Raw genomic sequence first — 55,765 nt, 5'->3', positions numbered from 1 at the left:
ACGGTTATGTGTATGTGTTGACGGACGCATCGCCGGGGCAACTGCTGCGGATAGCGCCAGCGCAATCAGGAGGGTAAGCGATGAAGACGTACGAATTGATCGGGTCAGCCGGCTGCGGGTCGGCCATTGTGGAAATGGCGCTGGTGCTGGCCAATGTGCCGCACAGGCTGACGGACGTGCCGTACCTGAAGCCCGGCCCCGAACGCGACCGCTTGCTTGCCCTGAACCCGCTGGGACAGGTGCCTACGCTGATCACGCCCGAAGGCGAGGTCATGACGGAAAGCGCCGCGATGATCCTGCATCTGCACGATGTGGCGCCGCAAGCGGGCCTGGTGCCGGCCGCCGACAAGCCCGAGCGAGCGCATTTCCTGAATCTGCTGTTGCGGCTGGTCGCCGCGGTATACCCGACGTTCACCTATGGCGACATTCCCGCGCAATGGGCGGGCGAAGGCGCCGGGGCGGATCTGCTGCGGGAACGCATCCATACGCGGCGCGCCGAGTTGTGGAAAGAGCTGGAGCAGCAGGCCGGTGCGCCGCATATGCTGGGGCGGCGCTTCTCGGCGCTGGACCTGTATGTGACGGTCATGACGCACTGGCGGCCGGGGCAGGCATGGTTTCAGGCCGAATGCCCGGCGTTGACGTCCGTGGCGCGACAAGCCGCGCAGGAACCCAATGTGGCGCGGGTGCTGCGGCGGCATTTCCCGGCGCCGACCGAATAGCGCGTCGCATCGCTGGGTTGGTCGCCGGGTGGGGCCGCCGAATCTTGAAGAGACGCGCGGCGCCGGGCCTATCAGGCCTTGCCGCGCCGCCGGCCCTTGGCGCGGGCTTCGCGCACGGCGATGTACACGCCGCTGCCGGCGATGATCAGCGCGCCCAGATAAGCGTAGGCGTCGGGGGCTTCGCGCCAGAAGATCCACCCCAGGATCGTGGCCCAGATCAGACCGGTGTAGTCGAACGGCGCAACGACCGATGCCGGGCCGATCCGGAAACCCTGCGTGATCAATGCCAGCCCCAATGTGCTGAAAAGCGCGATGCCGCCGAAGTAGGGCAGGTGTTCAGCGGCCGGCGTCTGCCACACCCACGGCAAGCCCACCGCGCTACAGATCAATTGCCCAAGCACGATATAGAACGTGGTTGTCAACATGCCTTCGGCGCGGCTGATGCCGCGCGCGGTAATCATCATGACGGCGTATAGCAAGGCCGTGGTCAGCGGATAAAGCGTGGCCGCCTGAAAGGCATCCGAGCCCGGGCGAACCACGATCAGCACGCCCACGAAGCCGGCCAGCACCGCCAGCCAGCGCTTGCCGTCGACGCGCTCTTTCAGGATCAGCACGGACAGCGCCGTCACGAACAAGGGCGCGGCAAATGCGATGGCGGTGGCTTCGGCCAGGGGCAGTGCGCGCAAGCCCAGATAGAAGCAACAGGCCGACACGACGTTGATTGCGCCGCGCAGCAGATGCAAGCCGGGATGCGCGGTGCGCATGACACGGCGCCCACCCAGCCACAAGGCCAGCGCGGTGACGAAGGGCAGCGCGATCAGGGCGCGCAGGAACAGGATCTGAAGCGGGTTGTAGTGGGCGCCCAGCCATTTGGCGTTGGCGTCGCTGAGGGTAAGAAAGAAGATGCCGCCCACCACGCAGGCGATGCCTGCAAAGGCGGAGTGTTCCCGGGCGGCGGGCAATACAGTCGAGGAAGACATCGGAAACCTGCAAAGGCGGCGCTTCCTGCCGCCGTTAGAGAAAAACGGGTAAAAACCGGGGGTAGAAAACCGCGCCGCTTAAAAACGCGATAAACCCGGGCGCGCAGCGAAATGGCTTGGCGTGTTCAGCCCTGGGCGCGATAGGCGGCCAAAGCCACCATGGCCCATGCGGCCAGGAACGCGGTGCCGCCCAGCGGCGTGACGGCCCCCAGCCAATGGATGCCCGTCAGCGACAGCGTGTAGAGGCTGCCCGAAAACAGCACGATGCCCACGAACATCACCAACCCCGCAGCAGATAGCAGCGGCGACCCAAAGCGTGGGCCCAGCAGCGCGATAGCGAACAAGCCCAGCGCATGCACCAGGTGATACAGCACACCGGTCTGCCAGACGGACAGCAGCTCGGGCGTCAGCATCCGCTTCAGACCATGCGCGCCAAACGCGCCCGCGCCCACCGCCACCATGAGATTAAGCGCCGCAAGTATCGTCAACTGCCGGTCCGTCATTGCCAATCCTTATCGTTGTTCGTGTGTAACGCCGCCTATGATATGCCCAAATACGGTGCATGCCCGGCAGAACAGCGGCGCATTTGGCCCTTGCGACACGAATTCCAAATGAGATATTATAAATTCTGTTTGGAACATCCCTGTTTGACTTTGAGCGGCGCCCGCTGTCCGCCCAGCCGCCAACCGGAGCGCAACATGACCCTGTCCATTACCGGAAAATCCGCCGAAAAGCGTGACGCCTCGTCGGCCCGGCCGCCGCGCCGCGCCGTGCCGCGCGCCAAGCAGTTGTTCCAGGAATTGGTGGATAGCCCGCTGAGCGATATGGCGCGCGATGTGCGGCGCGGCCTGCCTGCGCAGATGGTGGACGACGCGGCCGATTTCCTTCAGGTGCCCAAGTCCGAAATCATGGCCATTACCGAAGTCAAAGCGGCGTCGCTGTCGCGTTGGACCCGCGAAGGGCAGATGCTGCCGTTGGGGGAATCCGACCGCCTGGCGCGCGTGGCCCGGGTGGCGCGTGTGGCGCGACAGGTGCTGGGCAGCGATGAAGAAGCGGTGCAATGGCTGAACACGCCGGTGCCCGCGCTGGGCAACGTCAAGCCCTTGTCGCTGCTGACGTCCGACGCCAGCAGCCGGATCGTGGAGGACACCCTGGCCCGGGCGGCGGCGGGCGTGTACGCATGAGCGACTTCATTTCGCTGTGGCGCATTGGCACCACGGCGGGAAAATACCGCGCTGACGACCTGAGCGGCGCGGGGGCGGCAGCGGTGGGCGGGCGCTACAACAGCCCCGGCACGGCGGTGGTGTACACGTCGGCCAGCGTGGCGCTGGCGGTGCTGGAAACCGTGGTGCATTTTGCCGCGCGCGCATCCGAGCAGGCCAACCGTTACCTGATTGAAGTGGCGGTGCCACGCGCCGTGCATGATGCGCGCCAGGTGCTCACGGTGGACCAGTTGCAGCGCAACTATCCGTTCTGGGAAGCGGTGCCGTTTGCCGAGGCCTCGCAGACGGTGGGCGACAACTGGGTCGCGTCCGGCGTGTCCGCAGTGCTGGAGCTGCCCAGCGCGATCGTGCCGTATCGCGGGGTGCCCGACTGCAATCTGCTGATCAACCCGGCGCACCCGGACGCCGAGAACATCGTAGTGGTGCGTCGCGAACGTTTCGTTTATGACCCACGCCTGAAAGCGGCGTGAACGGTGCCTAGCCGCAAAAAAAGGGAGCCCCGGGGCTCCCTTTTTCATGGCGCGGCCAGCCCGTCAATCGTTGGTCAACACCGCGCGGCCGACCACCTTGCCGGCCCGCAGCGCGGCCAGCACGCTGTCGGCCTCTGCCAAGGCGTGGCGGTGCACCGGCATCGGCGGCACCTTGCCCGCGCGCACCAGTTCCATCAGCTCTTGCAATTCGGCCAGGTTGCCGACGTAGCTGCCGATGATGGACATGGCCTTCATTGGAATCAGCGCGATGGGCCACGACGACGCGCCGCCGAACAGGCCCACGATGATCAGTTTGCCCCCCTTGGTCAGGAAGTCGAACGCCAGCGACGTTGTGGCGGGCGCGCCAACCAAATCGATAGCGGCCTGCACCGGCTTGCCGCCGGCGGCCTTGATGATTTGCTGCGCGGCGTCGGGCGCGGCGCCATCAATGGCGGCCAGCGCGCCGGCGTCCAGGGCTGCCTGGCGCTTGGCCGGGTCGATATCGACCACGATGGCGCCGGCGCCGCCCAGGGCCTTGATCAGTGTCAGGCTCATCAAGCCCAGGCCGCCCGCGCCGAAGATCACCACGGGGTGCTCGCGGTATACGTCCGCGCCGATTTTCTTCAGCGCGGAATAAGTGGTCAGGCCCGAGCAGGCATAGGGGGCGATCTGTGCCGGTTCCAGGTCGCCGATGTCGATCAGGTATTTGGGGTGCGGCACCAGGATGTGGTCGGCGTAGCCGCCGGCGCGATGCACGCCCAGGCAGGCCGGCGCGCTGCAATGGTTTTCCATGCCCGCCTGGCACGGTGCGCATTGTCCGCAGCCGATCCACGGGTACACCAGGTAATTCTTGTCGCTGGACAGGCCCTGCGCGTCGGGTCCGGCGGCCGCCACGCTACCCACGGTTTCATGGCCCATGGTCAGCGGCAGCGACACGCCGCGATCTTTCAGCGCCAGGGTGCGCCCCTGGCCCAGGTCGTAGCCGCCTTCCCACAAGTGGATATCGCTGTGGCACACCCCCGCGGCGCGAACCTTCAACAGCACCTGCGTGCCTTGCGGGGTCGGCGTGGGTGCGTCCATTTCCTGCAAGGGTTCGCGAAAGTTCACAACGCAATAGCACTTCATGGAAAGGTCTCCTTCGTGGTTTTTTATAGCCAGCAGACTACACCCGGCCGCAGGGGAACGATATTCACTTTTTTACCAGGGGGCATTCGCTGTCGGCCAGCGATACGAATACCTTGTCGCCCGGCACGGTGGACAGGATGCGGTAGAAGTCGCCGGGGTACTTGGATTCGGCGGGCTTTTTCACTTCGACCAGATACAGGTCCATGATGACGCGCCCGTCTTCGGGGCGGATGCGGGCGTTCTTGATGAGCTTGGTGGTGATGGGCAATTCGCGCATCTTCTTGTTGACCGCGGCGCCTTCGAAAGTGCCCGCCGCCTGGGCGGCCTGCAAATAGTGGGTGGTGGCCACGTAGCTCAGCGCCTGCACGATGGAAGGCGGGCGCGTCACGCCCATCTTTTTCTGCCAGCGCTGTGTCCAGGCGCGGGTGTCGTCGTCGGCGTCCCAATAAAAGCCGGTGGGAAAGGTCAGCCCTTGCGCTACCGGCAAGCCCATGGCCTGCACGTCGTTGATGAAGGTCAGGAACGTCAGCAGGCGCTGCTTGCCGCCTGTCAGCCCAAATTCCTGCGCCTGCTTGATCAGGTTGACCAGGTCGCCGCCCGCGCTGGCCAGCCCCACGACGTCCGCCTTCGATGCCTGCGCCTGCACCAGGAACGATGCAAAATCCATGGCCCCCAGCGGGTGACGCGTACTGCCGATCACCTTGCCGCCCGCGTCCTGCACGAAGCGGCTGGCGTTGCTTTCCAGGGACTTGCCGAATACGTAGTCGGTGGTGATGAAGTACCAGGACTTGCCGCCGCCTTCGACCACGCTTTTGACCACGGCGTTGGCAAGCGCGTAGGTGTCTGGCGCCCATTGCGTGCTGAGGTTGCTGCATTGCTTGCCGCTGAAGTCTCCGGCAAACCCGCCGCTGATCAGCGCCGTGCCGCCTTTTTCGCGAGCCACGCCCTGGGCCGCCAAGCCGGCCGAGCTGGCGCCGCCGTCCACCACGGCAACCAGGCCCTGGGTGTCAAACCAGCGCCGCACCAGTGCCGAGGCCACATCGGCCTTGTTCTGATTGTCCGCACCCACGACTTCGACGGTCTTGCCGGCGACCTTGCCGTTGAAATCCTCGACCGCCATCCGCACGGCCATTTCGGAACCCAGCCCGCCCAGGTCCGAGTAAATGCCCGAACGGTCATTGGACACGCCAAGGCGCACGACATCCGACTGGGCATGGGCCGCGCACGCGGCCATCGTGGCGGCCAGGGCCGCCAACAGGGGTTTGATACGCATCTGTCTGTCTCCCCGACCCTTTGCCGGGCCGTATGGTTTGAATTTTTTGGTGTTGACGCGGTACCGCTGACGGGCAGCCACCACTTGGCCGGCTGAAAAGGAATTCCTATTGGTGAAAGATAATTCCTGTGCAAGAATTTAGGTTCGCCCATATGAAAAGTCAACATAGTGGAATACCTAGCAGATTTGCACTTTTTGCGACGGTAAATCCGCACAGGGGTCGCCACCATGGAAGTGAAACTTGTAGCCCGCACGCTGGACTTGATCGAGCTTTTTGCGCAGGCGCGGCGGCCCATGCCGCTAACCGAATTGGCGCAAGGGCTGGGCGCGCCCATGTCCAGTTGTCTGGCGCTTGTGCGCACCTTGGTGGCGCGCGGCTATCTGTACGAAGTGCGGCGGCGCGGCGGCTATTACCCCACGGCGCGGCTGCAAGCGTTGAGCGCGCTGATACAGGCGGGTGACCCCTGGCTGGAACAGGTCCGGCCGCATCTGCTGGCATTGCGCGACGCGGCCAATGAGACGGTCATGCTGGGCAAGATCCAGGATGGCGCCGTGGTGTTCCTGGACGTGGTGGAATCCACGCAACCGGTGCATTACGCAGCGCGCCCCGGCGAGCGCCGGCCGCTGCACACCAGCGCGGTGGCCAAGGCGGTGCTGGCGCGCCTGCCGCCCGCCGAGCGCGACAGCGTCTTGGCCAGCGTCAGCTACGCCAGCCACACGGAACGCACATTGACCACGCGCGACGCCTTGCTGGCAGACATTCTGCAAGTGCAGACGCGCGGTTGGGCGGCCAACGTGGGTGAAAGCGTGGCCGACTTGACGGGCCTTGCCGTGGCGCTGGATCTGGGCGGGGAATGGTACGCGCTGTGCATGGCCGGCCCGACCCCGCGCGTGTGGGAACGGCGGGATCAGAACCTGGCCTATCTGACGGACGCGGCCGACGCCATCAGGCGCGCGCGGGCGGGGTAGGGGAAAGTTAGCAGCGGGGTGTACATCCGCGCTGTCGGCAGCGGGCGCACCAGCATCGGGGCAGCAGCAGCGGCGCACCAGCAGGGATGCGTCAGGCGGCGAGCCTCAGCTGCCCCGGCGCATCAACGTCGATTTGCCGAATAGGCTTTCGATCAAGTCCACCGCGACTTCGGCCGTCTTGTTGCGCACGTCCAGCGCGGGGTTCAGCTCCACCACGTCCAGCGAGCGCATCAGGCCGGTGTCGGCAATCATTTCCATGCACAGCTGCGCTTCGCGGTAGGTGGGGCCGCCGGGCACCGTTGTGCCCACGCCGGGCGCGATGTCGGGGTCAAGAAAATCGACGTCAAAGCTCACGTGCAGATGGGTGTCGGCATCCAGCCCGGCCAGGGCGGTTTCCATGGTGGCGCGCATGCCCATTTCGTCCAGATAGCGCATGTCGAACACTTCCAGGCCGGCTTCGTGCACCAGGCGCTTCTCGCCCTGGTCCACGCTGCGTATGCCGATCTGGCGGACCCAGCCGGCTTCGATATCGGGCGTCTGACCGGACATGCCCGTGATCTGCGCCGGTCCGTACCCACACAGGCAGGCCACCGGCATGCCGTGGATATTGCCTGTGGGCGTCAGCGCGTGTGTGTTGAAATCCGCGTGCGCATCCAGCCATAAAACGCGCAGCTTTTTGCCGGACTCGCGGCAATGGCGCGCCACGGCGCTGATGGACCCGATGCCTAAGCAGTGATCGCCGCCCAGCAAAATCGGCAGGCGGTTCAGCGTCAGTTCGGCATAGACGGCATCGTGTACCACCTGGTTCCAGGCCGCCACTTCCTCCAGATGCCGATAGCCGTTTTCCGGAGGCAGCCACGGGTTGGCCGGGCCGTAAAGGTTGCCGCGATCGATCACTTCAAACCCCTGTGCTTCGATGACGGGGCCCAGGTTGGCAACCCGCAGGGCCTCGGGGCCCATCGACGCGCCGCGTGCGCCCGCGCCGATGTCGGTAGGAGCGCCGATCAGGGTGATTTGGGTGGGCAAGCTGGCGGGGGTGTGCAAGTGGTGGACTCCGGTGGGGTTCATCATGGGCGGATAGTAACGCGCGCCTTGGCCGGCTGCTGCACAATAGCGCCTGCGCCGTCACGTCGATACCGATCACGCCGGCCGATTCTTCATGACTTCTGGATGGCTCTCATGCTTTTGCATTCCTTGCTTTCAACGTTGACGCGCGGCGCTACCGTGGCGGCTTTGTCCGTGGTGCTGTGCGCCACCGCCGCCGCCCAGGAAAAGCCCTTGCGCATCGGCGTCATTCCCAGCGTGGCTAACGAAGCCACTGAAATTGCCATCGCCCAGGCCAAGAAAGAAGGCCTGGACGTGAAGCTGGTGGAATTCAACGACTGGGTGTTGCCCAACATTGCCGTGGCCGACGGCTCGGTGGATGCAAACTTCTTTCAGCACGAGCCATTCCTGCAACTGTTCAACCAGCGCCGGGGCGCCAACCTGACGCCGATTGCCTATGGCTATTCGACCACCATCGGCCTGTTCTCGAAGAAGCTGAAAAAGGGCGACACGGTGCCCGACGGCGCCACCATTGCCGTGCCCAACGACCCCGTCAATACCGGCCGCGCCTTATTGCTGCTGGAGTCGATCGGGCTGATCAAGCTGACCCCGGGCGTGGCGCACCAGGCCACGTTGCAAGACGTGGTGGCCAACCCCAAGCGCTTGAAGTTCGTGCAGATTGAAGGCTCGCAGTCGGCCCGCACCTTTGACGACGTGACGGCCTCGGTGACGTACACCACGTTTGCCAAGCAGGCCGGGCTGAACGAAAAGGACGGGCTGGCGTTCGACAATACGGACCCGGCCAGCATCCGCCGCTACGCGATCCGCTGGGTGACCACGCCCGACAAGGCGCAGGACCCGCGCCTGTTGAAATTCATTTCGATCTACCAGAACTCGCCCGAGGTCAAAACGACCCTGAAGCGTCTTTACGGCGACCTGATCAGCTTCCCCTGGTAAAAGGTGGCCTGCGCGGCTGCCCGGGGGCCGCTTGTGTGGCTTGTGTGGCTGGTGTGGCTCGTGTGGCCCCTTGTGTCGCAGACCGCGTGGCAGCCCGTACGCCGCCTACGCCGCAGCCTCGCGCCGACCTGCGCGCCGCCCGTTCAGGCGCCAGTGCAAACCCAGCGCTGCCACGCCCACGGCGGCCGCTGCGCACAGGCCCAGCGCTTCAAAGCCCATATGCGTGTACAGCGTGCCGGCCACCGCCGTCCCCACGCTGGCGCCCAGGTAGGTGGTGCAGGTGTTCAAGCCCAGCACGGCGCCGCGCTCGTCCGGCCGGGCGCGAGACAGCAGCAACACCAGCAGGTTCAGGCTGATCTGCGAGGCCGCGCCCCACAGCACGGCAAGCGCCAACACCGCCGCCAACGCGTGAGCGGCGGGCAGCAACACCAGATACACCAAGGCAATCGTGGCCAGGGCCAGCGGCAACGCGCGGCGCGGTCCCAACCTTTCGATCAGCGGCGCGCCGGCAAAACCCGCCAGCATAAAGCCCGCGCCATAGGCGAAGGCAATGAAGCCGACCTGACCGGCCGACAGCGCCAGCAAGGCCCGGACGTGGTCGGCCAGAAACGCGTACACGCCATAGAACGCGGACGAGAACGCCAGGCAGGCCAACAACAGCACCGGCACATCGCGATAGGACAGCGGCGCCAGCAGCCGCGACAAGCGTAGCGGCGCGGCGTTGTGCACGCGACGCTCGGGCAGCTTGCGCAGGCCAAGCAGCGCAATCGTGGCGCACAGCGCCAACGTGCCATAGGTGGCGCGCCAGCCGACGGCATCCGAGATCAGCGCGGACAAGGGCACGCCCGCCACCAGCGACACCGACCACCCCGCGATCACGCGGCCCAAGGTGCGCGCCTCTTGGCCCGCGGGCGCCACCAGCGACGCCGACCCGTAGGCGGCGGGCAGAATCACCCCGGCGGCGGCGCCGGCCAAGGCTTGCGCGGCGGTCAGCACCAGCCAGTGCGGCGCCGTGGCGGAAAGCAGCAGGGCGGCAATCAGCACCAGCATTGCGCCCAGCAGCGAACGGCGGATGCCGATGCGGTCGATGCGACCCGCCAGGAAGAAGGCGCTGGCGGCGGTGGCTGCGCCGTAGGCCGAAATGGCGGTGCTGATGGTTAACGCCGAAGTTGAAAAGGACTGCGCCACATCGGTCAGTATCGGACTGAGCGCCAGGCCGTTAGACCCGACCACGCTGACGGCGAACATCAGGGCGGGTACGGGCGAAGCCTGCTTCGAAGTTTGTTTGCCAGGATTTTGCATGCGCCGAATTTTATTGGAATAAAATAAGGGTTTACGCCGATAACTCCTTATTCCATAAAAGTTCGAATGCCGTAAGGCAGAACTTGATTCCGATGCCAGACCTAGACGATCGCGACAGAAAACTATTAACGCTGCTGGCTGGCGACGCTACCCCCAGTTACGCCGAACTGGGCAAGTTATTGAACCTTTCCGCCCCGGCCGTGCATGAACGCGTCAAGCGCTTGAAGCGCGACGGGCTGATCAAAGGCATTGCGGCCCGCCTGGACGGCGCGCGTATTGGCCGACCATTGCTGGCTTTCGTGCATGTGGACACCGCCAACTGGAGCATTACGCAGCAGGTGCTGGGCCTGGCCGAACTGACCGAGGTGGAAGAGATCCACACCATCACCGGCAAGAGCGCCATGCTGTTGAAAGTGCGGGTGCGCGACACGCAGGCGCTGGAATTACTGCTGGCGCGCATCCATCAGATAGACGGCATCACCAACACCACCAGCGATATCGCGCTGACCAGCTATCTGGAACGCGGGCCGCTGCCCGACAACGCGGCGGAAGTGGCGGACTAGGAAGCACCGGGAGAGGGCGGCGTGCAGGGGGGGGGGACCGCGCGCGCTGGCAGAACGTGAAGGCGGGACGGGACGGCAGAACGGGACGGCGGAACGTGACGGCGGAACGTGACGGCGGAACGGAGCGGCCAAACGTGACGGGCAAACGTGACGGGCAAACGTGACGGCCTAAGCTGACGGCCGAACCTGACGGCCGAGGCTCACTACGCCGGCCGCGCCACCCGCAGCCGTAGCCGCGTGATTTCGGACGGCGCGCCCAGCCGCTTGGGCGGGCCCCAGTATCCCGTGCCCCGGCTGGTGTACACCCACATCTTGCCCAGGCGATGCAGGCCCGCCGTGTAGGGCTGCTGAAAGCGCACGAAAAACCCCCACGGAAAGAACTGGCCGCCATGGGTGTGGCCCGACAACTGCAAGTGATAGCCCAGCGGTTGCGCGGCGGCGGCGCTGCGCGGTTGATGCGCCAACAAGATGCGGGCGCAGGCATCGGGCGGCGCGCCTGCCAGCGCGGCTTTGGGGTTGCTGCGCTGCTGCGGATCGAACGCACCGGCGCTGTAATCCGTCACGCCGGCCACCACCACGGGCAGGCCCGAGGGGTGAATAACAGCATGCTCGTTCAACAACACCCGCAGTCCCATGCGCCGGAATTCGGCAATCCAGGCCGTGGCGCCTGAATAATATTCATGGTTTCCGGTCACCAGGTATACGCCGTAGGGGGCGCGCAAGGTTCCTAGCGGGCTGGCCTGATCGGACAGATGCTCGACGCTGCCGTCCACCACATCGCCGGTGATGGCGACCATGTCCGGCAGCAGTTCGTTGACGCCGTCCACGATGGCTTGCACATAGCGTTTCTTGATGGTGGGCCCGACGTGGACATCGCTGATCTGCACGATGGTGAACCCGTCCAGGTCTTGCGGCAGGCCGTCGATGGGGACGTCCACATCGACCACCCGCGCCCGGCTGCGCGCGTTGTAGAAGCCGACGAGCGTGCCCGCCAATGCCAGCCCGGCCACCGCCCACGCACTGTAGCGCCGCACGTCGGCCCACGGCAGGTCGGTATTAGCCAGCCACGCCACACCCCAGGTCACCAGCAATGCCGCGTCGCGAATGACGGTCAGCACGAACAGGGACGAAAACAGCCCCATCGCCAAGAGGCCGACCCATGCAATGCGGTCGCCCCAGGGCGGGTTGATGGAAGAGCGGGCCAGCATGCCCAACGGAATCAGGATGCACGACAGCAGCAAGCCGATGATGGCGGCGGCGGCGCCGGCGGCGGACAGTTGCGCGTCGGGAATCAGGCGCGCGCCCACATAGACATGGGCCAGGGCGCCCAGGGTCAAAAAGCGCAGGAAGAACGAGGATTGGCGTAGGGACACGGCGGGCGCGGGGCGGGCAAGGGAAACGCCATTCTATGCCGGGCCGTGGGCTTAGGACGCGCCGGCAGCCGTTGCGTCGCGCCACAGCAAGCCCGCGTTCATCTCGTGCACGCTATTGATGCCCAGCATTGCCATGTTGCGGTCCACTTCGGCGCGCAAAAGATTGATGGCGTGGGCGACACCGGCCTGGCCACCCACCGCCGCCGCGTAGTTGAACGGCCTGCCCACGAACACGAAGCGCGCGCCCAGCGCCAGGGCCTTGAGCACATCGCCGCCGCGCCGCACGCCGCTATCCATCATCACGGTCATGTCACCCGCCGCGTCCACCACGCCGGGCAGCGCGCGCAGCGGCGAGATCGCGCCATCCAGTTGGCGTCCGCCATGGTTGGACACGATCACGCCGTCCACGCCATGCTGCCGGGCCAGCGCCGCATCTTGCGGATGCAGGATGCCCTTGATGATCAAGGTGCCCGGCCATTGCCGCCGGATGCGGGCCACGTGCTGCCAGCTGAGGTGATCGCGCGCGGTGAAGTCGCGCAACACCGACGCGGATACGATGGGCGCGCCGCGCGTGGCGAACGAGTTTTCAAAGTGCGGCATGCCGTGCGCCATCAGCGTGCGCAGGAACGTGCCCGCCAGCCAGCGCGGTCGGGTCAGGCCGTCCCACGCCAATCGCAAGCTGGGCTTGAGCGGCGTAGAGAAACCGGTACGGACATTGTTTTCTCGGTTCGCGGACACCGGAATATCCACAGTCAGCACCAAGGTCTCGTAGCCGGCGCGCCGGGCGCGTTCGACCAGCGCGTCGATCTTGGCCGGATCGCCCGGCAGATAGGCCTGGAACCAGGTGCCCGGCGCTTGCTGGATGACCTCTTCCAAGGAGATCAGCGAGGTGCCGCTGAGAATGGCCGGAATGCCGGCGTCGCTCGCGGCGCGGGCCAGCACCACGTCGCCGCGATAGGCCGACAGCGCGCTGATGCCCATCGGCGCAATGCCGAAAGGCGAGTCGTAGCTGCGTCCGAACAACTCGGTGCGCTGCGTGCGCTTGGACACGTCGACCAACACACGCGGCGCAAAACCGTATTGCGCGAACGCGCGTCGGTTGTCTTGCAGGGATTGATTGTCTTCCGCCGCGCCCGCCACGTAGCCGAAGATGGGGCGGGGCAGGCGTCGGCGCGCAGCGGCTTCAAAATCGTCCAACGACAGCATTCGGGCCAGCGCGCGCGGCAGCGGCTGTGCGGCAGTCGCCGCCGATGGGGCGGGCGGAGCGGCCGAGGTCATGGCTGCGTTGCCCGCCGAGGTGTCGGCAGGAGGCGTGGTCAGCGTGGATGTCGTCATGGCAGTAGGGCGTCGGAAGAAAGACTGGACCTGGGAAAGTCCGTAATCTACCGACGCAGCATGACTGCGAAAAGCGAATAAAAGGCGACGAACTTATTCGCTTTTAATGAATGACCCAGCCAGGGTCAGCGCATTCAACGATGCTTGGGCAGGGCCAGCAGTTCGCCCATGCGCACCGGGCCCAGCACCGACGGCGTGTCGGCCCACCGGATCTGGTCCGGGCCGAATAATACGATGGCGGTGGACCCCAGCTTGAACCGGCCCATTTCCGCACCTTTTTCCAGATGAATCGGCGCGCGCGCGGCGGCGTCATAGCGCACCGCTTTCACGCGGCGCTTATAGGGCGTGACCAGGCCGGCCCACACGGTTTCGATCGACGCAACGATCATCGCACCCACCAGCACCAGCGCCATCGGACCATGCTCGGTATCAAAGATGCAGACCACGCGTTCGTTGCGCGCGAACAGGCGCGGCACGTTGCGCGCCGTCAGAGGGTTGACCGAGAACAAGCGGCCCGGCACATGGATCATTTCGCGCAGCGTGCCGGCCACCGGCATGTGCACGCGGTGATAGTCCTTGGGCGACAGGTAGACCGTGGCAAATTCGCCACCTTGAAACGGCGCGGCACGCTCAACGTCGCCGCCTAGCAGGTCAACCAGGCCGTAGCTGTGGCCCTTGGCCTGGAAAATGCGGCCTTGCTCGATGGCGCCCAACTGGCTGATCGCGCCGTCGGCCGGACAGAGCACGGAACCGGGTTCGTCGTCCAGCGGGCGAGCGTCGTCTTTCAGCGCGCGCGTGAAGAAGTCATTGAAGCAGTCGTAGGCCAACGGGTCTTCTTGCAGCGCTTCGCGCATGTCGACGCCATACTTGCGGACAAAGCGCGAAATCATCCAGTTCTTGACCGCGGGTTCCCGGCAGTCTGAGGCGTATCCGAAGAAGCGCGACACCAGGTGATGGGGCGCAAGATACTGGCTGGCGAGAAATAGTTGGTCTTTGATCGTCATCTACGAGCGCTGAAAAAACGCGTCCCGCGGACAGCGGGACGTGGTTGAAGGCCGCCTCGCAAACGACGCATCAAGGACGCGTGCGGGCAATTCGCGGGATTGTATCGCGATCAGGCGGCTTTGGCGGCCAGTTTGGTTTTGTAGAGCCAGTCCTTGTAGTCGTCCAGGTCGCCATCAAACGGACGCACGGCGCCGTCGGCCACGATGATGAACTCATCGGTGGTGGCGCGCAGCAGGTGGCGGTCGTGGGACACGAGCATCAAGGTGCCTTCGAATTGCGCCAGCGCGGTAGTCAGCGCTTCACGCGTTTCCAGATCCAGGTGGTTGGTGGGCTCGTCAAGCAGCAAGAGGTTGGGGCGCTGCCAGACGATCAGCGCCAACGCCAGGCGCGCCTTTTCACCGCCGGAGAACGGCGCGATCGAGCTGGTGGCCATGTTGCCGTTGAAGTTGAAGCTGCCCAGGAAGTTGCGCAGTTCCTGTTCGCGCACCGTGGGCGCCAGCTTCGTCATGTGCCACAGCGGCGATTCGTCGTGGCGCAGCATTTCGACCTGGTGCTGGGCAAAGTAGCCGATGGACAGGCCCTTGTTGAATTGCGTGTCGCCGGCCAACGTGGTGAGGTCGCCGGCGATGGTCTTGATGAACGTGGACTTGCCCGCGCCGTTGATGCCCAGCAAGCCGATGCGTTGCCCGGCTTGCAGCGAAAAGTTGATGCCGGACACGATGATCTTGTCGGACACGGCCTGCGTGTCTTCGCATTCCACGCGGTAGCCCGCGCTGACCTTGTCCATGGTCAGCAAGGGGTTGGGCGCGCGCAGCGGCTCGCGGAATTCGAACGAGAATTCGGCGGCGGCACGCAGGGGCGCCATCTCTTCCATGCGGGCCAGCGCCTTGATGCGGCTTTGCGCCTGGCGCGCCTTGCTGGCCTGGGCCTTGAAGCGGTCGATAAAGGATTGCAGGTGCGAGCGTTGGCGCATCTGCTTTTCCATCATGCCTTGCGCCAGCTCCAGTTGCGCGGCGCGCTGGCGTTCAAACGACGAATAGTTGCCGGAGTAGCGGCGCAGTTTGCGTTCGTCGATATGGACGATGACGTTGACCACGCCGTCCAGGAAGTCGCGATCGTGCGAGATGACGATCAGCGTGCCGGCATAGCGTTTGAGCCAGTCTTCCAGCCAGATGATGGCGTCCAGGTCCAAGTGGTTGGTGGGCTCGTCCAGGAGCAGCAGGTCGGACGGGCACATCAGCGCTTGCGCCAGGTTCAGGCGCATGCGCCAGCCGCCGGAAAAACTGGTCAGCGGCAGGTGCATCTGTTCTTGCGTGAAGCCCAGTCCGGTCAGCAGTTGTTCGGCGCGCGAGTGCACGGTGTAGGCATCGGCGTCGGCCAGCGCGGCGTAGATGTCGCCCATGCGCAGGCCGTTTTCGGCGCTTTCCGGTTCGGCTTCCAAGACGGCAAGTTCGGCTTCCAGCTTGCGCAAGGTGACGTCGCCGTCAATCGCGTATTCGATGGCGGGGCGGTCCAGCGCGGGGGTTTCCTGCGCCACGTAGGCCATGCGCCAGCTGGACGGGTAGTCCAGGTCGCCCTGGTCCGCGTGCAGCGTGCCGCGCAAAAGGCCGAACAGGCTGGACTTGCCGGCGCCGTTGGCGCCGATCAGGCCGATCTTGTCGCCGGGGTTCAAGAGCAGGTCGACCTTGTCGAGCAAGGGCTTGACGCCGCGCATGAGTGAAACTTGTTGGAAGCGGATCATGAATCTTGGGGCAGGGGGGGGCGCGGCAAGCGCGCGGCGTGGCTCCCGCCACAAGGGGCGGCGCAAAAAAGGGAACCGGGCGAGTTCGCGCGCAAATGCCTGGGTGGCCGGCGCCGCGGCCAAAGGCAGCGACAAAACATCGGCAAGACAATAACCAAACAGCGGCAGGACAGCGGGCGCGAATAGAAAAAAGACACGCCCCAGGGTAGGGGCGTCGTCCAATCGTGGGCGCTATTGTACCGGGCCGCGCGCCTTGGCGCAGCCGGCGCTGTGCCGTGAGCAGGATTCGAGCGGGATCCTGGCAGGATTCAGACGTGTTTTGCTCTGATTGTTGCGGCAAAACAGCAGCATATTGCCCGCGTGCTGGCTTTGGGTCGTCAGAAGCGGGCTATGCGCCCGCGATGGCGGCAGCCAAAGCCAAGACGCGCTCGGCCTCTTGCGCATGCAGGTTTTCAACCAGCGCCCCGTCCACCACGGCCACGCCCAAGCCTTGGGCCTGGGCGGCGCGCCACGCGTCCAGGCGCTTGCGGGCAAGCGCCACTTCATCGTCGGTCGGTGCAAACGCCGCGTTGGCGGCCGCGATCTGCTTGGGATGAATCAGCGTCTTGCCGTCGAACCCCTGGTCGCGCCCCTGGCGGCAGGTGGCGGCGTAACCGGCGTCGTCGTGTAAGTCCAGATGCACGCCGTCCAGCACCGCCAGGCCGTGGGCCCGCGCGGCCATGACGGCCATCGACCGCGCCAGCAATGTTTCTTCGCGGCTCGGGGTATGGCGCGCGTGCAGGTCCTTGACCAGGTCCGACGTACCGACCACGATGGCGCGCAACCTGGGGTGGCCGCCCGCAATGGCGTCCAGGCGCAGAAAACCCAGCGGCGTCTCGGCCATGGCCCACAGCGGCAGATCCGGCGGCGCGCCGGCGGCATCCAGCGCGTCGGCCAGGGCGTGCAACTGCGCGGAGGATTGCACCTTCGGCAGCAGCACGGCGTCAGCGCCGGCCCGCGCAATGGCTGCTACATCGTCCAGCCCCCAGGGCGTGTCCAGCGCGTTGATGCGCACGATGCGCTCGCGCCGGCCATAGCCGCCCGCGGTCAGCGCCGCGGCCACTTGCACGCGCGCCTGGGCCTTGGCATCGGGCGCGACGGCGTCTTCCAGGTCAAGAATCAACGCGTCGGCGTCCAGGCTGCGGGCCTTGTCCAGCGCACGCGCGTTGGCGCCGGGCATGTAGAGGACGGAGCGGCGGGGGCGGATGGCAGAAGTCATGAAATCGGGAAGGATCGGCTCAGGGTTTGGAATTGCCCACGACCTGCACGGGCGTGGTGCAGACATAGCCTACGCCGTACACGGTGCGGATGCCCATGTCGCCGCCCGCCAGCGCGCGCAGTTTGCGGCGCAGGCGATGCATGTGGGCGTCCAGCCTGTGGGTGTCGTAGGCGTCGACGCTGGCGCCCAGCGCTTCAACCAGCCGGCCGCGTGATAGCGGCAGCGGGGCGGCCTGGATCAGCGCGCCGATCAAGCGGCATTCGGTGTCGGTGATGTCCACGCAGACGCGCTCGGGCGAAACCAGCGTGCGGCGCGAGGGATCAAAACGCCACGCATCGGATTCGGCATCGTGCATGCCTGTCGCGGGCACCACGCGCAGCCGCCGCGACAACGACACCAGGGTGGCGCCCAGTTCGGCCAGGTTGACGGGCTTGGTCAGGTAATGGTCGGCGCCCAGGCTCAGGCCGGAAACCTTGTCTTCGCTGAGCAGGCGGCCGGTCAGCATGATGATGCCCATCGACGGATAGCAGGTCCGCAGATGCGCAATGCGGGTGAAGGCGTCGCCGTCGGGCAGCATGGCGTCCAGCACGAGGATGCCCGGCGTGACGGTCAGCAGCAGTTGGTCCAGTTCGGCCAGCGATCCCGCGGTCAGGATGGCTTTGTCCAGCCCCAGGTCCTGGATGGTCTCGACGATGGTGTCGCGCCAGTCACCGTGATCGTCGACAACGATGATGGTCACGGCGGGGTACGCGCCGGCGTACGCACGTGACGCGATCCAAGGGCAAGCACGCGGGTGGCTGCTGACATGCTGTGGCTATCTGTTTTGGGAAAAGAGTCCGCTTGCGCGGGCACGTGGCCGGCCAGATACGTTTCGTATCGTGGCGCCTGCGGAGAATATCACCAACGACGTTGCGGCGGCGCGGCAAACGTGGCGGATGCCATCCGGGCGGCGCCAAAACCGTGACTGATCAAACTTTGCGCAGCCCGTTGCGCATCCCCCAAAAGGCCGCCCACCTTGCATCGGCGGCTGCCTTATCCACAGAAATTGTGGATAAGGCGCGACCGGCTGGCGCCATCCGATTTATGTAGGCAGGTATTCGATCGGCACGCCCGCCGGCACCTTGCGCATGCGGTCACGCTCGATGCGCGCCGAGGCGAAACGGGTCTTGCGGGCGGCCGCATTTTGCAGCAACACCGACAACACCGATCCCTTGTCCTGGATCCATTGCGTTTTGCCCCGCAGCAATTTCATCGCGCTCTCGGCGCTGCCCAGGCGGTACGACATGGCGTTGATCTGCACCGAGGTCTTGCCGTCGAACGCCGCGGGCTCGTGTTCCGTAATGGCGGCGGCATCCAGATTGCTGCTTTCGTGATCCACACGGTAGATGAACTTCAAGCCGCTGTGCGGGTCTTGCACCACCAGCAGTTTTTCGGAGCCGGAAATATCGGACAGCATGCCGATGACCGGGGATTCAACCAGCTGGTTGCCGCGCTGTTCTTCGGTGTAGATGAATACGCTGTGGCGCGATACGGAAAGGGCGGCGGGAATAAGGGGAGAGCTGTCCATACCTGACTTGAAAGTGGCGGCCCGGACAACGGCGTCCGGCAATCTGAAGAGGCTGGCGCGTACGGTCAACGCGGCCATGCCGACGTGCATGATACCAATTGTTTCAGATGTTTGCCGAAGCAGCGGGAATTTGATGAGGGGCCGACGAGCGCGATTCTACGATGCGCGTCGCTTGCCGAACATGGGGCGCAAGCGCAGAATTCGGCGCATGAAAACAGACGTTGTGGTTCTGGGCGCGGGCATAGTCGGCGTCAGTACGGCCCTGCATCTCTTGGCGCGCGGCCGTTCGGTGGTGCTGCTGGACCGAAAGGGGCCTGGCGAAGAAACCAGCTATGGCAACGCGGGCCTGATCGAACGGGCCAGCGTGATTCCGTACGCCTTTCCCCGGGATTGGCGCAGCCTGTGGCGCTATGCCCGCAACAACACGCCCGACGTCAGCTACCACGTGCGCTTTCTGCCGCGCATTGCGCCATGGCTGCTGCGTTATTGGTGGCATTCGTCGCCAACGCGGCTGGCGCGTGCGGCCGAGGCGATGCTGCCGCTGATCGAGCGCAGCGTGGCCGAGCACGACGCGCTGAAAGACGATGCGAATCTGGCGCCGCTGTTTCGCCGCAATGGCTGGATTGACGCCGCGCGCACCGAAGCCGGCCTGGCGCAGGCAATCGCCGACGCCGAGGCGCTGGCGCCGTATGCGCTGAATTACCGGGTGTTGGACCGGCAGGCCTTGACGGCGCTGGAGCCGTCCCTGTCGGCGCGGGCGGTGGGTGCCGTGCATTGGCTGGACCCCGTCAACGTGTCGGATCCCGGCGCCGTCACGCGCGGCTACGCGGCGCTGTTTCAACAACGGGGCGGACAACTGGTACGCGGCGACGCCCGCACCCTTCAGGGCTCGGGCGCCGGGCGTTGGCAGGTGCAGGCCGACGGCGGCCGGATCGAGGCGCGCGATGTAGTGGTGGCGATGGGCCCGTGGTCGCTGGATATCCTGCGGCCGTTGGGCTACCGCATTCCCATGGCGGTCAAGCGCGGCTATCACCAGCACTTTGCGCTGGACGCGGGCGCGACCTTGTCGCATCCGGTGGCGGACATCGACAGCGGTTTTGTGGTGACGCCGATGACGCGGGGCGTGCGACTGACCACGGGGGCCGAGTTTGCGCATCGGGATGCGCCGCCGTCGCCCATCCAGATCCAGCGTACGCGGGTATTGGCTGGGCAATTGCTGCCCCTGGGCGCGGCGGTGGAGCAGGAACCGTGGATGGGTTGCCGGCCTTGCATGCCCGACATGAGGCCGGTGATCGGCCCCGCGCCTGCGCATAAGGGGTTGTGGATGGCCTTCGGCCACGCGCATCATGGCTTCACGTTGGGCCCGGTGACCGGCAAGCTGCTTGCCAGCCTGATCACCGGCCAGACGCCGGACATGGACCCCGCGCCTTACGCATTGCGCCGCTAAGCAAGCGGCGGCGGTGGCGCTGGGGCGGGGCGGGGCCGTCGCGTTGACGGCCGCTTGGGGGGCGTGTGTTTACGCCGTACCGGCCACTTTCAAGCGGCGCTGGCGCACCGCCTGTGCCAGCGTTTCCAGCACCGGTTCGGTCTGGCTCCAGCCCAGGCAGGCGTCGGTGATCGACACGCCACGGCGCAGCGGTTGGCCGGGCTTCAGATCCTGGCGGCCTTCTTCCAGATGGCTTTCGATCATGACGCCGGTGATGCGCGCATCGCCTTGCGCCAGCTGCGCGGCGATGTCGTTGGCCACGTCGATCTGGCGCAAGTGCGACTTGTTGGAGTTGGCGTGCGAGCAGTCGATCATGACCTGTTCGCGCTGGCCGGCGGCGCGCAGGGCGGCGCAACAGGCGTCGACGCTGGCTACGTCATAGTTGGGGCCTTGCTTGCCGCCGCGCAGGATCACATGCGTGTCCTGGTTGCCGCGCGTCTCGAAAATGGCGGCCATGCCCATCTTGGTCATGCCCATGAACGCGTGCTTGGCGCTGGCGGCAACCATGGCGTCGGCCGCGATCTGCACGCCGCCGTCGGTACCGTTCTTGAACCCCAGCGGGCAGCTCAGGCCCGAGCTCAGCTGGCGGTGGCTGGGGCTTTCGGTGGTGCGCGCGCCGATGGCGCCCCAGGCGATCAGGTCAGCGATGTACTGCGGGCTGAGCAGGTCCAGGAATTCGGTGGCAATCGGTAGACCCAGGCCGCTGATGTCCAGCAACAGTTCGCGCGCGCGGCGCAGGCCTTCGTTGATGCGGAAGCTGCCATCCAGGCGCGGATCGTTGATGTAACCCTTCCAGCCCACCGTGGTGCGCGGCTTTTCAAAGTACACGCGCATGACGATCAGCAGGTCTTTCTTGTGCTGATCGACGGCGGCGCGCAACTGGCGCGCGTAGTCCATGGCCTGGCCATGGTCGTGAATGGAGCAGGGGCCCACGACGATCAGCAGGCGGTCGTCGCGGCCGTGCAGCACGTTGGCGATCTGCGCGCGGCTTTCCTCGACCAGCGTCTGGATAGCGGTGGATACGGGCAGTTCGTCCTGCAGGAGCGCGGGCGAAATCAGGGGACGAACGGCGCTGATGCGGGTGTCGTCGGTGCGCGTGTTGTCCTGGGTCGAGTCGGCCGTGCCGACCTCGCGGTCGTGCTGGGGGTCGTCAATGCGGGTCAAGGGAAGCTCCGTGCCGTGGTTGCGCAAGCTGCGCAAGATGCGTAAAGGCGGCCATTATCGCACCCGCGCGCCCACCCCCGGGCGGCGGGGCGGCGTCCGTCTGGACGAGCCGGTGCGTTGTGCGTGGACAACGGGACGAGGCAATTGCGGCCAGGGTGTTCTTAAACCTACGCCTATCGGCCCGGAAATTGCCTTAGCCCTTTGCCGCCGACGACAGAGCGCAAGTGAATGCCGTAGCATGGGAACCCGAACAGAACCAGCGGCCGCCTGCCAGGGCTCGACCTATAAGCTAGGACGAAAACGAATGCCAAAAACCGACGCCGGAGCCGCTCGACGAATTCTTCTCGTTGAAGATCACCCCGTTGAACGCGCTTATCTGCAGAACATGCTGCTGGCGTTGGGATATCGGCGGGTTGCCGGATTGGGCAGCAGCACGGAAGCGGTCAGCGCGTTAAGCCGGCAGTACTACGACCTGGTCATCAGCGACATCGTGATGAGCGACGGCGACGGCACCCACATGCCCAACGAATTGCGGCGCCTGGTGGATGTGGGCCGGCTAAAAAGCATGCCTCCCATCATCTGGATCAGCAGCCTGAGCGAAGAGCTGTTGCAGTCACATGTACGGCTGGCGCTGCAAGCCGGCTGCCCGTCGGCGCAGGCGCTGTCCAAGCCGGTATCCCGCACGGCCATGCACCAGGCCATCAAGGCCGGGCTTGCCGCCGAGGACGTGACGACGCCCCAGCACCCATCCATCCGCCGCGAAGTGGTCGAGGCCGAACTTGGCCGGGCCTTGATCACGGGCGTGGGCATGAGCGTGGTGTTGCAACCGCAAATGAGCCTGTCCACCGGCAAGGTGCTGGCCGCCGAAGCGCTGTCGCGTTGGGATCATCCCGAGCTGGGCGCCATATCCGCCGTGGATTTTGTGCCGGCCGCGCATCGCCTGGGCATGGATCGCATGCTGTTTCTGCGCGTGACGGATCGCGTGCTGGAGGTGCAGAAAACGCTGCACGCCGAAGGCATCGCCGTGCCCATCGCCATTAACGCATCGGCGTCCACGCTGTGTTCTCGCGATATGCCGGCTGTGCTGGAAAAGCGCGTGGCGCAGGCGGGACTGCCGGCGCGCCTGATCAAGATTGAACTGACCGAGGACGAGCCCGTCAACGATTGGCTGGCGCTGTCTTCCGCGTTGAATCTGCTGCGCGTGCGCGGCTTTGAACTGGCCATGGACGACTTCGGCGCGGGCATCGCCTCGATGCGGCTGTTTTCCGCCATGCCTTTTACAGAACTCAAGATCGACCGGGACTTTATCGTCCACATGCACCGCGAAGCCGCATCGCGCGCGGTGGTGGCCGCGGCCATCGAAATGGGCCGGGTGCTGGGCCGGCGCGTGGTCGCCGAAGGGGTCGAGCAGGAACGCGACCTGCAACTGCTGCGCGAGCTGGGTTGCGACGTGGCCCAGGGCTATGGCCTGTCCATCCCCCTGGAGCCGCAAGCGTTCATCGAGTTCTGCCGCCAGCACTGAAGCGGCGGGCGGCAGGCGGGGCAATCAGATGCCGGACACGTCGATGTCGCCGGGATAGTCGATCGAGAACTTCAGAACGGTCTCGCGCGATTTGCCCGGTTCAAGGTCCCATTCCCAGACCAGCTTGCCGTCTTCTTCGCGCTTGATGTCGCGGTCGGCGGGCGAGAGCAGCTTGACGACGATTTTTTCGTTGCGCGAGACCGGCAGGCGGTCCTTGAACGACACCTGTTCCTTGGTGGCCTTGTTGTTCTTGACCGTGATCTTGTATTCGTACGTCACCCGCTTGCCGCTGCCCGAAAAACCCGTGCTTTCGGTGTAGCGGTTGACCAGCTGGCGCTTGATCGAGATGCCGTCGTCGGCGCCCATCGCCAGTTCGACTTTTTCGCCCGGCATCACCGCTTTCATGGCGCTGGACGCGACGAACGCGTCGTCCAGGAAGGTGTTGAGCGGGCCGGCCAGGAACGGAAAATCGGTGTTGTTGCTGGCCTGCGCCGTCAGGAATACCGCTTCGCGCAGCGCGGGCGTGGATTGATATTGCAGGGTGGCCGGCAGCTTGGCGGTTGCGATCGCCACGCGCTGGGTAGAGTTGTCCGAGGGCAGCGTGGCCGGGTTCTGGATCTGGAACGAGGCGCTGGTGGCCTCGTTTTGTACCTGCGCGGTGCGCACGTCGATCGGTTCCGGCATGACGTCGGCCTGTGCGCTTTCGGCATAGGCCTGGCTGGCACCGCGCGGCGCGCGCTTCATGGCCATTTCGCTGGATACGGCAGGCGCGGGCGCGGCGATGGGGCGCGGCGGCGGAGGCGGTGGGGCGGCCACATCGATGATCCACGGTTGCAAGGTCGGCGCGCCACCGCCCAAGGCGGGCCGGGCAGTGGACAACGTCAACTTGACGTTGTTCCAGTCTTCGCCGGAATTCTGGCGAATGACGCCGAAGTAACCCAGATCCACGCTGCGGTCGGCGGGACGCAGGCGGGCGTCATAGGCAGGCGTCCAGCGCGCGCCGCCGACGGCGTACGACACTGCCAGGTCGACCTTGCCCGCACGCGCCAGGTTGACCCGCAACGTAACGGTCTTGGTGCGGCGGCTCATCTGGCCTTGCACCACGTTCAGCTGGTTTTGCAAGGCGGCAAGCTCGCGTTCCAACGCTTCTTTGCGCGTTGCGACCTGACGCAATCCGGCCAGTGCCTTGGCCAGGCTGTCCGCGCTAAGCGTCTGGATGGCCTTGAGTTCTTCCAAGGTCAGCCGGGCGCTGTCCTTGGAGGGCTCGGTGGCGCCGCGCTGCATCATCAAGACCAGCTCGCGCTGGTTGTCCAGGACGGCGGCCTCGTCATCCAGCTGGGCCATCTGACCTTCCAGCTTGCGCACCTGCTCTTGCAAGGCGCGAACGCGTTCGTTGGCCGTGTCGGCGTTGAAGGCGTCGCGCACCTTGACGTCCAGCAACGAGGCCTGGCCGGTGCTTTTGGCCGACACTTGCAGGGAATTCTCCTGCAATGATGCGGGCAGGTTTTCCAGGGTCAGCTCATGCTCGCCCGCCGCCAACTCGCTGGTGGCCGAGCGCGTGACGACCGCGCGGTCCTGATAGACCGTCACCGCGCCGATGGCGGAGGTCAGCGCGGCGGCTGCGCCCAAGCCGGGAATCGTTGCAAGGGCCAAGGCCAAGAGAGTACGTCGCACGGGTTCACCTTTGAAAAGGTTGATATCTGAAGCTGCGTCCCGGCTCAGGGACGGATCAGCGGTAGCGCAATTTACTCTGGTGTCCAAGGCGCGGGCTTTACAGAAGATGACAAACGCGACAGGGCACTACGGCCGCTATGCGGCCGGCTGCGCGCGTTCGGGATGGGCCAGTTGGCGCAACAACGACACGGCGTTGCCTGCGGCCATAGACCGGTCATGGCGGCGGTAGGCCATGTCCAGCAAAGCGTGCGGGGCGTCGCCCTTGATGGGGCGATACTCAATGCCCTGCGCGCCCATGTGGCGCATGGCGGCGGGCACGATGGAAATGCCGACGCCGGCTGCCACCAGGCTGACGATGGACGCCATTTGCGGCGCCTCTTGAATGACGCGCGGTGCAAAGCCCGCGCGCTGGCAGGCGGACTGGATGGCGTCGTACAGGCCGGCGCCGATGGGGCGGGGGTACAACACGAAGTCCTCGTCGGCCAGCGCCGCAATCGGTACGCTGCGGCGGCGGCTTAAGGCGTGATCGGGGGGCAGGGCGACCAGCATGGGTTCGTCCAGGACGCGTTCGGATTCAAATTCCGCGTCCAGCAAGTAGGGCGGCCGTACAAAGGCGATGTCTACCTCGCCCACGCGCAGCCCGCGCAGCAGTGAAATGGTGTTGCTTTCCGTCAAGGTGATGCGCACGTCGGGATAGCGGTCGCGATAAGCGCGAATGGCGCGAGGCAGGTACGGGTGGAATACGGCCGATGCCGTAAAGCCCACGGTAATCGCGCCGCGCTCGCCTCGTCCCAGCCGCCGGGCCGTGTCTATCGCGCGGTCGGCGCTGGCAAGAATGGCGCGGGCGTCTTCCAGGAACTGGGCGCCGGCTTCGGTCATCTCGATGCCGCGGGGAAGCCGGAGAAATAGCGGTGTGCCGATTTCGCGTTCCAGCTGCTGAATCTGCTGGCTCAACGGCGGCTGGCCAATTCCCAGGCGCGCCGCTGCCCGCGTGAAATGCAATTCTTCGGCCACCGCCGTGAAATAGCGCAGATGTCGTAATTCCATCGTTTTAAAGTATGGGCGGTAGGGGTTTCATATATTGGACATATCAAGGCGAAAAGTCTACTTTTGATCTGCGGGCGCGTCGCCCGCTTGTCTTTCAGAGATTTCCCATGTCTGCCCCTAGCGCCAGTTCTCCCACCCCCACGCCCGCCCCTTATCTGGCGCGCGGCACGCCAGAACTGCATCGCGCGCAATGGGCCTTGTTCGCTGCGGGCTTTTCCACGTTTTCGCTGTTGTATTGCGTGCAGCCGCTGATGCCGTTGTTCACTGGCGCCTTCGGCGTGTCGCCCGCGCAAAGCAGCCTGGTCCTGTCCTTGTGCACCGGCTTGCTGGCGATCGCGATCTTCTTTGTTGGCCTGTTCTCCCAAGCATTGCCGCGCAAGCGCGTCATGGCCTGGTCGTTGCTGGCTTCCGCCGCGCTGGGCACCATCGCGGCCGTGGCGCCCGACTGGCACAGCCTGTTGGCGCTGCGCGCGCTGCAAGGCGTGGCGATGGGCGGCGTCCCCGCCGTCGCCATGGCCTACCTGGCCGAGGAAGTCGAACCGGACACGCTGGGCTTCGTGATGGGCCTGTATATCAGCGGAAGCGCGTTTGGCGGGCTGTCCGGCCGCGTCATCACCGGGCTGGTTTCGGATCACTTTGGCTGGCGCGCCGCGATGGGCACGCTGGGGGTCGTGGGCATCGTGGCCGCGGCGCTGTTCATGTGGTTGCTGCCCGCCTCGCGCCGCTTCACGCCGCAACGCGGGCGTGGCTGGGCCGGTGTGCTGGGCGATGTGCGGGCCGGTGTCGGCGCGCACCTGAAGAACGGGCCCTTATGCGCGTTGTTCGCCATGGGCGGCCTGCTGATGGGCGCGTTTGTCACGGTCTACAACTACGTGGGATTCCGCCTACTGCTGCCGCCGTTTTCGCTAAGCCAGACCTTCATCGGCTTCATCTTCGTCGTGTATCTGGTCGGCATCTTTGCCTCGACGTTTTTCGGCCGCCTTGCCGACCGCCACGGCCGGGGCGCCATGCTGTCCGCCGCCACAGGCCTGGCCCTGGCGGGGTTGCTGCTGACCTTGTCGGACTCCTTGCCCATCCTGATCGCCGGTATCGTGGTGTTTACCTTCGGCTTTTTCGCGGCGCATGCGGTCGCCAGCGGCTGGGTGGGCCAGATGGCCCGAGGCTACAAGGCACTGGCCGCATCGCTGTACCTGCTGGTGTATTACGTGGGGTCCAGCGTGCTGGGCGCCTGGGGCGGCCACTTCTGGGCGGCCCAGCAATGGCCGGGCGTGGCCGCGATGGCCGGCGGTTTGTTGGCATTGGCATTGGCCATCAGCGCCGGCCTGGCCTGGCGCACCAGCGGCGCACGTCGCGGGGACGCCGGTCAACCGGCTTGATTGCGCGGCTGAACCTGCCGCCCCTTGTGGTCGACAAAGATCACACCCTTGTCCATCCCAGCGTAGCGATAGAAGTAGCGGGCGCTGGACTTGACGGGGCGCGTGTCGTAGGCGGATAGATCAGCGCCCGGGGTGCATAGGCGTTCGACTTCTTCTGGCCAGCGAAAGGTGCTGGCTTTGTGCTTGATCCAGCGGTCGAGAAGAGGCTTGAGGGTGAAGAGGTTGAAGAGGATGTCGTAGATGTTGAAGATATCGCTCCATCCGCCCGTTCTGGTGACGTTGTTGTCACCGGTGGGTTTACGGACAAGGCCTTGCTCGACAAATTTTGGGTCGGCTTGAATTGCCTTCAGCCCGTGCTCCATATAGCGGCGGATGAACTCCAGCCGGTGAAGGTTCTTGTCGAAGAACGTCTGATCATGCACGTCAAAGTCGCCTCCGACGATAAACGGCCTTTTACTCTTTCTGATGCTCTCGGGATCCTGGGACGGCATTTGCATCGTCTCCAGATAAGGCTGCGGGAAACATAAGCGTAGCGTGTAACCGTGCCCGAATTCGGTGTAGGGCCGCACATCGCGCCATGGCAAGTGCAGCACCGTATCGCCATAAGAGACGTGCACCAATTGCGCTTGCCGATTAAATCGGATGCGCGACATGGCAGAATTGGTTCCTAACCATAAACCCGCCGCCGCCATCAGTAAAAAAGGAATACAGATGAGGGCGCCCTTGTGCTGGTACTCCCCGAACAGGGGGGCCAGAATGAACACGATGGTCACGGACATGGACACGCCAAGCGTCGACAGTTGCAGCAAAAACGTAAGCTGCCCTTCCGTACGCGGCTCAATATATTGCTCGTTGAACTGCTCGGGGTCGGACACGTCTTCGGTCAGCCATAGCTGCTCGGGATCCATGGCGTAGCGAATGTCGGGCAGGGCGGCGAAATACAAGCTTTCGTCGAGACGTGCGCATTGACGCTTGAATTCGACTGCGGCGTCCGGGATGGTGGCCGGGTCGATGGCGCGAAGCTTTTTCACCATGACGAGCTGGCCTCCATCTCGTAGTCGGCATCCGTGAAACCATTGGGGCGATAGTTCACCGTCGTCGTGCCGAACAGGGCGTTCGTGGCAATTTTGACGACGCCGACACCGTTTATCACGGTCACTCGGTCCGGGTCGTCGTAGCGCACCTCGCGGCCTGAGAACTCGCCCAGGCGCGGGGCCTGCTGCTGGCTGATCGAGTACTGGCTGATTTGCGACCGCCATCCTGGCAAGAAGACGGAAACCGAACGGACGTCGTCCGGCACTCCTAATACCGTCGCTAGCCTCGATTTCAGGGAAGGAGCCAAGACCTTCATTACGTCGATGTCGTTTTGCATGCTGGGCGCCTGGAACAAGCGATGGAATTCTTGCAGCTCTTCTTCATCGCTAGCAAAGGGCTCAAGCCCACCTGGCATGCCCCATACGCTACGTCGGATCCATGTCTCGACCCTCGCCTCGTCGACCGTGGTTTGGTGGAGGTGGCGAAGGCCGAGATAAAGCGCTTCGATTCCAAGAAGGATCCACCCGATCGTGCCGGAGTTAAGTCGAGCCACTCCAGTTGTGCCTTTCAACAGTAATGAGCTTGATCTGGCCAATCTATTTACCTCCCAAGGACGTAGTTTTCCCCACAGGTGCAAGAAGCCAATCCCCCCAGCGGCAAATTGCACTGAGCCACTGACGAAGCTGATGGTCGCGACTTGGCCGCGCTCTTGCACGGCGGCCTGCCACCAGTCCTTTGCGCCAATCGCGATTGCAGCCACAGCAGCCACCCCAATCGCCCGCAATTCCCATTTGCTGGCCGCCCCATCAAACGCAGCAGCCACCCCCGTCTCGCCCCGCACTTTCGCGAAGTCCCGCTGTTTCTCAAACCAAAACCTCGTCATCGTCGCCCCAGCGGCGCCCACCCCCAAAACCTTGCCAGTCGCATTCAGCGCATTCCCCAAAGTCAATCCATCCTCACGCCCCAACGCCTTGAATGCTTCGCCCGCGCTGTAGACCGTGGCGAACGCCGCGACGCCGCCTAGCGCCAGGCGGGCGTTGTGCCAGAAGCGCAAGCGCCCAGGCAATTTTCGGCATTGCTCCACGCGCTCCTGCACGTCTTCGGTGTCATACAAGGTGACAAGGGTCTGCACGGCGCGGTCGACGGTCTGTGGACGAAAGCCGTTGACGCCGGTGAGGCCCATGCTGTTTCGCACCCAATTGCCGACTTCGCGCAGCGGTACGTCCTGGGCGCGCGCCAGGGTGCCGTCCAGCACTTCCATGATCGGGCGGTACACACTGGTCCAGAATGCGCCGGGCGATTTCAATTGGCCGTGCGCGACCAAGGCACCCAGCATCACGCTCAGCTGATTGGATGCGCCGTCCGCCGGTAGCGTCTCCAGCACTTTTTGCAGCGCGGCCAAGGACGCATTGACCGCTGCCTGGCGGACGGTGCCGCTGGCCAGCTTGGCGTAGCTGACGACTTCCGGCGCGCCCAGCACGGCTTTTTGCAATAAGCCCACCGGGCCGTCGGGTTCGACTTGCGCCAGCAAGAAGACCTTGCCGGCTGTGCAGTGGATCAGGGCGGGCAGGGTGTGCCCCGCAAGGCAGCGCAGGTCCAGATAGCCCTGGGTGTCGGGCGCGTGCACGTCGACGATGGCGTCGTAGGCTTTGCGCTGGCTGTTGAACAACGCCCAAAGATCGGCGGCGGCTCGGACGACGTCATCGGCGTGCGCTTGCAGCTGCTTGGGGTGGTGTTCGGCGAAGTGGGCGCGTGCGGCATTTCGAGCGTGCATAGTGCGCTTGCGGTACGCGGCCAGGCGCGCCTGGTTGGCGCGGTCGCGAGAGGCCAGGACGTCCGGGCCGGTGACACCCGGCCCCATGGCGCTGCCGATAGGGTCATTTCGTAGGGTTTGGTGTCCGGCCTCATCGCCGGCCAGATTGCCCAACTGATCGATCATCTGGGACACACGCAGCTTGTGAGCCGCGTCGGCGCCGTAGGTCTGCAAATCCGCCAGCCTGCTGCCCACGAACATGTTCAATTCACTTAGCATCCCGGCCAGATCCTGCACGACAACGGCTTGGGGTTGGATGTCCGTGCGGGGCCGCGTCGCGGCCGTCATGGCGTTCTGGGTGGACAGGACGCCGTCGGTGTATGGCCGGCTTTCACTCCAGGGATACTGGCGCAGCACGGTCTGGGACAGTTCGCGGACTTCTGGCAGCAAGGTAGCGGGAAAGACGTGCGCTTGCTTGCCGCCCGCAATTTTTACGGGGGTGGCCAGCAGGCTGCGCCAAGTTTCTTTGTTGTTTTCAATGGCCCATAGCGCGGCGTGGCTCAGTAGCGTGTCGCTGACCATGACATGCACGGTCTCGTCTTGCAGGTCAGGAGGCGCAAGCAGGTAGCGCGCTGCGCCCGTTTCGTCCGGTACGGCCGCGCGGCCCGGCACGTCGCCTTTGTAGTCCGCTTCGGTCCACCAGATAGGCGCGAAGCGGATGTTGTCGGTGACCTGATAGTGGATCGTCCACATGCGTCCGCTCTGGCGCACAAACAGGTAGACATAGCTGCGTGGCCGCAGTACCCGCAAGCCGTAGGCTTTGCCGTCGCTCAACGCCGGATAGCCGACGGTACTCAGCGTAGGGAACACCTTGGCATCAAAGGGCTTGTCCGTGATGCCATAGCGCAAGGGATACAAGGGGATGCCACGCTGGCAAGGCGGCGGGGATATCGCCTTGCCCAGTATCTTGGCGCTAGGGTGGGGCGGTTGCAGCGCCTTGGGACATTGCAGATGAATCATGATTGCGTTCCTGATGCCATCGCGGCGGTGATCGTGTTCAAGCGGTGTTCAGCGTGGTTCAGGCGCAACAGCCCGGATTCGTCGCGGCGGGCCAGATTGGCGCGCAATTCGGCATCTGTCTCGAATGGCAATTGGGGAAAGTAGAGGCGCAATTCGATGTAGTGATGAATGTCGCGTTCGAGCCGCAGGTTGATCAGCCCGGCTTCGTCGGTAAACAGCGCGATCTGATGCAGCAGCTTGGCGTGGGCGGCCGGGTGCTTGGTCGCCATATCGGCAGGCACGTGGCGGCGCACGGCTTCGCGCATGAAGTAGGCAAAGCTGGCGCGGTTGACCGCGTCTTCCTCAGCCGCCGACAACGCAAAGCCCCTAGGGTCGGGCGCGGTTTCATTCGGAACAGGAACATCGGCTTGCAGCCATAGCGCGCCCGCGTCGTCGGCGGTGCGCCAGATCAGCCTTTGTATCGGCCCCAGCAATTGCGCCAGGCGATCGGCAGGCAGACCTTCGCAAAGCTCTTCCAACTGGCGCGTGGCCGTCAGGTTGAATCGCATGGGCAAGCCATCGGGCGCCCGCATCAGACGCAGGTGCTTCAAGTGTGCACTTGCCGGCGCGTCGTCGCCGGCAAACAACAGCACACCCATTTGCCTGGGTGCCCAATCGTCAATAAAGGCTTGCAGCAGCGGCGAGGTGACGGGCGTCAGCAACGGACCATGGCGATATCCCGGCGGCTGGTATTCCCAATCGGTGCCACGCCATAACCAGTGACGATCCACGCCGGACTGCAATGACGACACCTCGTGTTCCAGCGTGGCAGAGCGTGCGCCATCCAACCAAAGCCAGGCAGAGGCAGAGCCGTAGCCAGGGCAAGAATTCGTATCCGCGCTCGCGCGATCGTCGGCCAGGCTGTCCATGCTGGGCGCTTGCACGACGCGGACGGTTTGACGGGGCCAGCCGGCATGTTCCGGGAAGGACATCGTCAGGCTCCTTGCATGCCGCAAGGGCAGGGCACACGGGGGCAGGTGCCGTCGGCGCGCAATGCGCAAAGCAGGTCCATGGCAAGCCCTGGGGTAGCGGCGCCCGCCATCGACGGGCCGCTGGCCGCGCCGGATTGCTGATTGATGGGCCCTTTGAATACAAGGGCGCCTGCGTCCAGCGTGATGCCCGAATCGTCGATGTTGATGGTGCCGCCCGGCCCCTTGATCACCACGCTTTGCGCGGCCTGCAATTCCAGCGTGACCGTCTTGCCCTCGATCCGCTCGCCCGCATGCACCTGGAAATGCCCCTGCACCTTATGTTCCACATGGCCGCCCGTTTCAATCCAGTGATTGGCCACCGTCTTGTCGCGCCGGTTGTTGCCCACGTCTTCCGTGCGGTCCCGGCCGGTGGCGATGGTGTGGTTGCGGTCGATGGTCAGGAAGTCGTCCTGGCCGATGGTGTGGCGGCGGTCCTGGCCGATGTGGACCTGTTCATCGCTGCCCACCGATTCGCTGCGGTCGTGGCCGATGGTGATGGTTTCGTCATGCTCGACCTGTTCGCTGCGGTCGTTGCCGACGAAGGTGGTCTCGTTGTGGTTGACGTGGATGTTCTGGTCTTTTTGCGCGTGAACGTAGATCTCTTCCTGATCCCGTTCGTCTTCAAAGCGCAGCTCGTTATAGCCCTCGCCCTTGTGCGTCTGGCTTTTGATCGTCATGCGCGTTTTGTGGCGCGGCAGCTCGTAGGGCGGCGGGTTGATCGACCGGTGCGTTCTGCCCGTGACGATCGGCTGCGAGCTATCGCCATCCAGAAAGCTGACGATGACTTCCTGGCCGATGCGCGGGATGGCCATGTGGCCCCAGCCCGCACCCGCCCAGTTCTGCGACACGCGGATCCAGCACGAACTGTGCTCGTTGTTCTTCCCCAGCCGGTCCCACGGAAACTGCACCTTGATGCGGCCGAATTCGTCGCAGTAGATTTCTTCATTGGGCGGGCCGACCACGCTGGCGATCTGCGGGCCGTCCACTAGCGGCTTGCGGCTGGGCGCCGGTTTCCAGTCGACCTTGTCGGGCACGATGTCGGCCGTGTAGCCATAGCGCGTGCCTTGCTCGGCGCCCGCGCCGTCTTCTTCCTGGCTGGTGTGCTGGATGCCGTGGTGGCGCATGCGCACCGGGCGCCAGCCGTGGTTCCAGTCATCACGCGGGTGGCCGGTCAGGTCGAACGCCACGCCGGGAATCAGTCGCGCATCGTCGCCGTGCACCTGGGCCATGCGCGCATCGCGGCGCAAGCCCAGCAGGCGGCTTTGCGTGAAGGGTTTGCCTGCCTCGTCGCGCTTGTAGCGGCCGGGGTAGTCGTAGCGCTCGTAGCGGGGGTCTTGGTGTTGCAGGTCGGCGGCGACGTGCGTGTGCTCCTGGTCGTACTGCGGGTGTGTGTAGGTGTAGTCGCGTTGCGTCTGGCGGGCGGTGCGTAGTTGTTCGGTGTAGATGAAGCGATGCAATGCAGGTTCGCGTTGATCGCCGCCCGGCGTCGGGTTGTAGAGGACCGGCCCGCCGGCGATCTCGCCATGGATGTAGATGCGGTCGCCGTGGATCAGGCGGTGGGAATTTTCGGTATGGGCGTAGCGGTGGAAGTAGCCCTCTTCGGCGGCCAGGCGCGCCACGAAATCCAGATCGGTTTCGCCGGCCTGCACGCAGTATTCGCGCACCAGGTGGTGGTTGGTGGTGACCTGTTCGTAGTCGGTAATGCCATGGCGCTTGAAGACATCGGCCAAAATTTCCGGCACGGACAGTTGCTGGTAGATGCGCCAGTCCGAACACAGCGCCGCGCGCGCCAGCGACGGTTCGACCACGGCGCGGTAACGCGTGCGCCGAAAGCCGGTGTCGCCTTGCTCGAAGGCGGTGACGATGCCATGCACGTGGCGCACGGGCACATCGCCCCGCCATAGCGTGAACAACGCTGTCTGATCCAGCAGCGCGCCAAAGTCGATGGCGGGGTCGAAGCTGGATAGTTCAAGGTCCAACCGATAGGTCTCGGACAGCGCCTCGTCCAGCGTGAATTCAATAACGTCGAACGCCACGCCACGGGCGGCGGGCACGAAGGTAAAACGCAGGTCGGATGAGTGGGCCATGGCAGGGCTGATGCAACATCCGTGCCAAGCCACAAGCCAACAAAATAAAGCCTTTCAGATCATCGACTTGCGTAAAAATCAGGAGGCTTACGCGCAGCGCGCACAAGCCGATCGGGCCCGAATTCCCGAGTTTTTCCCACGAATCAGGCCAAATCTGGCTCGATAAAAAATAAGCATCTATGAATCAATGGCTTAGAGTGGGCCAGATTTGGCTCGATCGGGTCAATTCTGGCCCGGCGCCTTCGGCTGGCCGCAAACGGCCCGCGCCAAGCCGTCAAACCTCGGTCTTGAACGCCGCTTGCGGCGGGATGGCCGCCGCCTCGCCACGGGCGGCCAGCGTCGCGTCCATGCCCCGGCTCAGCGCCGACAGCAGCAGGTGCGGCGCTACATCCAGCTGTGCCAGCAGCACGCTGCTGCGCGCCAGCCGGGTCAGCGCGTGCGGCTCCAGATCGGCCAGCCACTGACAGGCGCGCGGAGACATCTGCATGCCGGCCAGCGTCGTGGCGTCGCAGGTGCGCGCCATGCGTTGCAGCAGCAACAGGTACATCAGGTTGGTTTCGTGGATATCGCGCAGAAGTTCGGTCGAATTCGGCATCGGGCGCTCATCTCGTGGAGTCCGCTTGCCGGCCGCGACCGGAGCGAAAGGCGCGCGGCGTTCTGACGCGAACGTCTATTGCAGACCCGGGGCGGGTTGCCGTGCCGATATGGTCAGTCGATCATATTTAAGCCATCGGGACGCGTCAGTAATGGATTTCCCTTGTCGTCGGGAGCCGGCCGACGTGTCGCAAGAGAAGACCTCTCATTGCGCCGGATTGATGAGCGCCTGAGCCGCGCGTATCCTCCACTAGCCAAGCCGGATGCTGGCGCGACGGCGCATACTGGCGGGTGCGGGATCATCACATGCATAACGCGCGCGCAGCGATCAGTGCGCCAGGTGGACAAACCCGAGGCGCCGGACGGGGCAGGATCGGTAGCGTTGCGTTACCTTGGGTTTCGCCATCGCGGCGGGGCCCCGCAATACAGTACTGGCTGGTAAAGGGGCAGAAATGTTGAAGAAGCAGGATCGCGTATCCCTCCCGTGGACCGATACGCTCGCCCGTCTGGAAGATGAACGGATTATGTTGCAGCGCATTGCGGCCGGTATGCCGCTTGCGCACGTGTTGGAGCACGTACTGCACGCCATCGAGGCCCAGTCCAGCGTACAGCTGCGGGCCGCCATTGCGCTGGTGGATGACACCGGAAAATATCTGGTGCACACCGCCGCTCCCAGTTTGCCGCCCGAGTTCAGCGTGGCAGTGCAGCGCACCGCCATTGGCCCGAACATGGCCTCTTGGGGCACCGCGGCGTACACGGGCAACCCCGTGTACGCCGAGGATATTGCGTCGCACCCGGACTGGCAGCCCTGGCGTGAGCTGGCCCTGGCGCACGGACTGCGCGCCTGCTGGTCCACGCCCATCAAGGCGCCGGACGGGCGCCTGCTGGGAGTGTTTTCGAATTACTACGGGGTGGCGCGCTCGCCGTCCGCCCATGACATCGACGCCATTGCGCTGGTGACGCGCAGCGCCGCGCTGGCCATCGAAAGGCACCTGACCGAAGCCGCCCTGCGCGCCAGTGGCGAGCGCTGGCGCGCCATGTTCGACGGCATGCAAGAGGCCTTCTTTCTTAGCGAGGCGTTGCGTGACGAAAGCGGCCGCATCGTGGACTTCCGCTTTTTAGAGGTCAACCCGGCCTTTGAACGTCAAAGCGGCATGAAAGAGGGCGACACGCTGGGCCATACGCTGCGCGAAATGATCCCCGGCGTGCCGGGCCAGATCATGGACGCCTTCGCCCAGGTCGTGGAAACCGGGCAGCCAACCCAGTTTGAATTTGCCGTGCCGGGGCCCAAAGAGGCGTGGTACGAGGCCCGCGCCCGCAAGGATGGCGATGATTGCATGATGGCGTTGTTCCTGGATGTGACGGCCCGCAAGGCCGCTGAAACCGAACTCTGGGAAGGACAGCATCGCAAGAATTTCCTGTTGTCGCTGGTGGACCGCATGCGCGAATTGCACCATCAGGCAGAGATCGAATATGCGGCTTGCGCGGGGCTGGGCCAGCACCTGGCGCTGGGTTTGGTCGCCGTGGTGGACTGGCCGGGCGACACCGAGCCGGCAACGCTGTCCGCTTGTTGGCGGTCCGAGTCGGACCTGGCAACGCGCGAAGCGCTGTCGCCCGAGCAGCTCGGTGAAGAATTCCAGGCGGCGATGCGCAAGGGGCGCACGGCGCATTTGCAACCCATGGTGGCCGAACAGAATGGTGAAGTCCGGCCGTCCGCCATCGTGGTGCCCATGCGCCGCTGGGGTCGGCAGGACGGGGCGCTGTGGGTACGCCCGCAGGCAGGCAGCCGGCTCAAGGCTGGCGACATTGCCTTCATCGAAGAGGTATCCGAACGTTTGTGCGACGCGGTCGAGCGCTCGCAATACGCCCGCACGCTGGAGCAGCGCGTGGAGGACGCCATCGCGGAACGCGACCGGATCTGGCGCTTGTCGCCCGAGTTGCTGGCGGTGGTGGACGGGCAGGATCGTTTCGTCAGCGTCAACCCGGCCGTGCGGCCCATCCTGGGCTGGACACCGGAACAGTTCCTGTCCATGGGGCTGACCGAATTGATCCACCCGGACGACCAGGCCGCCACGCGCGCGGCAATTGCGCAGGCCGCCCAGGGCAACCCGACGCAGGCCGTGCGCCATATGGAAAACCGCCTGCTGACGCGCGAGGGTACGTATCGGTGGATTACCTGGAGCATGTCCTGGTCGCAAGACAGCCTTTACATGACCGGGCGTGACGACACGGATTTGAAGGTGCAGGCAGAAACGCTGCGCGACACCGAACAGGCGCTGCGGCAGTCGCAAAAAATGGAAGCCGTGGGCCGCTTGACCGGCGGCATCGCCCACGACTTCAACAACATGCTTCAGGGCATCACGGGCGCCTTGTACCTGATCCAGCGCAAGCTCGCCGCCGGCACGCCGGAGCAGGCCCAGCGCTTCATCACCGTGGCGATGGATTCCGCGAATCGGGCCGCGCATCTGACCCAGCGGCTGCTGACATTTTCGCGGCGCCAACCCATTGACCCCAAGCCCTTCAGCGTGGCGCCCACGTTGCAATCGATGGCCGACCTGTTCCATCGCTACACCGGCGAACGGGTGCAGCTGCAATTCAATCTGCAACCCGATCTGTGGACGGTCAGTTGCGACCGGAACCAGTTTGAAAATGCGCTGCTCAACCTGGTCATCAACGCCTGCGACGCCATGCCTAATGGCGGCACGCTGACCGTGGCCGCCAGCAATACGCACCTGGACGAAACCACGCTGCGTCCGTTTCCCGGCATCAGCCCGGGGCAATTCGTGGAAGTGTCGGTCAGCGACGTGGGTTGCGGCATGCCGCCAGACGTGTTGGCCCACGCGTTCGACCCCTTCTTCACCACCAAGCCGCTGGGCGAGGGCACCGGCCTGGGTTTGTCCATGATCTACGGCTTTGCCAAGCAGGCGGGCGGCACGGCCACGCTTGAAAGCAGCGTGGGCCAGGGCACGACCGTCCGGCTGCTGCTACCCCGCTATGAAGGCGCGCCCGACGCCACGCTGCGCCACGAACCCGCCGCGCACCGCACCCAGGACGCCGCGAATCCGTCGGTGGTGGTGGTGGTGGAAGACGACGCCAATGTGCGCGAGATGGTGCGCGAATGCCTGGCTGAACTTGGCATGCAGGTGTTGACGGCCGCGGACGGGGAGGCGGGGCTGGAACTGGTCCTGCATACCCACGACATGGACTTGCTGGTGACGGACGTGGGGCTGCCTGCCCTGAATGGCCGCCAACTGGCCGATGCGGCGCGCGCCGCGCACCCCGGGTTGAAAGTCTTGCTGATGACGGGCTACGCCGAAAGCGCGGCGCGGGGCGTGGGCTTTCTGGAGCACGGCATTGAGCTCATCGTGAAACCGTTTTCGCTTGAAGTCCTGGGTGAACGCGTGCAGCGGATGCTTGATGAGTCCCGCGCAGACGCAGAGAACGCTCGGCCGGCGTAGTCACACCGGCCCGGTGGCGTGCGCAGCCTCGCCACCGGGCTGCTGTCCCCCGCTGCATGTCCCCACTGCATGTCCCCGCTGCATGTCCCCACTGCAATCGCCGGTAAAAAATACCCGGTCAGGCGACAGACTCGGCGGGTAGCGGTGCCGCAAGGAAAAAGCCCGGTGGGAAAGCGGGGCGGGAACGGAGCTTGCTCATAGGTCTGGGCTTTTCCACAAAGGAGTCTGACTATGAAATCTCGTGCTTTGACTTGCGCTTTCGTATTGGCAGCCGGTTTGACGTCTGCCGGCGCGGTAATGGCCCAATCGGCCAACCCGACCACGCCGTCCTCCACGCCGAATGACGCCACCGCCGCGCAGCCGAACCGCGCACAGCCTCCGGGCCAGATGGCTCCGGCGCCCAATGCGACGCCTTCGACCGGGACCAAGCCGCCCGCCACTCACCAAAGCGGCACCATGTCGTCGGGCAAGAAGCACTCCGACGAAACGCCGAAGCGTCCTCGTGAAGCCAACGACAACGTGCCCCGCACGCCGGGCGCAGGCGCTACGCCGCCTCCGGGCTATCCGAACACTGGCGGCTCGAAGTAACGGCTGACGTTGACGGCGGTCTTGACCACCGCCGTCGCGCCGTTCGAGCAGAAGGCTTCCCACGGGAAGCCTTCTTTTTTATGCGAACCGGCAAACTGAAACACCATTTTTTAGCAAACCGGCCACGGCTTCCAGGAAGCGTGGCCGGTATGTATCGCGTGTTATCGCGTGTTATCGCGTGTCTTCCAGCAGGCGCCCGCTGCGGCCTGCACGACCGCTTGCGTGGCGACCGCCTCTTAATGCTGACGGCGCAATTCCGCCGGCGGCACCCGCAATTGCCCGCGATACTTGGACACCGTGCGCCGTGCCAGCAAGATCCCGCTGGCGGCCAGTTGCTGCGTCAGGGCAACGTCGGACAGCGGCATGGTCGGGTCCTCGGCATCCACCATTTCCTTGATCAGCGCGCGTACCGCCGCGGCCGAGCACGAGCCGCCCGATTCCGTGGCCAGCTCGCGCGAAAAGAAGTGCCGAAATTCAAAGACGCCGCGCGGAGTCACCATGTACTTGCCGACCGTGGCGCGTGACACGGTGGATTCGTGCATGTCCAGATCATCCGCCACTTCGCGCAGCATCAGCGGCCGCAACGCCACTTCGCCATATTCAAAGAACGTCTGCTGACGCTTGACGATGGCCTCGGCCACGCGCTGGATGGTCGTGTAGCGCTGTTCCACGTTGCGCACCAGCCAGCGCGCCTCCTGAAGCTCTTGCGCCATCGGACTGCGGTCATCCAGGCGGGCGCGGCGGAACAGGTCGGCGTACGTGCGATGTAGCCGTGCCTGCGGCATGGCGTGGCGGTTGGGCAGCACGCGCCAGCGCGAATGCCATTTGTCCACGAACACGTCGGGCACCACGTACACCGGCGCTTCAGCGCTGTAGCGCGACCCCGGCTTGGGATCCAGGCTCCGGATCAGCGCGCACGCTTCGCGCACTTGCTCATCGGTGCAGCCCAGCAAACGGCGCAGCCCGACGCAATCGTTCTTGCCCAAGCGGTCCAGATGCTCGCGCACGATGCGCAAGGCCAGGTCGCGCACGTGGGGTTCGACCGACTGCGCCGCCGCCAATTGCAGCGACAGGCATTCGGTCAGGTCTCGCGCCGCAAGGCCCGGCGCGTCCAGCTGCTGCACCAGGCGCAGGGCGGCCGTCCATTCGCCTTCGTCTGGCGGCGGGCTGAAACCGGCGTGCTCCGGATCGCATAGGCTCATCAGCGGCACGCGCAGGTAGCCGTCGTCGTCCAGCGCGTCGATGATGAATTCGGCCAGCAGGCGGTCGCGCGGTTCCAGGTGATAGTTGCCCAAGTCCGCGGACAGGCGCTCGCGCATCGATACCGATGCGCAGACCCATTGCCCCATGTCCTTGCCGTCGCCACCGCCCGTCAGCTGGGTAGGATAGTCGCCGGAATAGGAAGGGGCGTCAGGCAAAGGCTCATCGGCCTCGGATGGCGAGGGCGGGGCGGCGTCGGCCATGGCCGACGGCTCGTCCCCGTAATTGCCGGGTTTGATGGAATCGCCGTTTGGCAGCGGTTCGGTGTCCTGCTCGTCGCCATCTTCCAGAAAGGGGTTGGTGGCAAGCGCGTGTTCCACCGCGGTCGTGAATTCAAGCGCCGACATCTGCAGCAGCTTGACAGACTGCTGCAAGCGCGGCGCAAGCGTCATTTGTTGGCGCAGGCGCAATTCTTGCGAGGGGTGGCCCAATCGAATCTCCTGGATGAAAGCCGCCGAAGGGCGGCGCATCCTAGGACACATGCAAGATCCGTGCCAGGTCGATTTTCGGGCCTAGGCGCGAGGCTTGCGGCCCTGTCGCAGCGACCGTATTACAAGCCGACGGTAAGAACTGCTCAGCCCCCGGACAAACCTTCTTTTTCGTAGACGTCCAGGCGGTTGTACAGGGTTTTCAAGCTGACGCCCAAGGTGTCGGCCGCCAGGCGCTTGTCACCCCCGTGGTGGGCCAGCGTCGCCAGGATGAAGGCGCGCTGCGCCTGGCCCAAAGGCATGCCCACCGGAAAGTTCATCGCGCCTTCGCGCATCTCGGCGTGCTGGCTGGCGGCAGGGCGGGCCAGCAGGTTGGTGTCCAGCTGCGTGTCCGACAAAATGAAGGCGCGCTGCACAACGTTACGCAGCTCGCGCACATTGCCCGGCCAGTCATGCTGGGCGATGGCGTCCAGCATGCGCTTCGAAAACGTTTTCTGGGTTTGATATTGCGCGTTCAGACCGTCCAGGAAGCGCTGCGCCAGGATCAGCGCGTCGTCGCCGCGTTCGCGCAGCGGCGGTACCCGAAGGGGGATGACCAGCAGGCGATGCAGGAAGTCCTGGCGCAACCTGCCATCGGCCACCGAGGCCGCGGGGTCGCGGTTGCTGGCGCAGATGATGCGCACGTTGGCGCGCAGCAGGTCGGTGCCGCCCACGCGCTGATACGTTCCCGCTTCCAGCACACGCAAGAAATGCACTTGCATGTCGGGCGGCATCTCGGTGACTTCGTCCAGGAATAAGGTGCCGCCGCTGGCGTACTCAAAATAGCCTGCGTTCTGCGCAACCGCACCGGTAAAACTGCCTTTCTCGTGGCCGAACAATTCGGCATGGGCCAGCGTGCCGCTGATCGCGCCGCAGTTCACGGCGACAAACGGCGCGGCGCGCCGTTCGCTGGCGTCATGGATTGCGCGGGCAATGATTTCTTTGCCCGCGCCGCTTTCTCCCACGATGAATACGCTGGCGTCGGTAGCCGCCGCCAGCTGCAACTGGGTTGCCAATTTCTGCATGACAGCAGACATGCCGGTGACGTCCATGGGGACGACCGAAGACGCGGGCGCAGTGTCGCGCCGCGCGGTGGTGCGATTTGCCATAAAGATACCTCGGGCCGCCGGGGCCTTACGCGACAGCACAATCGTAGTGGTACGTTTGTAGCGCGACTGCGACCAGATGCAAGTATTCGAAAACTTTAGTCGACAGTATCGATTCTTTACGCATTATGGCTCCAGAGTGTCTATCCTCACAGTGATAAACGCGCGCGCTGATTGATGACCGCGCACCGGCAACAGGAGAACTCATGCCTCATCTGCTTGTCGTCGATGACGACGACGCGATACGGGAAACACTGGCCGAAATGGGTCGCGATAGCGGCTTTTCGGTGGCAGTGGCAGGAAGCGTGAAAGATGCGCTGATACAGCTGGAACGGCAAGCGCCGGATCTGGTGTTGACCGATGTCCGCTTGCCTGGTGGCAACGGCATGGACATTTTCAAGAATGCGGCCGTGGCCAGCGCCGAAGTCGTGGTGATGACGGGGCACGGCACGGTGGATTACGCCGTCCAGGCGTTGCGTCTGGGCGCCAGCGATTTTCTCGTCAAGCCGATCTGCATGGAACGGCTGAACGAAATTCTGACGCGAGTCGTTACGAACGCCGGTGGCGAACTGCCCGGCATGCCCTTCGAAGAGCCCGGCCGTTTCGGCAAGCTGTACGGCGAGTCGGAACGCATGGTGCAGCTGTACCACCAGATCGGCCGGGTGGCGCCCACCAATGTGACGACCCTGCTGATCGGCGAAAGCGGCACCGGCAAAGAGCTTGCTGCCCACGCCATCCACGAACTCAGCGCGCGTCGCCAGCGCCCGTTCATTGCGGTCAACTGTGGGGCGATTTCGCCCAACCTGATCGAAAGCGAAATGTTTGGCCACGAGCGCGGCAGCTTTACCGGCGCCGACCGCCAGCACAAGGGCTATTTCGAACGCGCCGACGGCGGCACATTGTTCCTGGACGAAGTCACGGAAATGCCGCTGGACCTACAGGTCAAGCTGCTGCGCGTGCTTGAAACCGGGCAGTTCATGCGCGTGGGCACCAACCGCGAGATCAGCTGCGACATCCGTATCGTCGCGGCCACCAATCGCAATCCCGAACAGGCGGTGCAGGAAGGCAAGCTGCGCGAAGACTTGTACTACCGCCTGAGCGTATTCCCAATTGAACTGCCGCCGCTGCGCGAACGGGGCGACGACATCCTGCTGCTGGCGCGCCGCTTTCTGCAGGCGCAGAACCAGGAGTCGGGCAGGAACAAATACTTCTCGCCCGAGGCGTCCGAAATACTCAAGCAGTATGAATGGCCGGGCAACGTGCGCGAGCTCAAGAACTTTGTGCGCCGCGCCTTCATCATGGCTGATGGGGATGTGCTGGGGGTGGACATGCTGGCCCCGCACGTGTCGCCGGCGGGTGAACCCGTGGGCGGAGAAGTCAGCGTGCCCGTGGGCGAGACGCTGGCCGAGGCGGACCGCCGCCTGATCCTCGCGACGCTTGAACGCTGCAACGGCGTGAAGAAGCAAGCCGCGATGATGTTGGGCATCAGCCCCAAGACGCTTTACAACCGACTTGAAGAATATGCCGCAGCCGGCTTCGCGCTGCCCGGCGAAGACGCCGGCCAGCGCGATTCCAGGGACGCGGCCTGACCGACTAGCGGTTTACTTGTTGTGGCGGGTCTTCAGATCCGCCATGCAAGCGTCCTTGGCGTTGCCGGACATGGCATCGCATTTTTCCTTGCCCACCTTGTAATCGGCGTCGCTCTTGGTCTTGGCCGCGTCATGGTTTGCCTCGGCCTTTTCCTTGCCGGCCTTGGCGTCGGCGCGGGCCTTGTCGCGGTTGGCTTCCGCCTGCTTCTGACACACGTCCTTCTGGTTGCCCTTCATCGCATCGCAAGCCTTTTTGTCCATCTTGTATTGGCTGTCGATTTGATCGTTCGTGCGCAGGGGCGCAGAGCTGCCTTGGGTGGTTTGCGCGGAGGCCTGGAAGGCGACGGCGGACAGGCACAAGGCGATAGCGGGGCAAACGGTTCTGGACAGATTCATGACTGACTCCTTTGGGTAAGGGTCCACACGGGGCGGACCTGCGGACTCCAGAGCAAGTCCCGTTCCCGGCGTGTCAGGCACGGCGCTTGCGCGGGCTGTGGGCGATATCCAGCGATATCCGCCGACGTCAATCGATGCGCGGCGATATCCATCACGTCAACGCGGAGCTACCCATGACCCACAACGATATGAAGAACGATATGAAGCAGGACAATCAGGCCGCCGGCGCCGAGACCGGAAAATCCCAGGCCAACCAGCCCAAGGACAATACCGAAGCCGCCCACGACAGCGGGCAGTTCGGCGCGGACAAGCCCGGCTTCGGCAAAGAGCGGCAGCCCGCCAAGCGGCCCGCCGACAAGAAACCCAATACCAAGGGCGCTGAATTCGAGGAAGGGGGCCAGTACCCGGGTAAGCGTCCGCCGGGCAACTGAATAAGCCGGGCTTAGCCCGGCTCGCCGGGCTCGCCCGCTTCATCTGCCCAGCGGAACAGCATCACCACGCAATGCAGCGCGGCCAGCCCGATGATGCCCTGGATGCCACGCGTGACGGCGGCGTTGGGAATGACGCGGGCGATCACATCCAGGTTCACGGCAGCGATCAGGCCGCAATTCAAACCGCCGGCCACCACCGCGATCAGCGCTGCCCAATCCAGCCCCGACAAATCGCGTCGGCGGCCGAGCGGGCGCGCGGCAATTTCTTCTTCGCTTGCGGAAATATCTTCACTCTGGCCCGACATGTCCATGGTGCGCGTGCTCCGGTGAGGGGCGGCTGCGGGCAGAGGCCGCCCGCAGCGCGTGGGTACTGCCCAAGGGTCAACCTCCGTTGCGGACCGGGTCAGGCGGCGAGCGCGAAACGCCCGCGTCGTCAGCGTCGGTCACGTGATCGGGCGCGATGTCATCGCCGTCCACATCGTCGTCCAGCAAGTCCGGGTCCACGCTTTCGCGGTCGCCGGTGGATTGCGAGTCGCTATCGGTGTGCGCCAGGCCCGGCGGCACATCGCTGGCAGAGTCCGAGGTGTCGCTGGGTCCGACATCGGGGCGGCCGCTGTTGTCGGGGTATTGGATGTCAGGGGTAGGGGGCATGACGGTCTCCGGTAAGTCTTGAATAGGCGGTGGCGAAGCCGCATGGCAACGCCGCGCTTCGGCCGGCCCCGCAAGTGGCGTGCCGCCGCCCCTCGGGTATGCAAGTTGCTGGACAGCGGGCGTACGCATACGGGAGAACGCTATGTCCTTGATCGTTGCCGCCAGATTCCAGACCTTTGACCAAGCCTCCGTGGCCACGCAAAACCTGTTCAAAGAAGGCTTTACGGAAGACGACGTCCACACGTTCTATATCAATTCCGCAGGCGGCCATTCGCGCTATCCGCTTGGCGGGGATCGGGCGGCCGACCCCGACGCGAAGGGCGGCCACCTGGGCGCGATGGCCGGCGCGTCGGCGTTGGGATTGGTGTTTGCCTTGCTCGGTGGCATCATCGCCGCGCAGATGTCCGCGCCTGTGCTGATCATCATCGCGGCGGCCGGTGTCGGGGCTTATATCGGCGCGCTGGCCGGCGCCATGTGGATCGTGGGCCGAGGCCGGCGCAAGACGCCCAGCACGCCGGTCGTGCAGGAATCCCACCCGGTGGTGCGCATGGCCGGGGTGATGCTGGCGTTGCACGTGACCGCGGAGAAGGAATCGGTGGCGCGTCGGGTGTTGCGCGAGTCTGGCGGACAAGACATTGAACGCGCCCAAGGCCGTTGGCGCGACGGAAAATGGCAGGACTTCGACCCGCTCACGCCGCCGCAAACCGTCGAGGCGCCGTCGCCCACGCCTTGAATGTTCCGTGCCGTATCAAAAAAACAGCAGGCCGCCCACGGGCGGCCTGCTGCATCTTCCCGCCCGCTGATCAGTCGCCCGCGCTGCCCGTGATGGGCAGCACGATACCGGTGATGTAGCTGGCGCAGACGGGCGAGGCCAGGAACACATAAGCCGGTGCAATTTCCTCGGGCTGGGCCGGGCGGCCAAGATCCGTCTTCTTGCCGAACTCTTTAATGGCCTCGGGGCTTTGATCCGCCGGGTTCAGCGGGGTCCACACCGGTCCGGGCGCCACGGCGTTCACACGGATGCCCTGTGATGCCAGGTTGGCGGCCAGCGACCGGGTAAAGGCGTGGATGGCGCCTTTGGTCGACGAGTAGTCCAATAGTTTGGCGCTGCCTTGCAAGCCGGTGACCGACCCGGTGTTGATGATCGACGCACCGGTTTTCAAATGCGGCAGCGCTGCGCGCGCCATGCGGAAGTAGCCGGTGATATTGGTGGTCAGCGTTTTTTCCCATTGCTCGTCGCTGATGTCGGTCAGCGAGGCTATGTGCTGCTGGTACGCCGCGTTGTTGACCAGGACGTCGAGCTTGCCGAATTCCTTCACGGTCTGCTCCACGGCGCTTTTGCAAAAGGCGCCGTCCTTCACGTCGCCCGGGATCAACACGCAGCGCCGGCCTTCGGCCTGGACGACGCGCCGGGTTTCCTCTGCATCCTCATGTTCGTCCAGATACACCACGGCGACGTCCGCGCCTTCGCGCGCAAACAACACGCAGACGGCTCGGCCGATGCCGGAGTCGCCGCCGGTGACAAGGGCGACCATGTCTTTGAGTTTGCCGCTGCCTTCGTAGCCGGGCGCCAGGTATTGGGGCTTGAGCACCATGTCGGCTTCATTGCCGGGTTTTTCCAGATGCTGGCCGGGCATGGGCGGCGTGGGGTGCGGGCGGCCGCCGGTTTGGGGCGGGGTCGAGGGTTTGCTCATGGCTGGGCTCCTGTCATGGTCATGGCGCGAAATTCCACGCCTGGCCCCGCGCAGGAGCAAACCTTGTTCCTGTTGTTGTGCCAAGCGGTTTGGGCACGGCGCTTGCGTAGGAACGGTACCGACGTCAACCGTGGCGTCGGGCACACATCAACATGATGAAAGCGAGAGAGCCATGAACAAGGACCAGGTAAAGGGCAGAGTCGAAGAGGCCGCCGGCAAGGTAAAGGAAGTGGCTGGCAAGGCGACCGGTAGCACGTCTACCGAGCTCAAAGGCACGGCGCAAAAAGTAGCCGGCAAGACGCAGGCCGCTTACGGCGACGCCAAGGACAAGGCCCAAAAGCCGGGCTGATGCCCGGCCTGAGCCCTGTTGGCGCGGCGGTTACTGGCGTCCCACGATGACGCCGAAAAGGAACGCCGCGCCAGCCACCAGCCCGATGGCTTGCCACGGGCGTGCGTGGATGTATTCTTCCGTGCAGTCCAGCGTTTCCCGCATCAGATCCCCCGCATTATCCGAGGCATCGCGCAGGCTGCGCCGCGTAGCGTTCAGCTGATCCGACAGGCGCGCCTTCAACGCGTCCAGATCGCCCGGGTCGGCGTCGCGCAAGGTCGCTTCGATTTCGTCGATCCAACTTTCCGGATGGCGCGCGCGTCTGCGCGTTCCACGATCGTCCGGGCCGTTCTCGGGAAAATCGGAAGGCAAAGGGGTATTCGTAGAGGCCATCGAAAAGCTCCTGGCAGTCGGGCGAAAAGGGCGCCGGGTCCGAGGCCTGCCCGTGCGGCCCCGTGGCGTGTCAAAGCCGTCAAGCTTCGAGCATGTCCTGACAAGCCAGCGTGCACGCCAGGCAGGCGCCGGCGCAGATCTGGCAGTGCTCCATGTCTTGGTAAGGCGCGCATGCGCGAGCGCAAGCGTCGCAAACCAAAGCGCACAACGTACAAAGCGCGGTAGAAAATTCGCCGTTGCGCGCCAGCATCGCGGCGCACAAGCGGCACACGCCGGCGCAATCGGTTGCCAAGGCAATGCAGCGCTTCATCTTCGCCGCATTGGTATCCAGGCTGGCCGCGGCGCACTGGTCGCAAGCCACCGCGCATTCGTAGCAGGCTTGCACACATTGCTCGAAGTTTGGGTCTCGCATTGCATCTCCTTGTGAGTGCCCATGGCGGTTGGCAAAGGCGCGGCCGCGCCCGGCCGGGCACATCCGCTTGCAATTTGAAGATACTGTCAGTGCCTCGATGCGGCGCGCGGCCGTAGCATGAAAGTTCGAACCCAGACAGGAGGTAGTCATGAAATCCCGATCCGATTCGAAACCCGAGAACGCAGCGTCCGACACTTCTGCGCCCAAGGCGGACGCCACCCAGGACACCGCAAAGATACTGCCGCCGCGCGGGCCCGTCGATGTGCCGAAACAACCGGTGAAACCAGACGCCTCGACGCCGGACGAGGCCGCTCGCGACAAGCGTGCCGTGGTCGATAACCAGACCGAGTCGAACTGGGCCGATGGTGACGCGCCGCAGCCGCGCGCGAAGAATGCACGTTCACACCTCTTCTGAAGGCATGGGCGGCGCGGGCGCGTCCATGGGCGGCAGCTTGCGCAGGAATTCAAGCAGGCGCCGTTCATCCGCATGCAGCCCGCGCGGGCCATCCGGCGCGCGCGCCTTGGGCGGCAGCCGGCCCTCCAGATAGGCCTCAAGCAACGCCGGGTGCACATAGCAGGCGCGGCATACGGCCGGCGTGTTGGCCAGCCGCTTCGACACCTGCTTGATAACCTCGGCAACCGTCTGCCGCGCTTGCGTCGCGGTCTCGAAGGGGTGCGCCTGCAATGCCGCGTAGGCCATCGCGGACCCCGCCCACGTGCGGTAATGCTTGGCCGTGAAGTCGCCTTCACCCGCTTGGCGCAGATACGCGTTCACCGCGCCGGAATCCACGGGGTGCTTGGCGCCGTCTTCATCCAGATACTGGAACAGCTGCTGGCCGGGAATCTCCATGCAGCGTTTGATGATGCGCGCGACGCGGCGGTCGCGTACCGTCACGTCGTGCGGCACGCCGCTTTTACCCACGAAGCGAAAACGAAAGCTGCTGCCGGCCACGGTGGCGTGGCGGCGCGTTAGCGTCGTCAAGCCATAAGACTTGTTTGACCGCGCGTATTCCCGGGCGCCGATGCGTATCAGTGTGGTTTCCAGCAAGCGCACCAGGGTGGCGATGACCTTGTTCTGCGTCAGGCCGCGTTCCTTCATGTCGCGCGCCACGCGCCGCCGGATGCGCGGCAGCGCCTGTCCGAAGGCCAGCAGGTTCTGGTACTTGCCCGCATCGCGCAGTGCCGCCCAGGCGGGGTGATACCGGTATTGTTTACGGCCACGGGCGTCGCGCCCGGTGGCCTGCAAATGCCCGTGGGGCAGGGGGCAGATCCACACATCTTCGTACGCGGGCGGGATCACCAGCTTGTGAATGCGCTTGATCTCGGCCTCGTCCGTGATGCGCTTGCCGTGGGTATCAAGGTAATGAAAGGTGCTGCCGTTGACGCGTACCCGCCGGTAGCCGGGCTGGGTGTCATCCACGTAGACCAAGGGTGGGTCGCCAGCGCCGGGGGCCGGCTCGGCAAGCGGGTTGCTGCGGGTGTCCATGCTGTCTCCGGAACCTTACGGGCGTCCCGAAGCAAGCGCCGTGCCCGTCAATCAATCGGCCATCGGGCAGGCAGTATGCGTTTGGGCACGGCGCTTGCTGAACAGGGGCCAGCGACAACCGTCTGCGAATCGATCGTTGCACAGCGCGCAGCAAAGCGCGTGGCGCAACGGTCCCTACAGGAGAGTGCCATGCAAGCCACACAGCATCTACACGTGCCGCCCAAGCCGGAGCCCATTCCGCCCGGGTCGCCGCCGGGAGACTTGCCGGTGGACCCCGATACCGACCAGCCGGAAGTGGACCTGCCGCCGCTGTCGCCGCCCGTCAAGGAAATCGAGCCGCCCCAGCGCTGATGCGGCGGCCGCGGAACAACGCAAACCAGAACAACGCAAATCAATAACGACGAGGAGTCATTATGTCGACCATCCTGCTGATCATTCTGATCCTGCTGCTTATCGGTGCCGTGCCTGCGTGGCCGCACAGCCGAAGCTGGGGCTATTACCCCAGCGGCCTGCTTGGCATTGTCGTGATCGTGCTGATCGTGATGCTGCTGATGGGACGGATATAACGGTCCGAACCTGACGCCACGGGCTTGAAAGGCCCGGGCTTGACGCGGCCGAAGGTACCGCTTCGGACATGACGGTCTTGCAATGTGGCCCGGGGTGGCATCGCCGCCCCGGGCCATTGCGTTCGGGCGTGGCCAAGGGCTGGACGACGGGTGGCGCGACGGCAACGCCAGGCGTAAGATTTGCCCGCCTCTCTTTGGCCGATTTCTATTAGGCCGATTTCTATTTGGCCGATTTCTATTTGGCCCACTTTTCTTTGGCCGACTTTCTTCGCCTGCTTTTTTGCCCGTCCTTCCAAGACCCCGCTACCCGGCAACGCCAACATGACCATCCCCTTGCTGATTTTGATCGACAGCGTGCAGGACTACCTGCCCGAGATCCAGGCGCGCGGCTTCCAGCCCGTCTATGCCCCCACCGCGCAGATGCGCGCTGACGCCATCGCCCAACACGGCCAGGACATCCGCGTCGTTCTGACGCGCGGCGCCACGGGTTTGAAGGCCGACGAAATGGCGGTCATGCCCAAGCTGGAACTCGTCTGTTCGCTGGGCGTCGGTTATGAAAATATCGACCTGGCCGCCGCCCATGCGCGCGGCATCATTGTGACCAACGGCCCTGGCGCCAACGCCGTGTCGGTGGCCGACCATGCCATGGCGCTGCTGCTGGGCGTGGCGCGCCATCTGCCGCAGGCGGACGCCTGGGTGCGGCAAGGCCACTGGAGCGGCTTCATGGGGCCGCAAGTAACGGGCAAGCGCCTGGGCATTCTGGGCTTGGGCACCATCGGCCTGGAAATCGCGCGGCGCGGCGCGAACGGTTTCGGGATGCAGGTCGGCTATTTCAACCGGCGCGCGCGTCCTGAAACGGGCTACACCTATTTCGATAATCCGCGCGACCTTGCGGCGGCGTCCGACTTCCTGGTCATCGCCACGCCCGGCGGCGCGGGCACACGGCACCTGGTGGACGCGCAAGTGCTGCAAGCCCTGGGGCCGAACGGCTACCTGATCAATATCGCGCGGGGCAGCGTCGTGGACACGGACGCGCTGATCTCGGCGCTGTCCGACGGCGGTATCGCGGGCGCGGGGCTGGACGTGGTGGACGGCGAGCCGCAGGTCCCGCAGGCCCTGCTCAAGCTGGGCAACGTGGTGCTGACGCCGCACAGCGCCGGGCGGTCGCCCGAAGCGGTCGCGGCAACCGTGGCGCTGTTCCTGAAAAACGCCACGGCGCACTTTGCCGGTCAGCCCGTGCTGACGCCCGTCCTGGACGCACACGCCCAGGCGGCCTGAGCGCCGCCGCGGTCCGCGCTCAGTGCGAGAACATGATCGGCACGGTCATGCTCTTGAGGATGGACGCAGTGGCGCCGCCCATGGCCCATTGGCGGAACTTGCTGTGGCCGTAGGCGCCCATCACGATCAGATCGGCGCTGTGGTCGGCGGCGGCGTTCAGGATGGTGCTGCCCACGCCCACGCCCTTGATATCGCGGCGCACGTGGCTAGGTGCCGGCATGCCGTGCGCCACGCAGTACGTGGCCACGTCGTTGAAATCGACGACGCCGGCTTTGGACGGCGCCGTGCCTTCTTCCATGGTCAACACCACCAGGCTTGCCGCCTGGCGCAAGACCGGCGTGGCGTCGGCCAAGGCGCGGGCCGCTTCGCGGCTGCCATCCCAGCAAACCAGCACGCGGTTGCCGACGGCGTTGAATTCGCCACTTGAAGGCAGCACCAGCACGGGCCGCCCCGTGGTCAGCAACATCTGTTCGACAAATTCGGTTTCGTGCGCGGCTTCGATATCGTCAGGGTTGAATTGGCTGACGATGACCAGGTCGCTGGTGCGCGCATGCAGCGCGACGGTGGCGCTGGGCGCGGCATCGCCCGCGCGGACGACGGCGGCAATATCGGATGCGGCAGCGCTGGCCAGGAACGCGCTTTCCACTGCGTCGCGATTCTGCGCCTGCAATTGCTTCATGACGTCCAGCGTGCGAGACATCAGCACGGATTCGCCGTAGTAATACTGCGGCGGCGCGGCGCTGGCGTAAATGCCCACCAGCTCCGCCTGGTGGCGGCGCGCCAGCGACAGCGCCAGGTCGGTGCGGCGTTTGCAGTCGAAGCCGTGGTCCAGGTGTACAGAAATGCGGCGGTACATGGCGGGTCTCCTTGATAAGCGTCCCATGCCTTCATGGTTGCGCTTTCTTGCCGCCTTGCTATTGACGCGCATCAACCCGTGGGCAATCTCCCGCGTCCGGCGCAAGCGCGCGTCACGCCGTTGATTCCTTTTCGATGCGATCGCGCAATTGGCGCACCTGGCGCGCTTGTTGCGCAATGCGGTCCAGCGGGCCGGCCAGCGCGGGGTCTGCCGCCGTGACAGCGGCGGGCACCGCGAACTGGCGAGCGCTAACGCCCGGCGCCTCGTCCTGCGGGTGCAAGGCGTGCGCCAGGACGCGCGCGTAGTCTTGCAGCGCCGAGGCAGCCGCCGGCGCGTCGGCCGGCAGGGCGGGCTGGATTTCCAACACGGTGCCGGCGGCGGTGATGCGGCGCATGGCGTTCAACAGGTTCACGGCGGTGTCGACCTTGCGGTCTCGGTGCACCGGGTTTTGTTGCAAGCGCTGCAACGACGCTTCGGCGTTGTCGGCGGACAGGCACGCCAGGCGCCGCAGCCCCACGATATCCGCCTGGTCGGGCGCGGACGGCGCGTTGCTCTTTTGGCGCAGCAGCGCCAGCGCGTAGGCCGCATGCCGCTCCAGCGCGCGCGTCAGCGCATCGGCCAACTGGCGCGGCTCTTTTTCCGGCCACACCAAAACACCCACCAGCAGCGCCAGCACGCCACCCAACACGCTGTTGAACGCACGTAGCGCGGCCAGCATGGGTTCGTAGATTTCCGGCTGCTGGATATGGCTGACCAGGACGAACTGCGACGTCAAAAAGAAGGTGAACAGCGCGTAGTGGATGGTGCGGGCGGCGAACGTGCCCAGCGCAATCGGCAGCACGGCCAACGCCACGGACAGCGGCGTGCTAAGCAGCAAGCCCAGCAGCGACGCGCCGATGGCGCCGGCCACGCTGCCAATCACCCGTTCCACCGTGCGCTGCCAGGTCGTGGCGAAATAGGGTTGCAGGATGAAAACCAGCGTCAACGACATCCAATAGCCGTGATTCACCGCGAACGTCTTGGACAGGGCCACCGCGATGGTGGCGCCCACGCCCACGCGGCAGGCGTGGCGAAAGGCGTCTGATTCCACGCCGATGTTCTGGCGCAGCGTACGCAGGGCCTGGCGTGCCCGGCTGCCCATGCCGGGCGACGAGACAGGCGCGGTGGGCGCATCGCCCTGGTCGAACATGGCCTGCATGACGGACTGGGCCGTGTGCAGCATGCGGTCCAGCACCGGGACGACGGACGCCAGATCTGGCGCGTACGCCATGGCGCCGCCCCGCAGGTCATGCAAGCCCGCCGCGAAATGCGCCAGGCGTTCGCGCAGGCATTCGGCCTGCTTGGCGTCGCTGACGTCGGAGGTGCTGGCGATGGCGTTGCATACGCTGGCGTAGCGGTGCAGGGCATGCGACAGGTGCGCGCCCGCGCTGCGTCCCAGCCAGCGCGGTGCGTTCGACTCCAGCAGGTCGGCCGCGGCCACCAGCGCAATGAAGCTGTCTTCGGCACTGTCCAGCAGATACATCAGTTGATGCGCGCGGGCACGGCGCGACGGCCGGGCGTCCTGCACTTCGCGGATGCGCACGCGGGCCGCCTCCAGGGCAGCGCGTTGCGCGCTGCGTTGCGGCTTGGTAACGGCCGTCCAGGCTTGCGGGCCGCCGGCGGGCGTCAGGCCGGAATACATGCGCGCCAGGGCATCGGCAAAGTCGGCCAGCCCGCGATAGCAATGGGCCACGGCGTGCGTCGCGTCTTTCCAGGGACGGCGCCGCCATACCAGGGCGGTCATCAAAATTGCCCAGACGGCGCCAACCAGGAAGAACAGGGTGTAAGACAGGCTTTCGGCCAGCGTGGGCGCGGGCAGTTCGGCGGCGACCACGAATCCGGCCGACAACAGCGTGCCGACGATGGCGGCGGCGGGCCCCAGCACCCGCAACAGTCCACCGAGGGTGCAGCACAGGAAAGTCAGGGGCAGCAGCAGCCACAGGTGCCCCGCGCTGGCGCTGGCCAGAAAGCAGAACAGGGCGCCGACCAGCCCCAGGGCGAGCATCGAGCCGGCGCGCTGGCGTAGCGGCCCGCCGGGGTCGCCGAAGCAGGCCCAGAACGCCGCGATGGCCGTCCAGCCCAGGCGGGGCTCATGCGCCAGCACGGCAAGAATGACGGGGGCCGCGCTGATCGCGGCGGCTTGCAGGGCGTCCAGCCACAGGACGTGGCGCAGCGAGGCGCGCCAACGGGAAAGCAGTTTTGTCACGCTAAGGGAAGTCGCAGCAGGGGGAAGCCAAACCGGCCAGGGATGCAAACCCTAGCATGTCGACAAGGCGCCGGCATATACGGACGGTTACATAAATGTGAATGCGTTGCCAGATACTCGCAAATTTGCCTGGAACAATTGCGCAAAATGGCATAAAAAAACACTTGCGATCGCGCAGTGGAATTTAACCCCCGCCGATTGCGGCAAGCCAACAGTGAATACTCATGTCCCAATGTGTTCTATCTGCGCCCGGACAGCGCAGGCTTTATCCGGGAACACGCTAGGAGCGTAGACATGACACCGAATCACGAGGCTTCCACAGGCTCGGTGGTCAGCGATGAGGAAATCGCGGCCATGATTGCGGGTAAGGACGGGTTGCGCGTGCTGTTGCAGCCCCAGGTGGATTTGCTGACCGGCAAGATCGTGTCGGCCGAGGCGCTGGCGCGATGGCAACACCCGCGGCTGGGCGTCGTCATGCCCGCCGAATTCATCCCCGGCGTCAATCGCATGGGCCTGGACAAGCAGTTGTTCGAACGCGTGTGCCTGCGCGTCATCGATGTGCTGCTGACCATGCGCAGAATGGGCGTTGCCGTGCCCGTGGCGATCAACGCGCCGGCCACGACCTTGTCGGACGAGCGCTGCGTGGACTTTCTGCTTAACCGCATCCAGGCCGCCGAGTTGCCGGCCTCGCTGGTGCGCGTGGAGCTTACCGAAGACCAGCCCATCAAAGAACTGGACGTGCTGCGCGCGTCGTTGATGAAGCTTGAGGACGCCGGTTGCGAAGTCAGCCTGGATGACTTTGGCACCGGCCATGCGTCGCTGAAGCTGCTGTCTGCAATCCCCTTGTCCGAAGTCAAGATCGATCAATATTTCGTGACCCGCATGCGCCGCAGCGCGGTGGCCTTTGAAGTGCTGCGCACCGCCGCCGAGCTTGCCACGCGCATGGGCTGGCGCGTGGTGGCCGAAGGCGTCGAGAACGTGGCCGACATCCCGGCCTTGCGCGCGGCGGGTTGCCGCTATGGACAGGGCTTTGCGCTGGGCCGCCCCATGGTGCTGGACGAGCTGATGGTGCGCCTGCGCACCCAACGCGACGGGATATCCCCGCTGGCCGCCTCCGCCAGCTACGCCTCTTCGTGGATCGAAGCCTTCGACGGCGCCGACGCCGAGCCTTCCTCGCGTGCGCGCGTGACCACCCAGTAATCGAAGCTGCCGGTAATTCTTACCGAGCGGCCGTCCCCCGGCAGGCCGCGGCGCTTGCCGCGCCGGGCGCCAATCAATCAGGGTCATCAAAACTTTGCCCCCCGCATCCGGCGCACGGTGTTGTTTGGGCACGCCAGTTGCTACTCCTGTCCAGCGGAATCGTTCCGCCCTAAAGGAGACACGCAATGTCCAATCAGAACCAGCCCGACCAGCAAAAGCAGCCGCAGAAGCAACAGGCCCAGGAAAATTCGCGTGACAAGCAGCAGCCGGGTCAACAGCCGGGCCAGCAATCGGGTCAGCAGCCCGGTCAGCAAATTGACAAGGGCCAGGGCCAGCAAGGCCAGAACCCCGGACAGCAAAACAAGACGCAGCGCTAGCGTCTCGACCGCGTCTTGATTTCCCAGTACGGCAAGCGCGACTCCCGACGGCCCCGGCCCCGCCAGCAACCACGGCGAGGCCGGGGCCATTTGCTTGGCGGCCGGGATTGCTGCCATCATCCATTTCGACCATTGAATAATGTCGCCGTATCTTTGACCATGCCTTGGTTGCGCCCGCGCGCTTGCGCGCACTTTCGTTCGCCCACACAGGATCTTTCATGAGCATTCCCGCCCCAGCTCCGCGCCGGCGTTCGGCCCTGGGCACCACGCTGGCCGTGCTGCTGATGCTTGTCGCCCTGGTGGCGATACTGG

General features: G+C 65.0%; 55 protein-coding genes (2 of these 55 cut by a window edge). 22 read left to right on the top strand and 33 right to left on the bottom strand.

Features of this window, described 5'->3' with window-relative positions:
- Both YH64_RS08575 and YH64_RS08570 read left to right on the top strand, forming a co-directional pair.
- Positions 1–77, top strand: the final stretch of a protein-coding gene (locus YH64_RS08575) for a PQQ-dependent sugar dehydrogenase (RefSeq protein WP_046806291.1). Its footprint begins 1,099 nt before the window's first position; the window shows 77 of its 1,176 coding nt (coding positions 1,100–1,176); the start codon falls outside the window, past its left edge; it ends in the stop codon at positions 75–77.
- Positions 78–80: 3 nt separating this feature from the next.
- Positions 81–719, top strand: coding sequence for a glutathione S-transferase family protein (locus YH64_RS08570; protein WP_046806290.1), 639 nt, complete (start codon positions 81–83; stop codon positions 717–719).
- A gap of 71 nt (positions 720–790) precedes the next feature.
- On the opposite strand, the gene YH64_RS08565 is transcribed toward YH64_RS08570, so the two are convergent.
- Together YH64_RS08565 and YH64_RS08560 are read right to left on the bottom strand one after the other, a co-directional pair.
- A complete protein-coding gene (locus tag YH64_RS08565; protein ID WP_046806289.1) occupies positions 791–1,699 on the bottom strand; it encodes a DMT family transporter in 909 nt (302 codons plus the stop codon).
- Between the two features lie 125 nt (positions 1,700–1,824).
- Entirely contained in the window at positions 1,825–2,202 is a 378-nt protein-coding gene (locus tag YH64_RS08560) for a DUF423 domain-containing protein (protein ID WP_046806288.1), read from the bottom strand.
- Positions 2,203–2,397: 195 nt separating this feature from the next.
- On the opposite strand from YH64_RS08560, the gene YH64_RS08555 reads away from it, so the two are divergent.
- Complete coding sequence (locus YH64_RS08555; protein WP_046806287.1) at positions 2,398–2,883, top strand: antitoxin Xre/MbcA/ParS toxin-binding domain-containing protein; 486 nt, start codon at positions 2,398–2,400, stop codon at positions 2,881–2,883.
- Complete coding sequence (locus YH64_RS08550; protein ID WP_120155471.1) at positions 2,880–3,392, top strand: RES family NAD+ phosphorylase; 513 nt, start codon at positions 2,880–2,882, stop codon at positions 3,390–3,392. The genes YH64_RS08555 and YH64_RS08550 overlap by 4 nt, the downstream gene beginning before the upstream one ends.
- A gap of 63 nt (positions 3,393–3,455) precedes the next feature.
- Here the strand turns inward: YH64_RS08550 and YH64_RS08545 are convergent, their stop codons facing one another.
- Together YH64_RS08545 and YH64_RS08540 are read right to left on the bottom strand one after the other, a co-directional pair.
- Positions 3,456–4,517, bottom strand: a complete 1,062-nt coding sequence (locus YH64_RS08545) for an alcohol dehydrogenase (protein WP_046806285.1) — start codon at positions 4,515–4,517, stop codon at positions 3,456–3,458.
- A 64-nt stretch (positions 4,518–4,581) separates the two neighbouring features.
- Positions 4,582–5,790, bottom strand: coding sequence for an ABC transporter substrate-binding protein (locus YH64_RS08540; RefSeq protein ID WP_046806284.1), 1,209 nt, complete (start codon positions 5,788–5,790; stop codon positions 4,582–4,584).
- A 228-nt stretch (positions 5,791–6,018) separates the two neighbouring features.
- On the opposite strand from YH64_RS08540, the gene YH64_RS08535 reads away from it, so the two are divergent.
- Positions 6,019–6,759 (top strand): IclR family transcriptional regulator, encoded by a 741-nt coding sequence (locus YH64_RS08535; protein ID WP_046806283.1) that lies wholly within the window; start codon positions 6,019–6,021, stop codon positions 6,757–6,759.
- A gap of 105 nt (positions 6,760–6,864) precedes the next feature.
- On the opposite strand, the gene rocF is transcribed toward YH64_RS08535, so the two are convergent.
- Complete coding sequence (rocF, locus tag YH64_RS08530; protein ID WP_185975346.1) at positions 6,865–7,830, bottom strand: arginase; 966 nt, start codon at positions 7,828–7,830, stop codon at positions 6,865–6,867.
- A gap of 108 nt (positions 7,831–7,938) precedes the next feature.
- Between rocF and YH64_RS08525 the strand changes: the two genes are divergently transcribed.
- On the top strand, positions 7,939–8,760 hold the full coding sequence (locus YH64_RS08525; protein WP_143215294.1) for a MetQ/NlpA family ABC transporter substrate-binding protein: 822 nt from the start codon (positions 7,939–7,941) through the stop codon (positions 8,758–8,760).
- A 105-nt stretch (positions 8,761–8,865) separates the two neighbouring features.
- Here YH64_RS08525 and YH64_RS08520 read toward each other — a convergent pair whose 3' ends face one another.
- Entirely contained in the window at positions 8,866–10,062 is a 1,197-nt protein-coding gene (locus tag YH64_RS08520) for an MFS transporter (protein WP_255444227.1), read from the bottom strand.
- A gap of 92 nt (positions 10,063–10,154) precedes the next feature.
- Between YH64_RS08520 and YH64_RS08515 the strand changes: the two genes are divergently transcribed.
- The gene (locus YH64_RS08515; RefSeq protein WP_046806281.1) at positions 10,155–10,625 is read left to right on the top strand and encodes an Lrp/AsnC family transcriptional regulator; all 471 of its coding nucleotides are present in this window, start codon (positions 10,155–10,157) and stop codon (positions 10,623–10,625) included.
- Between the two features lie 203 nt (positions 10,626–10,828).
- Here the strand turns inward: YH64_RS08515 and YH64_RS08510 are convergent, their stop codons facing one another.
- From YH64_RS08510 to YH64_RS08480, 7 genes are all read right to left on the bottom strand, one after another.
- Complete coding sequence (locus YH64_RS08510) at positions 10,829–11,998, bottom strand: metallophosphoesterase (protein WP_046806280.1); 1,170 nt, start codon at positions 11,996–11,998, stop codon at positions 10,829–10,831.
- 51 nt (positions 11,999–12,049) lie between these two features.
- Positions 12,050–13,204, bottom strand: a complete 1,155-nt coding sequence (locus YH64_RS08505; RefSeq protein ID WP_370512730.1) for an alpha-hydroxy acid oxidase — start codon at positions 13,202–13,204, stop codon at positions 12,050–12,052.
- Between the two features lie 263 nt (positions 13,205–13,467).
- Positions 13,468–14,337, bottom strand: a complete 870-nt coding sequence (gene asd, locus YH64_RS08500) for an archaetidylserine decarboxylase (protein ID WP_046806279.1) — start codon at positions 14,335–14,337, stop codon at positions 13,468–13,470.
- 110 nt (positions 14,338–14,447) lie between these two features.
- Entirely contained in the window at positions 14,448–16,079 is a 1,632-nt protein-coding gene (locus YH64_RS08495) for an ATP-binding cassette domain-containing protein (RefSeq protein WP_082134573.1), read from the bottom strand.
- 388 nt (positions 16,080–16,467) lie between these two features.
- Complete coding sequence (locus tag YH64_RS08490) at positions 16,468–17,337, bottom strand: CoA ester lyase (protein ID WP_046806277.1); 870 nt, start codon at positions 17,335–17,337, stop codon at positions 16,468–16,470.
- Between the two features lie 19 nt (positions 17,338–17,356).
- Positions 17,357–18,076 carry a response regulator transcription factor gene (locus YH64_RS08485; RefSeq protein WP_046806276.1) on the bottom strand — a complete coding sequence of 240 codons (720 nt, stop codon included), beginning with the start codon at positions 18,074–18,076 and terminating at the stop codon, positions 17,357–17,359.
- Between the two features lie 342 nt (positions 18,077–18,418).
- Complete coding sequence (locus YH64_RS08480; RefSeq protein ID WP_046806321.1) at positions 18,419–18,904, bottom strand: hypothetical protein; 486 nt, start codon at positions 18,902–18,904, stop codon at positions 18,419–18,421.
- A gap of 208 nt (positions 18,905–19,112) precedes the next feature.
- Between YH64_RS08480 and YH64_RS08475 the strand changes: the two genes are divergently transcribed.
- Positions 19,113–20,351: an FAD-binding oxidoreductase gene (locus YH64_RS08475; protein WP_046806275.1), complete on the top strand. Its 1,239-nt coding sequence runs from the start codon at positions 19,113–19,115 to the stop codon at positions 20,349–20,351.
- Between the two features lie 69 nt (positions 20,352–20,420).
- Here YH64_RS08475 and YH64_RS08470 read toward each other — a convergent pair whose 3' ends face one another.
- On the bottom strand, positions 20,421–21,554 hold the full coding sequence (locus YH64_RS08470) for a 3-deoxy-7-phosphoheptulonate synthase (RefSeq protein WP_046806274.1): 1,134 nt from the start codon (positions 21,552–21,554) through the stop codon (positions 20,421–20,423).
- A gap of 304 nt (positions 21,555–21,858) precedes the next feature.
- Between YH64_RS08470 and YH64_RS08465 the strand changes: the two genes are divergently transcribed.
- A complete protein-coding gene (locus tag YH64_RS08465; RefSeq protein WP_104143949.1) occupies positions 21,859–23,076 on the top strand; it encodes an EAL domain-containing protein in 1,218 nt (405 codons plus the stop codon).
- A 24-nt stretch (positions 23,077–23,100) separates the two neighbouring features.
- Here the strand turns inward: YH64_RS08465 and YH64_RS08460 are convergent, their stop codons facing one another.
- Both YH64_RS08460 and YH64_RS08455 read right to left on the bottom strand, forming a co-directional pair.
- A complete protein-coding gene (locus YH64_RS08460) occupies positions 23,101–24,750 on the bottom strand; it encodes a mucoidy inhibitor MuiA family protein (protein WP_046806272.1) in 1,650 nt (549 codons plus the stop codon).
- Between the two features lie 135 nt (positions 24,751–24,885).
- A complete protein-coding gene (locus YH64_RS08455) occupies positions 24,886–25,797 on the bottom strand; it encodes a LysR family transcriptional regulator (protein WP_046806271.1) in 912 nt (303 codons plus the stop codon).
- A 107-nt stretch (positions 25,798–25,904) separates the two neighbouring features.
- Between YH64_RS08455 and YH64_RS08450 the strand changes: the two genes are divergently transcribed.
- Positions 25,905–27,173: an MFS transporter gene (locus tag YH64_RS08450; protein WP_046806270.1), complete on the top strand. Its 1,269-nt coding sequence runs from the start codon at positions 25,905–25,907 to the stop codon at positions 27,171–27,173.
- Here the strand turns inward: YH64_RS08450 and YH64_RS08445 are convergent.
- From YH64_RS08445 to YH64_RS08425, 5 genes are all read right to left on the bottom strand, one after another.
- Entirely contained in the window at positions 27,161–28,207 is a 1,047-nt protein-coding gene (locus tag YH64_RS08445) for a hypothetical protein (protein WP_046806269.1), read from the bottom strand. The genes YH64_RS08450 and YH64_RS08445 overlap by 13 nt on opposite strands.
- Positions 28,201–30,981, bottom strand: coding sequence for a toxin VasX (locus YH64_RS08440; protein WP_046806268.1), 2,781 nt, complete (start codon positions 30,979–30,981; stop codon positions 28,201–28,203). The genes YH64_RS08445 and YH64_RS08440 overlap by 7 nt, the downstream gene beginning before the upstream one ends.
- A complete protein-coding gene (locus YH64_RS08435; RefSeq protein ID WP_046806267.1) occupies positions 30,978–31,952 on the bottom strand; it encodes a hypothetical protein in 975 nt (324 codons plus the stop codon). The genes YH64_RS08440 and YH64_RS08435 overlap by 4 nt, the downstream gene beginning before the upstream one ends.
- A gap of 2 nt (positions 31,953–31,954) precedes the next feature.
- On the bottom strand, positions 31,955–34,078 hold the full coding sequence (locus tag YH64_RS08430) for a type VI secretion system Vgr family protein (RefSeq protein WP_143215293.1): 2,124 nt from the start codon (positions 34,076–34,078) through the stop codon (positions 31,955–31,957).
- Positions 34,079–34,352: 274 nt separating this feature from the next.
- Positions 34,353–34,673: a flagellar transcriptional regulator FlhD gene (locus YH64_RS08425; protein WP_046807586.1), complete on the bottom strand. Its 321-nt coding sequence runs from the start codon at positions 34,671–34,673 to the stop codon at positions 34,353–34,355.
- Positions 34,674–35,124: 451 nt separating this feature from the next.
- On the opposite strand from YH64_RS08425, the gene YH64_RS08420 reads away from it, so the two are divergent.
- Positions 35,125–38,130: a PAS domain S-box protein gene (locus YH64_RS08420; protein ID WP_046807587.1), complete on the top strand. Its 3,006-nt coding sequence runs from the start codon at positions 35,125–35,127 to the stop codon at positions 38,128–38,130.
- A gap of 231 nt (positions 38,131–38,361) precedes the next feature.
- Positions 38,362–38,718: a hypothetical protein gene (locus YH64_RS08415; RefSeq protein ID WP_046807588.1), complete on the top strand. Its 357-nt coding sequence runs from the start codon at positions 38,362–38,364 to the stop codon at positions 38,716–38,718.
- A 236-nt stretch (positions 38,719–38,954) separates the two neighbouring features.
- Here YH64_RS08415 and YH64_RS08410 read toward each other — a convergent pair whose 3' ends face one another.
- Positions 38,955–40,448, bottom strand: coding sequence for an RNA polymerase factor sigma-54 (locus YH64_RS08410; RefSeq protein ID WP_046807589.1), 1,494 nt, complete (start codon positions 40,446–40,448; stop codon positions 38,955–38,957).
- A 104-nt stretch (positions 40,449–40,552) separates the two neighbouring features.
- Positions 40,553–41,497 (bottom strand): sigma-54-dependent Fis family transcriptional regulator, encoded by a 945-nt coding sequence (locus tag YH64_RS08405; RefSeq protein ID WP_082134678.1) that lies wholly within the window; start codon positions 41,495–41,497, stop codon positions 40,553–40,555.
- A gap of 260 nt (positions 41,498–41,757) precedes the next feature.
- Between YH64_RS08405 and YH64_RS08400 the strand changes: the two genes are divergently transcribed.
- Positions 41,758–43,140, top strand: coding sequence for a sigma-54 dependent transcriptional regulator (locus tag YH64_RS08400; RefSeq protein WP_046807590.1), 1,383 nt, complete (start codon positions 41,758–41,760; stop codon positions 43,138–43,140).
- Between the two features lie 12 nt (positions 43,141–43,152).
- Here the strand turns inward: YH64_RS08400 and YH64_RS08395 are convergent, their stop codons facing one another.
- Positions 43,153–43,536, bottom strand: coding sequence for a hypothetical protein (locus YH64_RS08395; protein WP_052946137.1), 384 nt, complete (start codon positions 43,534–43,536; stop codon positions 43,153–43,155).
- Between the two features lie 173 nt (positions 43,537–43,709).
- Between YH64_RS08395 and YH64_RS08390 the strand changes: the two genes are divergently transcribed.
- Positions 43,710–43,967 (top strand): hypothetical protein, encoded by a 258-nt coding sequence (locus YH64_RS08390; protein WP_223265008.1) that lies wholly within the window; start codon positions 43,710–43,712, stop codon positions 43,965–43,967.
- 11 nt (positions 43,968–43,978) lie between these two features.
- Here the strand turns inward: YH64_RS08390 and YH64_RS08385 are convergent, their stop codons facing one another.
- Together YH64_RS08385 and YH64_RS08380 are read right to left on the bottom strand one after the other, a co-directional pair.
- Positions 43,979–44,278, bottom strand: a complete 300-nt coding sequence (locus YH64_RS08385; protein WP_046807591.1) for a DUF378 domain-containing protein — start codon at positions 44,276–44,278, stop codon at positions 43,979–43,981.
- A 70-nt stretch (positions 44,279–44,348) separates the two neighbouring features.
- Positions 44,349–44,618 (bottom strand): hypothetical protein, encoded by a 270-nt coding sequence (locus YH64_RS08380; protein ID WP_046807592.1) that lies wholly within the window; start codon positions 44,616–44,618, stop codon positions 44,349–44,351.
- 142 nt (positions 44,619–44,760) lie between these two features.
- Between YH64_RS08380 and YH64_RS08375 the strand changes: the two genes are divergently transcribed.
- The gene (locus YH64_RS08375) at positions 44,761–45,351 is read left to right on the top strand and encodes a hypothetical protein (RefSeq protein ID WP_046807593.1); all 591 of its coding nucleotides are present in this window, start codon (positions 44,761–44,763) and stop codon (positions 45,349–45,351) included.
- A 70-nt stretch (positions 45,352–45,421) separates the two neighbouring features.
- Here YH64_RS08375 and YH64_RS08370 read toward each other — a convergent pair whose 3' ends face one another.
- Positions 45,422–46,312, bottom strand: a complete 891-nt coding sequence (locus YH64_RS08370; RefSeq protein ID WP_082134676.1) for an SDR family oxidoreductase — start codon at positions 46,310–46,312, stop codon at positions 45,422–45,424.
- A 172-nt stretch (positions 46,313–46,484) separates the two neighbouring features.
- On the opposite strand from YH64_RS08370, the gene YH64_RS08365 reads away from it, so the two are divergent.
- Positions 46,485–46,661, top strand: a complete 177-nt coding sequence (locus YH64_RS08365) for a CsbD family protein (protein ID WP_046807595.1) — start codon at positions 46,485–46,487, stop codon at positions 46,659–46,661.
- Positions 46,662–46,691: 30 nt separating this feature from the next.
- On the opposite strand, the gene YH64_RS08360 is transcribed toward YH64_RS08365, so the two are convergent.
- The gene (locus YH64_RS08360; protein ID WP_046807596.1) at positions 46,692–47,033 is read right to left on the bottom strand and encodes a YqjD family protein; all 342 of its coding nucleotides are present in this window, start codon (positions 47,031–47,033) and stop codon (positions 46,692–46,694) included.
- 79 nt (positions 47,034–47,112) lie between these two features.
- A complete protein-coding gene (locus YH64_RS08355) occupies positions 47,113–47,445 on the bottom strand; it encodes a four-helix bundle copper-binding protein (protein WP_082134677.1) in 333 nt (110 codons plus the stop codon).
- Between the two features lie 148 nt (positions 47,446–47,593).
- On the opposite strand from YH64_RS08355, the gene YH64_RS08350 reads away from it, so the two are divergent.
- On the top strand, positions 47,594–47,860 hold the full coding sequence (locus YH64_RS08350; protein ID WP_046807597.1) for a hypothetical protein: 267 nt from the start codon (positions 47,594–47,596) through the stop codon (positions 47,858–47,860).
- Here YH64_RS08350 and YH64_RS08345 read toward each other — a convergent pair.
- Positions 47,846–48,931, bottom strand: a complete 1,086-nt coding sequence (locus YH64_RS08345) for a DNA topoisomerase IB (RefSeq protein ID WP_046807598.1) — start codon at positions 48,929–48,931, stop codon at positions 47,846–47,848. The two genes, YH64_RS08350 and YH64_RS08345, sit on opposite strands and share 15 nt — an antisense overlap.
- 189 nt (positions 48,932–49,120) lie before the next feature.
- Between YH64_RS08345 and YH64_RS30110 the strand changes: the two genes are divergently transcribed.
- The 3 genes from YH64_RS30110 (at position 49,121) to YH64_RS08335 (ending at position 50,775) form a co-directional block, all read left to right on the top strand.
- Positions 49,121–49,282, top strand: a complete 162-nt coding sequence (locus tag YH64_RS30110; protein WP_162941210.1) for a hypothetical protein — start codon at positions 49,121–49,123, stop codon at positions 49,280–49,282.
- 62 nt (positions 49,283–49,344) lie between these two features.
- Positions 49,345–49,497 carry a DUF3309 domain-containing protein gene (locus YH64_RS08340; protein WP_006219570.1) on the top strand — a complete coding sequence of 51 codons (153 nt, stop codon included), beginning with the start codon at positions 49,345–49,347 and terminating at the stop codon, positions 49,495–49,497.
- Positions 49,498–49,818: 321 nt separating this feature from the next.
- A complete protein-coding gene (locus YH64_RS08335; RefSeq protein WP_046807599.1) occupies positions 49,819–50,775 on the top strand; it encodes a 2-hydroxyacid dehydrogenase in 957 nt (318 codons plus the stop codon).
- 19 nt (positions 50,776–50,794) lie between these two features.
- Here the strand turns inward: YH64_RS08335 and YH64_RS08330 are convergent, their stop codons facing one another.
- Positions 50,795–51,631 carry a universal stress protein gene (locus YH64_RS08330; protein WP_046807600.1) on the bottom strand — a complete coding sequence of 279 codons (837 nt, stop codon included), beginning with the start codon at positions 51,629–51,631 and terminating at the stop codon, positions 50,795–50,797.
- Between the two features lie 112 nt (positions 51,632–51,743).
- A complete protein-coding gene (locus YH64_RS08325) occupies positions 51,744–53,876 on the bottom strand; it encodes an FUSC family protein (RefSeq protein WP_046807601.1) in 2,133 nt (710 codons plus the stop codon).
- 294 nt (positions 53,877–54,170) lie between these two features.
- Here YH64_RS08325 and YH64_RS08320 point away from each other — a divergent pair, with 294 nt between their 5' ends.
- The gene (locus tag YH64_RS08320) at positions 54,171–55,076 is read left to right on the top strand and encodes an EAL domain-containing protein (protein WP_046807602.1); all 906 of its coding nucleotides are present in this window, start codon (positions 54,171–54,173) and stop codon (positions 55,074–55,076) included.
- A 140-nt stretch (positions 55,077–55,216) separates the two neighbouring features.
- Here YH64_RS08320 and YH64_RS30105 read toward each other — a convergent pair whose 3' ends face one another.
- Positions 55,217–55,573: a hypothetical protein gene (locus tag YH64_RS30105; protein ID WP_185975345.1), complete on the bottom strand. Its 357-nt coding sequence runs from the start codon at positions 55,571–55,573 to the stop codon at positions 55,217–55,219.
- 98 nt (positions 55,574–55,671) lie between these two features.
- Between YH64_RS30105 and YH64_RS08310 the strand changes: the two genes are divergently transcribed.
- Positions 55,672–55,765: the start of a DUF748 domain-containing protein gene (locus YH64_RS08310; protein ID WP_046807604.1), read on the top strand. The gene runs 998 nt beyond the window's last position; the window shows 94 of its 1,092 coding nt (coding positions 1–94); the start codon lies at positions 55,672–55,674; its stop codon lies beyond the right edge, outside the window.

This window comes from Achromobacter sp. LC458, assembly GCF_001005835.2.
In the GTDB taxonomy this organism is placed as follows: Bacteria; Pseudomonadota; Gammaproteobacteria; order Burkholderiales; family Burkholderiaceae_B; genus Achromobacter; species Achromobacter spanius_B.
This window is presented reverse-complemented; position numbering and strand designations above follow the sequence as displayed.

Coding starts and splice junctions, on each gene's coding strand:
- YH64_RS08570 (WP_046806290.1), top strand. CDS start 81: ATGAAGACGTACGAATTGATCGGGTCAGCCGGCTGCGGGTCGGCCATT.
- YH64_RS08565 (WP_046806289.1), bottom strand. CDS start 1,699: ATGTCTTCCTCGACTGTATTGCCCGCCGCCCGGGAACACTCCGCCTTT.
- YH64_RS08560 (WP_046806288.1), bottom strand. CDS start 2,202: ATGACGGACCGGCAGTTGACGATACTTGCGGCGCTTAATCTCATGGTG.
- YH64_RS08555 (WP_046806287.1), top strand. CDS start 2,398: ATGACCCTGTCCATTACCGGAAAATCCGCCGAAAAGCGTGACGCCTCG.
- YH64_RS08550 (WP_120155471.1), top strand. CDS start 2,880: ATGAGCGACTTCATTTCGCTGTGGCGCATTGGCACCACGGCGGGAAAA.
- YH64_RS08545 (WP_046806285.1), bottom strand. CDS start 4,517: ATGAAGTGCTATTGCGTTGTGAACTTTCGCGAACCCTTGCAGGAAATG.
- YH64_RS08540 (WP_046806284.1), bottom strand. CDS start 5,790: ATGCGTATCAAACCCCTGTTGGCGGCCCTGGCCGCCACGATGGCCGCG.
- YH64_RS08535 (WP_046806283.1), top strand. CDS start 6,019: ATGGAAGTGAAACTTGTAGCCCGCACGCTGGACTTGATCGAGCTTTTT.
- rocF (WP_185975346.1), bottom strand. CDS start 7,830: ATGATGAACCCCACCGGAGTCCACCACTTGCACACCCCCGCCAGCTTG.
- YH64_RS08525 (WP_143215294.1), top strand. CDS start 7,939: ATGCTTTTGCATTCCTTGCTTTCAACGTTGACGCGCGGCGCTACCGTG.
- YH64_RS08520 (WP_255444227.1), bottom strand. CDS start 10,062: ATGCAAAATCCTGGCAAACAAACTTCGAAGCAGGCTTCGCCCGTACCC.
- YH64_RS08515 (WP_046806281.1), top strand. CDS start 10,155: ATGCCAGACCTAGACGATCGCGACAGAAAACTATTAACGCTGCTGGCT.
- YH64_RS08505 (WP_370512730.1), bottom strand. CDS start 13,204: ATGCTGTCGTTGGACGATTTTGAAGCCGCTGCGCGCCGACGCCTGCCC.
- asd (WP_046806279.1), bottom strand. CDS start 14,337: ATGACGATCAAAGACCAACTATTTCTCGCCAGCCAGTATCTTGCGCCC.
- YH64_RS08495 (WP_082134573.1), bottom strand. CDS start 16,079: ATGATCCGCTTCCAACAAGTTTCACTCATGCGCGGCGTCAAGCCCTTG.
- YH64_RS08490 (WP_046806277.1), bottom strand. CDS start 17,337: ATGACTTCTGCCATCCGCCCCCGCCGCTCCGTCCTCTACATGCCCGGC.
- YH64_RS08480 (WP_046806321.1), bottom strand. CDS start 18,904: ATGGACAGCTCTCCCCTTATTCCCGCCGCCCTTTCCGTATCGCGCCAC.
- YH64_RS08475 (WP_046806275.1), top strand. CDS start 19,113: ATGAAAACAGACGTTGTGGTTCTGGGCGCGGGCATAGTCGGCGTCAGT.
- YH64_RS08465 (WP_104143949.1), top strand. CDS start 21,859: ATGCCAAAAACCGACGCCGGAGCCGCTCGACGAATTCTTCTCGTTGAA.
- YH64_RS08455 (WP_046806271.1), bottom strand. CDS start 25,797: ATGGAATTACGACATCTGCGCTATTTCACGGCGGTGGCCGAAGAATTG.
- YH64_RS08450 (WP_046806270.1), top strand. CDS start 25,905: ATGTCTGCCCCTAGCGCCAGTTCTCCCACCCCCACGCCCGCCCCTTAT.
- YH64_RS08445 (WP_046806269.1), bottom strand. CDS start 28,207: ATGGTGAAAAAGCTTCGCGCCATCGACCCGGCCACCATCCCGGACGCC.
- YH64_RS08440 (WP_046806268.1), bottom strand. CDS start 30,981: ATGATTCATCTGCAATGTCCCAAGGCGCTGCAACCGCCCCACCCTAGC.
- YH64_RS08435 (WP_046806267.1), bottom strand. CDS start 31,952: ATGTCCTTCCCGGAACATGCCGGCTGGCCCCGTCAAACCGTCCGCGTC.
- YH64_RS08430 (WP_143215293.1), bottom strand. CDS start 34,078: ATGGCCCACTCATCCGACCTGCGTTTTACCTTCGTGCCCGCCGCCCGT.
- YH64_RS08425 (WP_046807586.1), bottom strand. CDS start 34,673: ATGCCGAATTCGACCGAACTTCTGCGCGATATCCACGAAACCAACCTG.
- YH64_RS08420 (WP_046807587.1), top strand. CDS start 35,125: ATGTTGAAGAAGCAGGATCGCGTATCCCTCCCGTGGACCGATACGCTC.
- YH64_RS08415 (WP_046807588.1), top strand. CDS start 38,362: ATGAAATCTCGTGCTTTGACTTGCGCTTTCGTATTGGCAGCCGGTTTG.
- YH64_RS08410 (WP_046807589.1), bottom strand. CDS start 40,448: ATGCGCCGCCCTTCGGCGGCTTTCATCCAGGAGATTCGATTGGGCCAC.
- YH64_RS08405 (WP_082134678.1), bottom strand. CDS start 41,497: ATGGACGTCACCGGCATGTCTGCTGTCATGCAGAAATTGGCAACCCAG.
- YH64_RS08400 (WP_046807590.1), top strand. CDS start 41,758: ATGCCTCATCTGCTTGTCGTCGATGACGACGACGCGATACGGGAAACA.
- YH64_RS08395 (WP_052946137.1), bottom strand. CDS start 43,536: ATGAATCTGTCCAGAACCGTTTGCCCCGCTATCGCCTTGTGCCTGTCC.
- YH64_RS08390 (WP_223265008.1), top strand. CDS start 43,710: ATGACCCACAACGATATGAAGAACGATATGAAGCAGGACAATCAGGCC.
- YH64_RS08385 (WP_046807591.1), bottom strand. CDS start 44,278: ATGGACATGTCGGGCCAGAGTGAAGATATTTCCGCAAGCGAAGAAGAA.
- YH64_RS08380 (WP_046807592.1), bottom strand. CDS start 44,618: ATGCCCCCTACCCCTGACATCCAATACCCCGACAACAGCGGCCGCCCC.
- YH64_RS08375 (WP_046807593.1), top strand. CDS start 44,761: ATGTCCTTGATCGTTGCCGCCAGATTCCAGACCTTTGACCAAGCCTCC.
- YH64_RS08370 (WP_082134676.1), bottom strand. CDS start 46,312: ATGAGCAAACCCTCGACCCCGCCCCAAACCGGCGGCCGCCCGCACCCC.
- YH64_RS08365 (WP_046807595.1), top strand. CDS start 46,485: ATGAACAAGGACCAGGTAAAGGGCAGAGTCGAAGAGGCCGCCGGCAAG.
- YH64_RS08360 (WP_046807596.1), bottom strand. CDS start 47,033: ATGGCCTCTACGAATACCCCTTTGCCTTCCGATTTTCCCGAGAACGGC.
- YH64_RS08355 (WP_082134677.1), bottom strand. CDS start 47,445: ATGCGAGACCCAAACTTCGAGCAATGTGTGCAAGCCTGCTACGAATGC.
- YH64_RS08350 (WP_046807597.1), top strand. CDS start 47,594: ATGAAATCCCGATCCGATTCGAAACCCGAGAACGCAGCGTCCGACACT.
- YH64_RS08345 (WP_046807598.1), bottom strand. CDS start 48,931: ATGGACACCCGCAGCAACCCGCTTGCCGAGCCGGCCCCCGGCGCTGGC.
- YH64_RS30110 (WP_162941210.1), top strand. CDS start 49,121: ATGCAAGCCACACAGCATCTACACGTGCCGCCCAAGCCGGAGCCCATT.
- YH64_RS08340 (WP_006219570.1), top strand. CDS start 49,345: ATGTCGACCATCCTGCTGATCATTCTGATCCTGCTGCTTATCGGTGCC.
- YH64_RS08335 (WP_046807599.1), top strand. CDS start 49,819: ATGACCATCCCCTTGCTGATTTTGATCGACAGCGTGCAGGACTACCTG.
- YH64_RS08330 (WP_046807600.1), bottom strand. CDS start 51,631: ATGTACCGCCGCATTTCTGTACACCTGGACCACGGCTTCGACTGCAAA.
- YH64_RS08320 (WP_046807602.1), top strand. CDS start 54,171: ATGACACCGAATCACGAGGCTTCCACAGGCTCGGTGGTCAGCGATGAG.
- YH64_RS30105 (WP_185975345.1), bottom strand. CDS start 55,573: ATGATGGCAGCAATCCCGGCCGCCAAGCAAATGGCCCCGGCCTCGCCG.